Raw genomic sequence first — 57,671 nt, 5'->3', positions numbered from 1 at the left:
TCCAGCAGGCCCTGGTCCAGGTCTCCCTCACGCAGGCGCGGCACGATCGCCTTGTCGATGATGCGCGCGGCATAGGCATCGGGAATGGTGCCTTCCAGGCCATAGCCGGTCTGGATGCGTACGCGCCTGTCCTGCACTGCCACCAGCAGCAACACCCCGTCATCGACACCGGCGCGGCCCAGCTGCCACTGTTCGAAGACGCGCTGTGCATAGGCTTCGATGCCGTCATCGCCAACACTGGGCACCACCAGCACCTGCAGTTGCGCGCCTTTGCGTGCCTGCAGCTGCAATGCCTGCTCGCGCAGCGTGGCGCGGGTGCTGGCGGACAGCGCGTTGGCGGTGTCCACCACCGGGTCATCCAGTGCCGGGATCGCGGCCGCCGCCAGCACTGGCAGCGGCAACAGGCAGAGCAGCAGTGCCAGCCCTACCCGCTGCCATGCGTTGCGCCACCGCAGCACCCGGCTCATGTGGACGCCATGCTTTGCAATGGCGGCGTGCTGTGCATCATGCGAAACGTCATCCGTGTATGTCCTTGCCCCATGAACGGAAAAGCCGGCCGGATTACCCCGGCCGGCCTCCTTTACCACACACCTCTTCACACGCAGCGGTCAGCGGCCCATGGCCACGCGCTGCTGCTCGTCCTGCACGTGTTGCTGCGAAGGCTCATGCTTGGCCAGCATTGCAGCGCTGGTCTCCTGCAGGCTCGGTGCCGTCTGGGTCATGTCCACCGCAGTACGGAAGCCGGGAACGGTGCCGATGACGAAGGCCTTGCCATCCTGCACGGTGACGCCCTGCAGCTTCTCCGGTGAATCGATGCCGGCGGCCTTGGCCTGGGCGGTCACATACGCGCTCATCTCGTTGCAGATCATGCCCGGCATGTGGCCACGGATCGCATTGTGCAGCGGCGTATCCGGATGCGCCTTGTCGCCCAGTTGCGGCCCCTTCGGCGCCGCCTCGGCATGGCTGCGGCCTTCGGCCAGCTTGCCCAGCGTCGCCGGACCCGCCACGCCATCGGCGGTGAGCCCGTGCTGCTTCTGGTAGGCGATCAGTGCGTCCCTGGTATTGGCACCGAACTTGCCATCCTCGCTCAGCGGATTGCCTTGGCCGTCGCGCACGCCCAGGCGGTTGAGTTCCTTCTGCAGCGCAGTCACTTCCTCGCCCTTGGCCCCCTGGCGCAGCACACCGTTGTGGTCGGCATCATGCGAATGGCCACCCTTGCCGGTTTCCTTCAGCTTGCCGTGGTCCCAGAAGTCCTGCGGGCTGAGCAGCTTGCCGTGCGGATCCTTCAACTGGTAATGCACGTGCTGGGCATACTGACCCGCACCGCCCGGGCCACGCCCGCCCATGGTGCCGATCGGCTCGCCCGCCTTGATCGGCTGGCCTTCCTTCACCTGGGTCGACTGCAGGTGCAGGATCTCGTGCGAGTTGCCCTGTGCATCCCTGATCTTCACCGTACCGTAGTCGCCACCGACGAACGTCACCGTTCCGGAGATCGGCGCGTTGACGGTCGGGTGCTGCAGATTACGGCCGTGCTGGCCGCCGACATAGTTGAAGTCGGTGCCACCGTGCGGCTTGTGCGCGCGGTGTTCGCCGAACTCACCGGTAATGTGCGGCTTGACCCCGTTCTGCGGGGGCAGCATCACCTGCATCGTCTGCTCGAAGGTGCGGGTCTGGCCTTCGGCATGCGCCGCTGCCGGCTTGGCCTGCGCGTGGGTGGCCGCAGCTGCGGCGGGGGCCGCGTGGCTGCCATGGGACTGGCCGTGGGTCAGGCCCAGGCGCTGCTCCACGAACCGCTCGTACTTGTCCACGTACGGCATCACCTTCTTTTCAGACAGGGTGAGGCCGCCGTAATCGCGGGTCGGGCCGTCGTGGTGGTACTTGTAGATGTACTCCTCACCCTGGCCGCGCTTGTGCGCCAGCGTGCGGTTATCGATGTAATGGTCAACCAGTGCATCGGACTGTGCGCCGACGTCGAAGCGGTTGCGGCTGTTGAGGTGGTAGTGGTTGCCGGTCTTGTCGATGAACTGGCCCAGGCCCGAGGCCGAGGTGGTGCCAGCGGCGGCATCGGGGTTGAAGCCCGATTCAACGCGGGCGATGGCCAGCACGTGCGCGGTTTCGCGCGGGGTCAGGCCCTTCTCGCGCGCCGACTCGATGATCGTGTCGATCACCCGTGACTGTACTTCCGGGGTCGCATCGCCCCACCGGCGGGAATTGCCATGCAGGCGGCCGTCGCTCTGGTCGATCGGCTCCCGGTAGTGGCTCCACGGTTTGATGCGGTCACTGCTGTAGGCCGCCCCGCGGGGCTGGACCATGTCCTGGTAGATGTCTGCCATGTCTGTGCTATCCATTCTATGAAAAAGGGGATTTCCTTAAGGGGTACTGCTCCTGGTACTTCTGGTACTTCTGGTACTGCGGTACTGCGGTGCTGCGTTCACAGCGCGCGTGCGACATCCTGCCGCTGCGCTCAGTCTTCGATGTAGTTCACCTCCGGGTGCTTGATGCCGAGCGAGTCGATCAACGTCTCGTACTCGTCGTTGTTGGGCTCCTGCTCCTCGCCTTCCGCGCCGCGCAGCGGGGGTGTGCTGTGGGTCAACTGGCGGCCACTGGCGTCGTACAGGTAGTACCACTCGCAGAAGCTGCAGCCGAACGGCAGTTCACCGTACTGCACGACGAAGTACGGCGTACCGCTGCGGTCCTGCACGCAGGCCAGGCCAACGGCGGTATAGCCGTCCATCTCCTTGGGCGCAGCAATGGCCTGGCGTGCGCCGTCCTTTTCGATTTCCAGCGTGGTCAGCCGGGAAGCGTCCGTGTCTTGGGTGGGCTGGGCCGCCAGGTGCAGGCGGGTGCCTTGGCAATCGATATGCATGCCGGTCTCGTCGCGCGTAAGAGAGGTGGGAAGGTCCGCAACGGCAGCCGCTGGTGCGGCCGGCGACGCTGCCGGGTCAGTAGAAGCGGGGGCCGCCGCCGGTGCAGCCGCCTCAGGGCCGCTGCAGGCAGCAAGCATCAGGGCCAGCACGGGGGCAACGGGAGACAGACGCATGCGGTGCTCCTTGGGTGAATCACACGACCGCCCGCAGGCGGTCGCTCAGGGGTCAGATCGATTCGTCCTCACGCTTGACCAGTTGCCAGCACGGCTTCTGGGCAAAGGTGTAGATCTGCTGGTCGCTGGTATCGGGGGTGCGCATCTGCACCTGTACCTGGCCGTCGGGCAGGCGGGTGACCTGCATCTCGCGGCCCTGGCGTTGCAGCGTGGCCGGGTCCGGCATCACCGGCCATTCGACCTTGGCAAGCGGCACCTTCTCCTCCACCTTGCGTGGCTCCGGCTCGGCGTCGCCATCGATGTGGCTGTCCAGCAGCGGATCGGCAGTGGACGTTTCCTGCAGCGCGATCTCGTTGCCGAAATGCTTGAGGAAGTCGTCGAAGACCGGATGGGGGCAGCTGGCAGACGCGTCTGCCGGGGCCGCGGCAACCGGCGTGGCCGGCGTCGTGGCGGCGGCCGTGCTGCTCGGAGCCGGTGCGGCGGCGTCAGTGATGGCAGCCTGGGGCGCAGGCTTGCAGCCCGACAGCGCAAGCCCCAGGGCAAGCGCAAGCAGGGCAACGGGGCGGAGCTGGTTCAAGGGATCCTCCTGATTCCGGGCGGTCGCGCGCGGTTCCGGCGCGGTAGGGAGGCAAGGATAGCCATGCCTCTGTCGATTCAGTTTCAACATCCGCTGTCAGGAATATCCCGACATGCTGAATTGAGACTCATATCACACTTGGACTGAAATCAACGTCATCGCAGCAGCCGTTAGACTACGCCGCACATGCTTCGACCCTGGCCCCCATGCGCGCATTCCTGCTTGCCCTCTCCCTGCTGGCGCCAACGCTGTGGCCTGGTGTTGTGGCCGCACTGGAGGTCCGGGAAGGCGACCTGCTGTTCGTCACCGCCGGCCGCAGCGGCCTCAGCGCGGCCATCGACGATGCCACCGGCAAGCAGCACGGCCCCAGCTTCGACCACGTGGCCCTTGTCGCCTCGGCGTCGCAGGGGTGGGAGGTACTGCACGCCGACGAGAAGGGATCGCGCCGGCAATCCCTGGTCGAGTTCCGCCAGGACGCCCGCGCCAGGCAGCGGCACATCGTGGTCTATCGCCTGCAGGCACCGCAGCAGGCCGCCATCAAGGATGCGATCGCGACCGCACGCACGATGCTGGGCAAACCGTACAACACGTCGTACGTGTTGAACGAGGACAGCTACTACTGCTCGGACTTCATCGAGCGCGCATTCCGTGCGCACCATGTGTTCGCGTTGCAGCCGATGAACTTCCGCAACCCGCAGACCGGGCAGATCGCCCAGCACTGGGTCGATCTTTACCGCGGCATGGGCATGGACGTGCCGCAGGATCAGCCGGGCACCAATCCGAACGACATGTCGGCGGCGCCGGTGCTGCAGCGCATCGGCGTGCTGGAATAAGCGAAGCCCCGCACAGGGCGGGGCTTCGGGGGCTACCAGGGTGGGGCATCGAAGTCACTCTTCCTCGTCCTGCCCACCCTGCTGCTGGTTGCGCTGGTTGCGCTGCTGCTGTTCCTGCTGCTGTTGCTGCTGCTGGTCGCGGCCGCGCCCCTGCTGCTGATCCTGCTGGTTCTGCTGGCCCTGCTGCTTCTGGTTCGGGTTCTGGTTCTGCTGTGCCATGTCCGATCTCCAAAGCCACGCGCGGAATGCGGTGGACGGGACCATCGTCTGCAGCGATTGGTTAATCACACGTGGGTGGCCGGCTACATTCGTGTGTACGCCTGTGAATGAACGCGCGGAACCTCTTGCGGCACAAGCGCCTGAAGGATTCATGCGGGTTCGGCATGTGCTCATGCCGTCATCGGCGTTGCACGCATTCATGGCGCTCGCAGCCGGAGACACGCGCTGAACGAGGCTGGCTTTCCCGGCTCACACAGGGAAGCCAACGCTGCATTCATGGCATCACCGGCGGCACGTACGCCAGCGTCATCCCCAGCAGCCACAGCAGGCCCAGCACCAGCGGGATATGCACCAGCAGCTGGATGAAGGTGAAGCCCACGATGTCGCGTGCCTTCAGGCCCAGCACGCCCAGCAGCGGCAGCATCCAGAACGGGTTGATCAGGTTCGGCAGCGCTTCGGCCGCGTTGTAGACCTGCACGGCCCAGCCCAGGTGCGCCTTCAGTTCGTTGGCGGCCTGCATCACGTAGGGCGCCTCGATGATCCACTTGCCGCCACCAGACGGCACGAAGAAGCCCAGCACCGCCGAATAGACGCCCATCACCAGCGCGAACGAATCGGTGCTGGCCACGTGCACGAACAGGCTCGACAGCCGGTGCGCCAAGGTCTGCCCGTCACCGCCGGCGGCGTGGGTGAGGATCATCGCGATACCGCCGTACATCGGGAACTGGATCAGTACGCCGGTGGTGCTCGGCACCGCCTTGGCCACCGCGTTGAGGAAGCTGCGCGGGCGCCAGTGCAGCAGCAGGCCCAGCGAAATGAACAGGAAGTTGTAGGTGTTGAGGTTGGCGATGGCGGTGACCACCGGTTTGTTGGCGAACTCGTTGAACAGCCAGCCGAACGCCAGCAACGAGAGCAGCACGGTCAGCAGCGGGCTGTATTCCAGCCACTCGCCCGGGCGCGTGCGCCGCTGCAGCGGCTCCGGCTCGGCCTGCGCGGCGCCGGGGAACTCCTCGGCGGTACGCGCACTGCCGGCCGCAGGCGCGGTCAACCAGGCGATCAGCAGCGAGACCAGAATCAGCACCGCAGTCAGCGCGATCGACTGCCACAGGAAAATGGTTTCGGTAAACGGCAGGACGCCGGTAATCTCCACCAGGCCCGGCGGCATGCTGGCCGGGTTGGCCTGCAGCTGTGCGGCCGACGAACTCAGCCCCATCGCCCACACCGCCCCCAGGCCGAGGTAGGCCGAGGCGCCGGCGGCGCGATAGTCCATGCGCAGTTCAGTGCGGCGTGCCAGCGCGCGCACGAGCAGACCGCCGAACACCAGCGAGAACCCCCAGCTGAGCAGCGAGGCCAGCATGCTGACCAGGCCCACGTACACCACCGCACCACGCCCGGTGCGCGGCACCCGGGCCAGGAAATCGATGAAGCGAGCGACCACCGGCGCGGTGGCCACGGCGTAGCCACCGATGACCACGAAGGCCATCTGCATGGTGAAGGGAATCAGGCTCCAGAAGCCGTCACCGAAGGCGCTGGCGGTGGCCTGCGGGGTCGAGCCGAAGCCCATCGCGGCCAGCGCGACGATGACCACGCCCAGCACCGCGAACACATACGCGTCGGGGAACCACTTTTCCGCCCAGGCGGCCGAGCGCAGCGCTGCGCGCGCCATCCAGCCGTCCTGTACTGCTGCCGTCGAGGCCATCGCCTACCCTCCCAGATTCGATGGATCGATTCTGGGCGGTGGGGTGCGGGCTGTCAGCCACCTATTGGTCGTAGTGGCGGAGAAGGGTAGTGCCGGCCGCTGGCCGGAAACCTCGGAATCACAAACGGGTGCAGCCGGCCAGCGGCCGGCTCTACCCCACCGTAGGTTCAACGCAGCGCCAGGTCCACGGCGATGCCGGCAAACAGCGCGGCACCCACCCAGTTGTTGTGCAGGAACGCCTTGAAACACGGGCCGCGCTCGCGGTTGCGGCAGATCCAGAATTCGTACACCACCAGCGCGGTGGCCACGGCCACGCCGGCCAGGTAGTAGCCACCCAGCCCGCCGCGCACGCCAACCAGCGCCATGGTGGCCAGGAACAGCGCGTACAGCACGCCCTGGATGACCAGATCGAGATCACCGAACAGGATCGCGGTGGAGTGCGAGCCCATCTTCAGGTCGTCCTCGCGGTCGACCATGGCGTACCAGGTGTCGTAGGCGGTGGACCACAGGATGTTGCCGGCATACAGCAGCCAGCCCAGCATCGGCACCTCGCCCTGCACGGCGGCGAACGCCATCGGGATGCCCCAGCCGAACGACATGCCCAGGTAGACCTGCGGCAGATGGGTGTAGCGCTTCAGGTACGGATAGCTGGCAGCCAGGAACACACCGATGAAGCTCAGGCCGATGGTCAGGCCGTTCAGGGTCAGCACCAGGCCGAACGCCACGAGCATCAGCACGGCGAACAACGCCAGCGCAGCACGGCCGCTGATTGCGCCGGTGGCCAGCGGACGCGACTTGGTACGCTCCACATGCGGGTCGAGCCAGCGGTCGGCGTAGTCGTTGATGACGCAACCGGCCGAGCGGGTCAGCCACACGCCGGCGGTGAACACGAACAGGGTCCACAGCGGCGGCAGGCCGCCGGCAGCCAGCCATAACGCCCACCAGGTGGGCCACAGCAGCAGCAACGTGCCGATCGGGCGATCAGCGCGCATCAGACTCCAGTAATGCCGCCAACGCGGCGTCGCCGGCGACTGCGGCGAAGTGAGGGGGGTATCAGCCATGGCGATAGGATACTCCTGCGCTGGGGGTGAGGCTCAGAAACGACAGGGCCCGATGCGCCTGCGCGCACCGGGCCCCGATATCCTGCCCTGCGAAGTGGTCAGGCCTTCTCGTCGGACTTGTACTCGTAATAGCCGTAGCTGTAATAGCCGGTAGCACGTTTCTCGACCGCGTTGAAGATTGCGCCCTTGATCTGCACGCCGTTCTGCTCGAAGCGCTGCAGGGTCAGCTCGATTTCCTTGGCCTGGTTCACGCCGAAACGGGTGACCAGCAGGCTCGAGCCGGCATGAGTGGCGACCAGCGCCGGGTCGGTTACGGCCAGGATCGGCGGGGTATCGACGATCACCAGATCGTACTTGCCGGACATCTCCTGCAGCAGCTGCGCGAAACGCGGGTGCATCAGCAGTTCGGCCGGATTCGGCGGAATGTCACCACGCACCATGTAGTGCATGTTGTCCAGGCCGGACACCGGATGGATCGCGTCGTCGACGCTGAGCTTGCCGCCCAGCACATCTGACAGGCCCTTCTGGTGCGAGACACCCAGGATCTTGTGCAGGGTGCCCTTGCGCATGTCGGCATCGATGACCAGCACACGCTGACCCGCCTGCGCGATGACCGCGGCCAGATTGGTGGAGACGAAGGTCTTGCCCACGCCCGGGCGCGGGCCCGAGATGGTCAGGATGTTGTTCTTCGCTTCCAGCATGGCGAAGTGCAGGCTGGTACGCAGGCTGCGCAGTGCTTCCACGGTCGGGTCGGCCGGTGCAGATACCGCCAACAGATGCTGACGTCCATCGGCTACCACGCGCTTACCATGCTTGCCCTTGCGCAGCTTGGGCAGGGTATTGGACACGCTGAGCGGGATCGCGGCGTAGACCGGCAGGCCCAGGGCTTCGATATCCGCCGGGTCTTCGATGCCCGGGTTGAGCATGCGCTGGAGGAAAACGAAGGCAATCGAAAGGAAGGCACCAAGGAGTGTGGCGATGGCGACGATCAAGGCCTTGCGGGGTGCAACCGGGTTGGCGATGTCAACGATGGCCGGATCGACGATACGCACATTGCCGACCGCGCCTGCACGGGCCACGTCAAGCTGCTGCGCCTGGTTCAAAAGCGCCGTATAGAGCTCATTGCTGACCTGCAGGTCACGGGTCAGGCGCAGCAGCTCCTGCTGGGTCTCAGGTAGATCCCCCACCTGCTTCTGGAAGCCGCCCTTGCGGCTTTCCAGATCGCCGATCTGACGCATAAGCGCGCGGTAGGCCGGGTGCTCGCGCGTGAAGCTCCGATCCATTTCGGCCTGCTTCAAGCGCAGCTGCTGGATGCTGGCTTCGACCGCTACTTCCTGTTCCAGCAGACCCTTGGTCTGCATGGTGATGTCCACCGACCGAGACTGCGACTGGTAGGCGCTCATCGCCGCCTGCGCCTGCTCCACTTGGCGGCGGATCGTAGGCAACTGATCCTTAACAAACTGCAGCTGCGAGGCAGCTTCGGCGGAGCTACGGTCAACATTCTGGCGGACATATGCGTCAGCGACCCGCTGCACGAACGACTCGGCCCGCGATGGGTCGGTGTCCTGATAGACAAGTCTCAGGATGCCGGACTCCTTGCCCTGTTCGGTAGCCTTCAGCTCTTTTTGCAGGGACGCTAGGACGTCAAGGCGGCGCAACCGGGTCACTTCAAACTGCATGCCAGGATTCGCACGCAATTCATCCACCTCCAACCTCACTCCACGGCCCTCTGCAGGTACACCGACCTGACCACGAAGCAGCATCTCACCGTCTTCGTCCAGAAGCGTGAAGTCCTTACCCGTGCTTCCAACTTTTAGAGTCAGGGTAGAGTCGATCAGAGACGCAGGGACTTCCAACCGATGGATACCGAGCACATCTCCGCCGCAGCCATACCGGGCAAGGCCGAACATCGGCGGGCATACATCCCCCTCTTCCTGTGGCTTGTAACGGCGCACAAAGAAGTTGCCTAGCAAGGGAAAACGGCGCGGCTCAATCTGAACTTCCAGATTGAGTTGATCAACTGCAGCGCCAATCACCGAACGCGAAGTCAGGAGCGCAACTTCGGTGGTAGCAGCGGTACTGCCACTGCCGCCCAACGAGGCAAGATCAGCGAGACCCGGGATGCTTGGCACTTTTGACTCAACCTGAACCAATGACTGCGCTTGGTAGATCGGTCGAGCGAGCAAGGCATACAGCAGTCCAGCAGCCATGAAGAAAGCCGTGGTTGCGAAGATGAGCCATTTACGGTCAAGCACCGCACCTAGTACTTCCCGCAGATCAATCTCGTCATCCTTGCTTACCCGGGACTCCATTTGACTCCTCATAGCTTCCACTTCCGTTCGAGAACGATGGTCTGGCGGCCTCACGAAGTTCCAACGCGCTAGCGCCCTCGCCCGACCAAGCCTATTAGCATACCAATTTCTGAACGCCAATCGAACTGATGGCCGCGATTGTAGGCTCCGGATTAGCCAAAGCGAAGATTGGCACCACAAGCTACCGAGATCCGATCCCTCTTCGAGCAGCGGCAGAATTGCTATGCTACGTAGCTGGCGATGCGTGTGAGCTGCGGGTCGCAATCTGAGCTGAATCAGCTAGATGCCTTCATTCTCACCCGGTGACGATACCATCCCGGGAGGCGTCTACTGCGGGCTTCAGAACGATTTGACAATGAAGATATGCCTGACTCGCTTGCACCACCCACTGTGTTTGAACTGGTACAAAAGGACTTGCAATGAAGATCGCTGTTGTCGGAACTGGCTATGTAGGCCTCTCCAATGCCGTTCTAATGGCACAGAATCATCAGGTTCTCGCACTTGACATTGACGCGGCACGCGTAGCGCTCATCAATAGTGGACGCACTCCACTGGAAGACAGGGAGATTGGCGAGTATTTGGCAAGGGGGACCCTAAGCCTTACTGCAACTACCGACAAGCAAGAGGCATACGCGAATGCCGATTATGTTGTGATCGCCACCCCCACCGACTACGACACGCAGAGTCATTGCTTCGACATAAGCTCGGTGGAATCGGTCATTGCGGACGTACTGCGGATCAATCCTGAAGCCGTCATGGTGATCAAGTCCACCATTCCGGTTGGATGCACCAAAGAACTTCGCGCACGCTTTGAAACGGATCGAATAATATTTTCCCCTGAGTTCCTCCGTGAAGGCAAGGCGCTTTACGACAACCTCCATCCCAGTCGGATTATCGTGGGTGAGCGATCTGATCGAGCGAGGGTGTTTGCAGACTTGCTGAAAGAAGGAGCGATAAGCAAGGACGCACCCACTCTGTTCACTGATTCAACTGAAGCAGAGGCGATAAAGCTTTTTGCGAACACCTACTTGGCAATGCGTGTCGCTTACTTCAATGAGCTGGATACGTACGCTGCCACTCACGAATTGGACACTCGACAGATCATTGCAGGCGTCAGCCTGGATCCTCGCATTGGGAATCATTACAACAACCCTTCCTTTGGGTACGGGGGTTATTGCTTGCCCAAGGACACGAAGCAACTGCTGGCAAACTACCAGAATGTTCCCCAGAACCTCATCCGTGCGATTGTCGAGTCAAATGGCACGCGCAAAGATTTTATTGCCGATGAAGTTATTTCCCTAAAACCCAGAGTTGTAGGAATTTATCGCCTGGTCATGAAATCAGGATCAGATAACTTCAGAGCTTCCGCGATTCAGGGTGTAATGAAGCGCATTAAGGCAAAAGGAATTGAAGTAATCGTCTATGAGCCAACGCTGGATGATTCAACGTTTTATGGATCCAGAGTTGTAAAGGATCTTAATGCCTTCAAAGTGGAGGCGGATCTGATTCTTGCGAACAGAGCCTCCGAACTGATCGCCGACGTATCCAACAAGGTGTACAGCCGGGACCTGTTTGGGGCCGACTGAAGAAACCGCATACTGCAGGGAAAGAAAGAAATGACGAAACGCGCACTGATCACCGGCGTTACTGGCCAGGATGGCTCTTATCTGGCGGAACTGCTTCTCGATAAAGGTTATGAGGTTCATGGCATAAAGCGCCGTGCGTCCCTCTTCAATACGCAGCGAGTTGATCACATCTATGAAGATCCTCATGATTCGAACCCCAGATTCCACCTCCACTATGGCGACCTCACTGACACCAGCAACCTGACGAGAATTCTCGCCGAGGTACAGCCAGATGAAGTCTATAACCTGGGCGCACAAAGTCACGTCGCGGTGAGCTTCGAAGCACCCGAATATACGGCTGACGTAGACGCCATCGGCACATTACGTCTCCTGGAAGCGATTCGATTCCTTAAATTGACGGACAGAACGCGCTTCTACCAAGCCTCTACCTCTGAGTTGTACGGGCTGGTTCAGGAGACGCCGCAGCGCGAGACCACTCCCTTTTATCCGCGCAGCCCTTACGGCGTTGCGAAGCTCTACGCGTATTGGATTACTGTCAACTACCGTGAAAGCTACGGAATGTACGCTTGTAACGGGATCCTGTTCAATCATGAGAGCCCGCGCCGGGGCGAGACTTTCGTAACCAGAAAGATCACGCGCGGACTGGCCAATATCGCTCAAGGGCTTGAAAGCTGCTTGTACATGGGCAATCTCGATGCACTTCGGGACTGGGGTCATGCAAAGGACTACGTCCGAATGCAGTGGATGATGCTTCAGCAGGACGAACCTCGAGACTTCGTGATCGCCACTGGGGTGCAGTACAGCGTTCGCGAGTTCATAGTGATGGCATGTAAAGAACTCGGAATCGAACTTAGTTTCGAGGGAACAGGCGTCAATGAACGAGCGATTGTCCGATCCATCACGGGCGATGCCGCTCCGTCCGTCAAGGTCGGAGATGCAATCGTCTGCATAGATCCGCGCTACTACAGACCAGCAGAGGTCGAGTCACTGCTGGGGGATCCCTCCTTGGCAAAGGCCGAGTTGGGCTGGACACCCCAGATCACGCTGCAGGATATGGTCAAGGAGATGGTTCAGTCCGATCTCACCGCAGCAAGGCAACACGCGCTCCTTCGGAGTCATGGCTTCCCAGTTGCTCTCGGCAAGGGGAGTTAAAGGCACCGCCGTCACAGCGATCCGCTTTATCTCCGCAATAGCTCGCGGCTATGGAGGAGCATTGGGGATACTCAAGCCACCCTAGCCGCCGAGTTCACGACCGCCTGCAGATGAAGCAGAAATTAGTCCAACTACTTTCAAGATCGCGGACCGTGTTCGCAGCGCTCCTGGGTCAAGCAAGCTCAAGCTTGTCGAGCTTGCTTGTCTCGGCTTGGCTCTTGCTTGCCGCGGCCAAGGAGAGCTTTGGGCTTTATAGCCTGTGCTTTTCCATAGCACTGGTAGCTGCCGGAATGATTTCCTCCGGCCTCACCGTCCAGTTTGTCGTAAACCTACCAAGTCGAAATACTCCCGAGAGAGAAATTGAACTCCTCTCTCTGATCTACATAATTGTCGCTGCAACCCTGGGGGCTGCGGCCATCTGTGCGACTGCCGCTCCCGCCCTTTCCATAATCAACTGGCAACTGGACGTCCCTGCAGTGCTGATCACGGCGAGCATGGCGTGTGCAATGAGTTGCAGGGAATTGGTAGTTCGATACCTCGTCTTTGCTGAAGCAAACACAAAAGTTACAGCATCGAGCGCAGTTTTGCTGCTCACGACAATTTTACTTATTGTTCTCGCACCGACCTCAGTCAGCAAAGTGGTGTGGGCGGGCTTTACATACTCGGCCGCCACAGTCGTCAGCCTGCTCGCCTGCAGGCCGACCAAATTGGCTTACGCAGCGCAAGTTTCTCCCTCGACACTGATACACACGCTGAGGGATTCGTGGAGCGGCGGGAAATGGGGGATTTTGAGCAACATCTTCTTCTCTGCCCGAAATCAGGCCCACAGCCTCATTCTAGCCCCACTTGGAATGAGCACGATCGCGGACGTTAACGCAGCCCGATTGTTGTTCATGCCGATATTCCAGATAATTCCAGTAATATCGCAGGTTGGATTGAGCACAACCAGCAAGAAACGAGAAGAGAGCAAGCAGTCTGCAATCGAATCCGGAAACAAGGTCGTAGTCATCTCCGTAGTTCCGCTACTTCTTTATGGCGTGACCATACTCATTGCGTCACTAGTGGTGCCAGAACATTGGATCCCATCAGATTACAGAGGCGCGCTTCCCTACCTGGCCGGCTGGGGATTGATAACTTGCGCAATCGGTGCACGCGCAGCATTCTCGACTACTCTCTTGGCTTTGCATGAATTCCGCGCCATTGCATCAGGAAACGGCCTGTCCCTTGCGATCATGGCCCTTTCCTGGCTTGCATTGTCAAATTTGGCCGGCCCCCCAGCAGCACTTTATTCAATGGCCGCGGCAGAGATATTTGTTGCCTTTACCTATGCGCGTAGATTGAACAGCATCAGAAAATCAATGGATCTTAGCAAACATACGGGAGCTCAATAGAATGCGAGCCCACAACCAACCCTTGGAAACTTGGCGTTACGTCATCGTAGCTTCGCTTGCGGTGCTGGGCTCCATATTCATTTGGGCACCGGTTCTATTTCTTTTGATATTCTCGGTCGCGGCAAGCACAATCAAGCCTGGCCGCGCACCCGCAATTGCATGCGCTGCTTTCTTTACCTTCCTATTCGGCTGGATCAATTCGAACAAGATACCCGACGGTGACTGGTCCTGGTACTTGTATCACTTTCAGCTGCTGCAGGACATTCCAATCTATGACTACTTCGGCCAAGTACATATGGGAGTCTCGGCTCGCTTAACCGAGCCGGTCTACCATGTTCTTGCATGGATCTTATCCATTACAACCAGTGCCCAGCCTGAGGTACTTGCTGTTGTTGTCACCGCGATCATCTACGGATCAGTCGCATATTTTGTTACCGGCACTGCAGCCGCCTTAACGGCCACGCGACTGTCTGGCGTCTATGTTGCGCTTGCAATCATATGTGCCTCCACAATTGGCATCACGTTCACCCTGACCACTCATCTCGTCCGACAAGAGCTCGCAATCGCGTTCCTGCTTGGGTCGCTATGTCTGGAAATGAAAATGAGACGGAGACCCGCTCTGGCACTGGCCATGCTGGCTGTCCTGACGCACAACTCCGCAATCATTCCCGCATTTGTGCTTATATTCATCGTCCAGGTGAAGCTGATCCGGAACTCCGTTATACGGAAAAGCTTGATCGGCGCAGCTTCACTGGCACTGCTTGGGTTTGGCTATTACTTCTCCACCAGCGATGAGATTTACAGGTTTGGAGACAAGAATGACGGCGCAATTGGCCTTCTCACGTATGTACTCGATGCGGCAATCGTCATAGGAGCCTCATCGCTTCTCAACACGAGGTCGGTGGGAAAGCTAGTAAAATCCTTCTTCATCCCATTTGTCGCAATGTATAGCCTGACCGTCATTGGTGCATCCCAGCAACCCCTTGCGCTCCTGAGAATGTATTTCTATTTCGAATTGATTCGCGTGGTCGGGGTTACTCTAATCTGTCTGTGGCTGGCCGCAAACAGAGCATTTATCGTCCTTTCCATTCTAGCCATAGTGGGCTTCTACTACGTGTCGCTCAGAATGGATAACTCGCCATTCTACTTCGGCGGGGAATTTGTTGATTATTTCTTTGCGCGACCGATATAGCCGGAACACATGAAAAGGAATTTGGGCATGCCCAGTGCGGCCAACAATGCAAAGCACGTCGTTATTGTACAGAGACGGCTGACGCACTATCGCGTACCCTTCTTTGAGGAGCTGCGTAGAGCATTAGCTGCTCGTGACATCAAGCTAACTCTCGTTTACGGAAATCCCACTCGCAGAGAAGCCAGCAAGGATGATGGCGCCGATCTTCCGTGGGGAATAAAGGTACCGTGCAAGTATTTTCTCTCTGATCGACTTTGCCTCCAGTGGTTTGTGCCCCAGGCAAAGAATGCTGACCTGGTAATTCTAACTCATGAAAACAAGCTCATTGCAAATCTATGGGCGCAGTATGCGATGAGCAACCTGAGAGTGGGTCTGTGGGGACATGGCGCCAATCTCCAGGGGAGCAAGAATTCCATACGAGAGATCTTCAAACGACGCACCGCCTTGCGCGCTGATTGGTGGTTTGGATACACAGAGATGAGCCGAGGCCTTATCCTGTCCACCGGCTACCCTGCTGATCGAATCAGTATCGTTGAGAATTCCATCGACTCGCTCGCGCTAGCGACGGAGTACACGGCCGCTCTGGATGCAAAGCTTGACAATGCTATCTCAACCGAGATGGCATGTGAGGCACCCACCGCTGCCTACATCGGATCGCTCTATAAAGAGAAACGACTGGAATTCCTCTTTGAAGCTGCCGTAAGAATCAAAGAGATAATTCCTGAGTTTAGACTGGTTGTTGCAGGAGCGGGTCCAGACAAATCGATAGTCGAAAGTTTTGTCGGGCGCAATCCTTGGGTTCGCTATGTTGGACCAGTCGATGACCAGAATAAGGCCTTGATACTTGCTGAATCCAAGGTATTGCTCAACCCCGGTCTCGTCGGCCTGGGAATATTAGATTCTTTCGTCTGCCAGACCCCGATGATAACGACTGACTGCGGGATTCACAGCCCTGAGATTTCCTATCTAGAAAACGGAGAAAATGGAGTCATGACTAATGATGACATCCATTCCTTCGTCCGTGAAACAGTGCGCGTGCTTCAGGATTCGAATTATCGCAATCATCTGGTGAATGGATGCAAGAAGAGCGCCCTTCATTATACGATTGAGAACATGGCAGCCAACTTCGCGGACGGCATCATCAGCTGTCTAAATTCAGCACCACTACGAAGTCAGAAATGAAGATCCTAATTCTTCACAACTCCTACAGAAAGCGTGGTGGAGAAGACGTGGTCGTTGAGCGCGAGCTCAACCTGCTCAGGGAATCCGGGCATGAAGTTGAGATATACATCGCCGCGAACGATTCGATATCTGGCGCTGCAGGAAAGATAAAGACAGCCATAGGCACATTATTCTCTATTTCTTCCTACAGAAAATTGCGAAGGATGATATCCGAGTTCAATCCGGATGTCGTTCATGTGCACAATTTTTTCCCGATACTTTCCCCGTCAGTGTTCTATGCATGCCGTTCAATGCGCAAGCCGGTAGTACTGACGCTGCACAACTACAGGATTATTTGCCCCACTTCCACTCTGGAGCACGCGGGAAAACTGTCAACCAGAAGCATATACAATGGCCCATGGTGGGCATTGCGCCACCGCGTTTTTCAAGGATCACTGCTTGGCACTTTCGTCCTATGCAGCATGATATCGATGCACAGGCGTATCGGGACATGGGCGAGATTCGTTGATCGATTCATCATACCAAGTGAAACAGGACGCGAGCACTTCGTTGCAGCGGGAATCTCTGGGGACAAAATTACAACAAAACCTCATTTCGTCGATATCCCTCCCTCACCAGAGCTTTCAAGAAGTGGATTTCTATTTGTCGGCAGACTTTCCCCTGAAAAGGGGATCCATACACTTCTAGCTGCGGCCAAGAAGCTTGTATCCTGCGAAGCCACTCATAAAAGTGAATTTACGATAGTCGGAGACGGACCAGAAGCTGTCTCATGTGCATCCTCGGGGCTGACCACTGCGGGCGCCCTATCGCCACAGGGTGTCGAGGACATGATGCGCCGCGCAGCGGCTCTTATTGTCCCTAGCCAATGCCATGAAACCTTCGGCCTCGTCATAATAGAGGCCTATGCATGCGGCCTACCCGTTATTGCGAGTCGTGTGGGTGCATTTCGCGACATCGTGATTGATGGCGTGACAGGAATTTTCTTTGAGCCCGGCGACAGTGATGATCTGGCGGAGAAGATTGCTTGGGCAAAAGCCAATCCAGATGAGCTCGTCCGCATGGGCAGAGAGGCAAGATCCCGATATGAGAACCTCTATACTCCGCACCATAACGAATCAATGCTGAAAGAAATATACCAGCAGGCAATCAATGAAAACGCGGCTGATAATAATGAATCCTAGCGCTAGACAATTAAAAATGGTCGTGGGCTCTCCGATCGACGTCCTCGATTGGACCTGTGCAGTGAAGCGCATCGAGTCATGGGCGTCCACGCATGAAAGCCGCGTAGTCTGCATCTGCAACGCCCACTCCGTCGTCACAGCACGTCAGGACAAGGAGTTCGCAGCAGCCGTGAACTCTGCCGACATGGCAACCCCCGATGGTGCGCCGGTGGCCTGGCTCATGAGACGTCTTGGGGCCTCCGGACAGCAACGCATCAATGGTCCCGACCTGATGCTCAAGTACTGCGAGGCAGCCGCCAAGCGCGGCGAGTCCATCTACCTCTATGGTGGCGCTGAGACGACCTTGAGCATTCTCCGCGACGAGCTGCCCAAGCGATTCCCTGGCTTGGTCATTGCCGGCTCGCACTCACCGCCCTTCCGCGCACTCAGCGAAGAAGAGGATGCTGCCATCGTGCGCGACATCAATGACTCTGGCGCCGGCACGGTCTGGGTCAGCCTCGGCTGTCCGAAGCAGGAAAAGTGGATGGCGGCGCACCGTGGCCGGATCAATGGCGTGATGATCGGTGTCGGGGCGGCATTCGACTACCATGCGGGTGTTATCTCCCGGGCCCCGCTCTGGATGCAGAACAATGGCCTCGAATGGCTGCACAGGCTTGCGAGCGAGCCTCGTCGGCTCTGGAAGCGCTACTTCGTCACCAACACCCTCTTCATTTGGCACGCTGCGCGCCAGCTTATGACGGCGCAGTCGAAATGACCCGTCTGACCGAGCTTCCACCACGTCACTTGAATGCAGCTGACTTCAAGGCCGTGGTTCGGGACACACCTCTCGTATCGATCGATCTTCTGGTCATGGATCAACGGCAACGCATGCTTGTTGGGTTGCGTACCAATGATCCTGCACGCGGATTCTGGTTTGCTCCGGGTGGTCGCATCCGCAAAGGTGAGAACTTCAACCAGGCCTTCCGCAGGCTGACTGAGGCTGAGCTCGGGCAATCGCTGGATATCAGCGAAGCCACCTTCGTTGGAGCGTATGAGCACTTCTACGCTGAAGACTTTACCGGCGCATCGGATGCAGGCACGCACTACGTGGTGTTGGCGTACTCCATCAGCCTGGATCCGACGAGAATGGCTCTGCCGGAGGAGCAGCACACGGAGTACCGCTGGGTAGCGGCAGATGAGGCTCTGTCCGATGCCTCGATCCACCCCAATACCCAAGCATACGCCCGCAAATGAGAAGGGCCAGCGAACGCTGGCCCTTTCATCCAGGATCTCAAGCCGCGCGCAAGCGCCCTTGATTGTCGAGGAACCAGCGATACGTCTGCTCGACGCCTTCCCGAAGCGGGATCGAAGCCTTCCAGCCCAACCCATTCAAACGTGAGACGTCCAGCAGTTTGCGCGGTGTGCCATCCGGCTTGCTGGTGTCATTGCGGATCTCGCCCTTGAAACCGGTGATGTCCTTCACCAGCTCCGCAAGCTCGCGAATGCTGATGTCATCACCGACGCCAACATTGACGATGTCCGAGCCTTCGTAGGTCTCAGTCAGATAGACCGTTGCAGCTGCCATGTCGTCGACATGGAGGAATTCCCGACGGGGGGTTCCCGTACCCCACATGACAACCTCGCTGTCATTGCGTTCGGCGGCTTCGTGGAACTTTCGCAGCAGCGCCGGAAGCACATGCGAGTTCTGCAGATCAAAGTTATCGCCCGGCCCATAAAGATTGGTCGGCATCAGACTGATTGCATTGAATCCATACTGCTTGCGGTACGCCTGGCACATCTTGATGCCCGCAATCTTTGCAATCGCATACCATTCGTTCGTAGGCTCCAGCCCCCCCGTCAGCAACGAGTCCTCACGGATGGGCTGCTCGGCGAACTTGGGGTAGATGCACGACGAGCCGAGGAAAGTCAGCTTCTTCGCACCATGGCGGTACGCTGCGTCGATCACGTTGTTCTGGATCTGCAGGTTCTCAAACAGGAATTCGGCAGGATATGCATCGTTTGCATGAATGCCGCCTACCTTGGCTGCAGCCAGAACGACGATGGCCGGCTTCTCGGCCTCGAAGAGCGCTTCGACCGACGCGCGATCCCTGAGATCGACACGCTCGCGCCCTGCCAGCAAGAGGTTGTCGTAGCCCAACGCCTGCAAACGGCGCACCACGGCCCCACCCACCAGTCCTCGGTGTCCTGCGACAAAAATCTTATCGTGCTTGTCCATGCTCTTTCCGTTCAACTGCTGAGTCAGGGGTGAAATTTTAGCAGACGACCTGAACCCCATTCGGGCCAGCCCGGCCTTGACGACGGGTGGGTTGAGATTTATCCGGGGAAACCAGATAGAATGCTCTCCTCACGGCCCCTTCCGGGTGTCTTGATGCCCGTCCCGGCAGGTTCCGAGGGCGCGGCGGTATACAACGCGCCCGTAGCTCAGCCGGATAGAGTAGTGGCTTCCGAAGCCATTGGTCGGGGGTTCGAATCCCTCCGGGCGCGCCATCTTTCCCTGCTCCCGTCTGCACTTGCAGACCTCGACCCTCTGCAGGATGTATCCCCCAGCAACACCCCGGCTCCGGCTCCCAGAGCCCCACCGCCAAGCGCTTACGCTCGCGGCACACCGCCATGGCTGATCGGCAGCGCGAGCCTGCGCGCGCCCCAGTCACTCAAACCCATACAGCGCCCGCACCTCAGGGTCCTTCTCGACCAGATACATGTTGAACAACTGCGTCGCATCCCGCGACCAGCTCCCCTCCAGCCAGCGCCACGTCCACCTGGGGCAGCTTCCGCTCCAGGTAGTGGGTACGTCTGCCATCGCCCGAGAAGTGTCCATCCAGCAGCTGCCAGCGCGCGCTATCCCCCCCCCCCGAGCAGCGGCTTACCATCGAAATAGACGTTGCTGTCATCAACGGCGTACAGCGGGTCCTGCGGGATTGTTTGCAGCAGCTCGCCACGCAGGCAGTGCTTTATGCACCGGCCGCAGTATTGCGCCTGTCCCGCCAGTAACCACCGCGCTGGCGGAAGCTGTCGCGGTCGATCGCGGGCAGGCGGGTCCTGGCGTGGTAGACGGCGGGCGCATTGCGCGCGACGAAATAGTGTGCGGGGATGAACTCGAAACTGGCCGCGTCGGCCTTGCGCAGCAGCCGGCCCTGGTGGAAGACCTGGCCTTTGTGGATACGCCAGAATTCGATGCCGTAGGGGCCGACGAATCGCTGGTCAGGAAGTTCGCCGATCTTCTGCCATGGCATGGTCTGGGGCTCCGCCAGTGGTGGGGCCGCTAGTTCAATGCGGTCGGCGGGAAAGGCAGCCGAGCGTGGGCTCGGCTCTACGGGTGCCAATGCACCGATGCAGACAGCGACGCCGCGCATTGCCCGGCGTTGCCGTTGCTGTACAGATCAGTACCTGCCATCGAACGCGAAGATCGGCTTGCGCTGCTTCCACGCGCCAGCGGTAAAGTCCGGGAACTCCAGCGTCTGGAAACTATTGGCGATCGACTGCTCGCTCAGCGGCGTGATCGCACTCCAGGTCACCGCATCGTAGATGTCGATCGGCATCGGTGCCTTGGCCTTCAGCGCCTCGACAAACGCGTGGATGACGAACCAGTCCATGCCACCGTGGCCGGCGCTGGCGGCGGTATCGGCATTCTGCTTCCACAGCGGGTGCTCGTACTCGTCCTGGTACTTCTTGAACTCCTCCCACTGGTGCGGCGGGCTGCGGCCTTCGATGTGGATCGAATGGTTCACGTCCATCCACAGACCCTTGGTGCCCTGCACGCGGAAGCCCATCGAGTACGGGCGCGGCAGCGAGGTGTCGTGCTGCAGCAGGATGGTCTCGCCGTTCTCGCAGGCCAGCGTGGTGGTGACGATGTCGCCGAGCTTGAACTTCACCTTGGTGCTGGGGTGGGTGGTGCCGCCACTCTTGGCCACGGTGTATTCGTGCAGGCCGCGTGCCTTGGTCGCGAAGGCATTGATGTGAGTGAAGCGGTTGCCACGGTTGATGCCGGTGTACATCGCGCACGGGCCGATGCCGTGGCTGGGGTACAGCTCGCCGTTGCGCTCCACCGAATGCTCGGTGCGCCAGCGGGCTTCGCTCCAGCCCTTGGGCCCGAACTCCACGCCGCTGTCGTAGGGCTGGTTGGGGTCGCCGGAATTGAACTTCACGCCGCGCAGGTCGTGCTGGTAGCCGGCCTGCAGGTGCACCAGCTCGCCGAACAGGCCCTGGCGCACCATCTGCAACGCCGCCATCACGTCGCGGCGGTAGCAGACGTTCTCCAGCAGCATGTACGGGGTACCGGTGCTCAGCTGGGTCTTCAACACGTCCCAGTGGTCCTGCAGGGTGATGCCGGCCACTACTTCGCAGCCCACGGCCACGCCGGCCTGCATCGCGGCAATCGCCATCGGCGCGTGGTACTCCCACGGCGTGGCGATGATCACGCCATCGATGCCCTTCTGATCCAACAGGCGCTTCCAGGCATTGGTGTCGCGATCCTGGCCGTAGGTCTTCGGGGCCGGCTTGCCGGCCTTGGCCACCATGTCCATGGCGCGGCCGAGCATGATCGGCTCGATGTCGCACAACGCGACCACCTCGACATCGTCGCGGCGCACCAGCTCCTTCAGCAGCACCAGCCCACGCATCCCGGTGCCGATCATGGCCAGGCGCACCTTGCGCCCGCGTGCCCATGCCGGGGTCTGCGGCAGCAGGCTGCTGGCGGCGACAGCGGCACTGGCCGCGATGAATTCCCTACGCTTCATGGCAGACATCTCTCCTCTTGGCAGCGAGCCGGCCGTAGCCGGCCCGCCGGGTCACGCAAACGGAATTACTTGAATCGGTAGCCGATGGTCACACTGTAACCACGACCGAAGATGGTGGCGTAGTCACTGGAGTCACCCAGGAAGCTGTTCGGATCGTAGAACGGCAGGCGGTTGAACAGGTTCTTGACGGTGAAGCTCAGGTTCCACGCGTCATCCGGGCGCCAGGTGACGCTCATGTTGGCGGTCCACCACGACGGTGCACCATCGCACTTGCTCTTCTGCAGGGCCAGGTAGCCGCCGGTGCAGGTTTCCTTGTTGTTGCTCTCTTCGTCGATCTGGTCGGTGGCCCACTTGGTGCCGCCCACGTAGTTGACGAACATGCTGGTGGTCACCTGCTTGTAGGTCCAGTCTGCATTGAGCGTGGCACGCAGGCGCGGGTTGTTGTAGTAGCCCACCACGTCGCCGTAGTACCAGCCGTTCTCCGCGTCCATGTAGAAGCGGTTGCGGTTGGCGATGGTGGCGGCCAGGCCGATGTTCAGGTTGCCCCAGTCGCCCAGCGAGAAGCGGCTGCGCGCGTCGATGTCGAATCCGTCGATCAGCGTCTTGCCGCGGTTCTTGTACTGGCCGACCACGCTGGCCACGTTGCCGGCGGAGTAGCCCGGCAGGGTGGCCGGGCAGCTCACGCCGCTGGCCGGGTCGGCGCACATCGCCGCCAACTGGGCAAGATTGGCACGGTCGCTGTCGGTGATCGGCGAGCGCGACATCGAGATGATGTCTTCCATGCGGCGGTAGTCCGGCGCGACGATTTCATTGTCACGGTAGATGAACCAGTAGTCGGCCGACACCGACAGCCAGGTTGCTGGCTCGTATACGAAGCCGAGGGTGGCGATCTTGGCCTTTTCCGGCTTCAGGTCCTTGTTCGGCTGGGTCATGCGCGCCACGGTGCGGCTGCAGTCGACGTTCAGCAGGTTCTTGCCGAGGTCGACGTCACCGGGCCGCTGCGACTTCAGCAGCAGGTTGGCGATGGCGTTGGTCTCGCCGCAGCGCAGTTCATCACGGAAGCCACCGAGCTGTGCGAACACGCCGCCATTGCCGGACTCGGCCAGGCTCGGTGCGCGGAAGCCGGTGGAATAGGTGCCGCGCAGCATCAGCTGGTCGAAGGCCTGGTACTTGAAGCCGATCTTCGGCGCCACGTTGGCACTGAAGTTCGGGTACTTGTCCACGCGCACCGCCGCATCCACTTCCAGCTTGTCGGTGATCGGCGCCACGGTCTCGGCGAACAGCGCGTAAGTGTTGCGCTTGCCATCGAACCACGAGCCACCCTGCTGGGTGATCAGGCCGTTGGCCGCATCCGCATTACCCGGGGTGTAGAAGGTCTCGCGGCTGGCGTTGAAGCCGAACGCGGCGCGCATCTCACCGGCCGGCAGCTGGAACAGCGGTCCTTCGATCTTGCCGTCCAGGGTATGCAGGCGGGTCCACGACTGGATGTCGAAGGTCGGGAACGCTTCACGGATCAATGCGGCGTTGGCTTCGCTGATCTCGCCGAACTTGTACGCCGGGTGGTCGGAAATGATCACCCGACCGGTACCCGGATCGATCGTGTACGGCCCGAACGCCTTCTCGAAGCCCTTGGTGTTGACGTTGATCGTCTGGTAGGTGGTGGAGTGGGTACCGGCGCTGGCGAAGGCGGTCTCCCAGTTCCAGTCACCTCGGTTGCCACGCGCACCGGCCAGCACGCGGTAGCTCTTGTCGGTGTTGCGCTGGCCGAAGTAGTTCGGGCCGGCATCCTGCAGCAGGTAGTTCAGGCCGACCACCCCGCCCATCATCGCCTTCAACTGCGGACTGGCATGGTTGTATTCGTTGTTGGGGCCCAGGAACGGGTACAGGAACTGGTTGACGGTGTTGCCGGTATTGCGCGAGAACCAGCTGGTCGGGTTGCCGGTGGTGGTGCCGTAGGTGCGCGGCGTGCCGCCGTTGGCGCGCAGGTCGATGTCGGTGTAGGTCGCCTCGGCGAAGATCTCGGTGCTGTCACCCACCAGGAAAGTGCCGTTGAGGTAGGCGGTGTTGCGCTCGGACTTGGCACCGGCGTCGATCTCGTTGTTCATCCAGGTTTCCCAGACGCAACGCGGGCCGGCCGCTTCACTGGTCAGCACGTTCCTGCAGCCCGGCGCGGCTTCCTGCACGCGGCGGCCGGTGACCGGATCGAAGGCGAAGTAAGTGCCCGGATTGAATTCACCCGGCTTGCTGCCCACGCCCAGGCGCAGGTTGTTGAGGTAGTTCGGATTGTTGACGTAGTACTGGTCGGGCCGCTTGTCGTAGAAATCGCTCAGCGGAATCGCGTCGCGGCGGTACATGTTGACCGCACCGTAGATGTTGAAGCGGTTCTCGGCCAGGTCACCGAAGCCGGCGGTGATGCTGGCCTGGCGCTCGCCGTAGGAGTCGATGCGCGAGGAGGTGTCGTTGGTGAAGCTGACCTCGGCGCCCTGGAAGTTGCGCTTGGTGATCACGTTGATCACGCCGGCCACCGCGTCGGTGCCGTACACCGCCGAAGCGCCGTCGGTCAGCACTTCCATGCGTTCGATGGCCGCAGCCGGGATCGCGTCGATGTTGACGAACTGGGTCTGGAAGCCGGCCGGTGCACCGTAGTACGACAGGCGACGACCATTCAGCAGCACCAGGGTGCCCTGCGCGCCCAAGCCACGCAGGTTGGCCTGCGAAGCACCGTCGGAACCGGTGAACAGCGAACGCGCGTCCTGCTGCGCCGGGCGGGCGGCCGGCAGGTTGTCGAGCACCTGCAGCAGCGTGCGCGCACCCATGTTCTGGATGTCCTGCTTGCTGATCACCTGCACCGGCGAGGCGGTTTCAACGTCGGTGCGGCGGATGTTGGAGCCGGTGACCTCGATGCGGGCCAGGTCGGTGGCCTTGTCCTTGCTCTCCTGGGCGAAGGCAGGAACGGCGACCGACAGCAGCACGCCGGCGATGGCCAGCGACAGCGGAGCGATCGAACGACAGGGGGGGCGGTGGTGGCGGGCGGGCAACATCGGGGTTCTCTCCTGGCAGGGGTGCAGCGCAATAAGTGAGCGCGTGGGCGTTCGGCGGGCAAAACGCTCCCGGGCCACGGCCACGAGGGCCGTAGTCGGAATGGGCGGGGGGAGGAGCGGTGTTACGAGGGGGTCATGGGGCGACGATGCTGGCGGAGTCGCCCTCCTGGCCGATCAGTACGGCGTTGGCCCAGTTGGCACAGACCTGGGCGGGTTGGCTGCCCTGCGCACCCAGCGTGCGCAGGCTCAGGGTGGAAAGGCCACGGATGTCCAGCTCCGGCTTGACCACGCCGGGTGCCTTCACCAGGCCGCTGTCGTACAGCAGGCGGTTGTCACCCCAGACCTGGAACTGCAGGCCACCGGCGCTGCGGCAGGCGTCGTCGATGCCGAGGTCGGCACGCAGCAGGTGCCAGCCGCCCTGCAGGCGCAGGTCGATGCGGCTGTTGGCGCCGACGCCCAGGCCACGGCGGAACTGCAGGCCGTTCATGCGCATGCCGGCGTCGCCACGGAACGACTGGTCGGCGCGCACCTGGCTGGCCAGCGCGGCCGGCACCGGCAGCTCGGAGAGATAGCGCTGCCGGGCCGGTCGCTCCGGTTCCTGGTGTTCGAGGATGTGGAAGGTGGACAGTGCGATCGGGCCGACGTCGCGCGGCTGCAGCGCATCGAAGGCGCGGGCACTGCCCTGTGCGGCGGTAACCATCGGATCGGTGCTGCTGGCGCCATCGCCTTCCGGGTTCTGCACGCTCAGCACGCGGAAGCGCAGCAGGCGGCCGGCATGGGCCGGGAACGCGATGCGCTGCACGCCTTCCTTCAGCTGCAGGCGGCCACGTGCGATCGGCTCACCCCATTCGCCATTGCTGTCGCCCAGGTACACCTCGTAGTCGCGTACCTGGCCGTGCTTCCAGTTCTTGTCGTTGCGCGGCGCGATGTCGATGCCATCGATCATCCTGCGCTCGCCGAACCCGATCACCCACTCATGCGCACCGGTGCGCACGGCTTGGTTGCGCACACTGCGGAACCAGGTGGCCGGATCGTCGTCGAAGGCATTTTCCAGCGCATGGCCAGGCTCTTCGGCCGGGCGGTTGACCACCAGCAGGCTGTCGGCCGGCAGTTCGCGGCCCAGCACCGGCGCGGCCGGATAGGCATCGTCGGCGGCCGCAGCGGCCACCGCGAAGTCCAGCTGCAGCTGCAGCGGCTGGCGGATGTCCTGGGTAGCGGTACGCACGTGCAGCGTGCCACGGCGCTCCTTGGCATCGAAGTACCAGCCTTCAGCCGCACCGTTGAACGCCGCCGCATCGGCCAGCGCCGGCAACGCGCGGCCACCGGCCTGCACCGCACGCGGCGCCTGCCGGCTGAGCACGCGCAGGCCATAACGGCGCTGCGCCAGCTGGCCGTTGTACTGGCCCTGCACCGGATCGATCTGCACCTGCACCGGGCCACTGCCCTGCACCGGCGCCTGCACTCGGATCTGCTGCGTGCTCGACTCACCCTGCTGGTAGCGGCGCGTGTTGCCATCGTCTTCGTACAGCGTGTACTGCGACTCGCCCTGCGGATACAGATCGAAGGTCACTTCATCGAGCGGCTTCTCACCGTCGAACAGCATCGACGGGTACATCGGCAGGATCGCTCCGGCACGCACGAACACCGGCAGCGTGGCCAGGTCCACCTGGCGGTCGAGCTGGCGACCGTCGGCGCCGGCCTGCACGCGGCGGCCGTCCCAGTAGTCGATCCAGCCGCCGGCCGGCAGGTGGATATCGCGGCGCCAGCCACGGCTGGCCGCCTGGCTGCGGTACACCGGCGCCACCAGCAGATCGCGGCCAAGCAGGAACTGGTACTTGTAGGTTTCATCCTGCGCATGCGGGTCGCGCGGGTTGTCCCACATCAGGCCGCGCACCGGCGGTGCACCGGTCTGCGCGGCCTCGTGCACGAGCCCGTACATGTACGGGGTCAGGCGCATCTTCAACTTCAGGTAATCGCGGTTGATGCTGCGATAGGGCTCGTCGTACCACCAGGGGTGCTTGCGTGCGTTCGACGACCAGCCGCTCATGCCCATCAGCACCGGGGTGAAGGCTTTCCACTGCAGGTCGCGGGTGAAGGTCTCGGCGCTGCCGCCGAAGATCGCATCCACGTCGCCACTGGCGTAGGCCATGCCGGACAGGCCCGAACCGACCAGGGTCGGCACGTGCCAGCGGATGTAATCCCAGCTGCTGCTCTGGTCGCCGGTCCATGCCACCGCGTAGCGCTGGATGCCGGCCCATCCCATCACCGTCCACAGGAACGGGCGCGAATCGGAGTTGTCGAGGATGCCGTTGAACGCCTGACGGTTGGCGTCCATCGCGAACTGGTAGCCCTTGCCGGTCCAGGCCACGTCCAGCTTCTGCACGCGGCTGCCGGCCTTGCCCACTTCCCAGGCGATCTTGTCGACGCCGTTCTCGGTCCACAGACCGGTGCGGAAGCCGTACTTGGCCAAGCCCTGCACGGTTTCCGGCAGCTTCTTGTAACCGCAGCCGTAGCCATCGTTGGGCAGGATCCAGCCACCGGGCATGTCGTGGGCGCGGTACTGCTTGGCCACGCTGTCGATCACATCGGGGGTGGTACCGGTCGGGCCGTCGCTCCAGCCTTCGGGCACGGTGCCGGGCTTCTTGCTGTTGTCGCCATCGTTGTAGCAATCGGCGTCGCCGTAGGACAGCGCCCAGCGCGCGACCATGTTCGGGCGGCCAGTCAGCTGGGTGTAGCGCTCGATCAGTTTCGGCAGGTCGGCGCCGACGAAGTAATAGGCATCGAAGCGGTCTTCGCGATGCAGCAGCGTGGACTGGTCGGCCTCGCGCAGATCGTAGCTGCCATCGCTCCAGGTATTGCGCAGCATGCCCCAGCCACGGCTGCTCAGCAGCATCGGTGCAGGGCTGGGGCGGTCGCCCTCTTCCCAGCCGCCGGAATAGGACACCTCCAGCTCGCGGCCCTTGAACTGGTAGCGGCCGTTCTGCTGGCCGCCACCGAAGTAGCCCTCATCGGCCTGCGAGGACAGCACCTGCACGCTCTGCGTGGCATCCAGGTCCAGCGGCTGCAGTTCCTGCCACAGCGCGGTGGGTTGGCCGTTGTCCAGCCGTTCCAGGCGCATGCGCAGCGGCTGCCGCTGTACATGCAACACCAGTGACTCGGTGCGCACGCGGATTTCCTGCGCGTCTTCCTCCAGTTGCGCCTGCACGTTGGCCTTGGGCTGCGGCAGCACGATCGGTGCGGCCTTGTCGCCGGCACCGGTCAGCGTGCCATTGCGGCCTGCCTGCACGCGGATGATGTCGGTGGCCGGCAGTTCGATGCGGAGGCGCGCGCCCTTGTCGGTGTACAGGTCCCAGCCCTGCACGCCGTCGCGGCTGGCGCTGGCGGCAACCGAACGCAGGTTGCCGACCGGCTCGGCGCGGGCCGTCATGGACGCCAGCATCAAGGCCGGCACCAGGGCCAGCATCAGCGGCGAGCGACGAACGCAGATTTCCACACGGACTCCCAACCCGTTTACCGGGCGTTTCGAAAGCGGTTGGGCCGACTCTAGGGCAGCGATTCGAAAGATGTCAACAAATTGAAAGGAAAAAGGAAGATATATTCCTTTGAAACGAAAGTTGTTGCGTTGCAATACTTTGTGTAAACGCTTGCAACCGCCTGTTAATCGTTGTGCGATACGGCATTTGCCCCGTTCTTTCGTTTTCCCGAGCACTCGGCAGCGAGAAAAGTCATCGCGCTATTTTCTTTCTTTTTACTTTCGATGTTTGACATTTCGAAAGAAAACGCAGATGGTGCGCTGGCCCAACTGGAACCTCCGAATGGACGTCACCCTGCTTTCCGATGTGTCCGCCTGGCAGCGCCTGGGCGGAGCCGATACCGCTACCGAAATCGCCCAGCAGCCCGCGCTGTGGGAAGCCCTCGCCCAGGACCTGGCGCGTGCCCGCGACCGCCTGCAGGCCTTTCTTGGCAACAGCCTCAACGATCCCAACCAGCGCGTGCTGTTCACCGGCGCGGGCAGTTCGGGCTTCATCGCCGAAATGGTGGCCGACGCGATCAATGCGCAGTGGCCGGCCGAGGTGCGCGTGGTGCACACCACCAGCCTGCTGACCCATCCGGCGCTGTACCTGCAGCGCGACCGCCCGACCCTGCTGGTGTCGTTCGGCCGCAGCGGTTCCAGCCCGGAAAGCGTGGCCGCGGTGGACCGCGTGCGCGCCGATGTGGATGAGGCACGCTTCCTCGACATCACCTGCAACGCCGATGGCGAACTCGCCCGTCGTGGTGCCGGCCGTGCCGATACCTGCACGCTGCTGATGCCGTCGGCCAGCTGCGATCGCGCCTTCGCCATGACCAGCAGCCTGACCTGCATGCTGCTGGCCGCACTGACCGTGTTCGATCGTTCGCCGTGGGATGCGCGCGTGGCGCGCCTGAAGCAGATCGCCGCGCTGGCCCGCGAAGGCCAGGCGCAGTGGGATGCACCGGTGGCGGCGCTGGCGCAGCGCCCGTTCAACCGCATCATCTACCTCGGCAGCGGCCCGCTGGAAGCGCTGGCGCGCGAGTGCGCGCTGAAGGTGCTGGAGCTGACCGCCGGCCGCGTGCTGGCGTTGGCCAACACGCCCCTGGGGTTCCGCCATGGCCCGAAGTCGACGCTGGACGGCAACACCCTGGTGGTGGTGCTGCGCAGCGTGCAGCCGCTGGCGCGCCGCTACGAACAGGACCTGCTGGAAGAGCTGCGCCGCGACGGCGTGGCCGGCCAGGTGCTGGCGATCGGCCCGCATTCGGACATCGGCGCCGATGACGAATACACCCTCACCGTACCGGCACTGGACGATCCGTGGCTGGCACCGGTGTGGCTGGGCTTCGCGCAGTTGTTCGCGCTGCAGCGCTCGGCCGCGCTGGGCCTGACCCCGGACAACCCGTTCCCGGACGGCACCGTCAACCGCGTCGTCAAGGGCGTCACCATCCACCATGGCTGAGCTGATCGCCCACGCCTGCTATGGCATCGACATCGGCGGCACCAAGATCGAGCTGGTGGCGTGCGATGCGGCGATGCAGGTCACCTGGCGCCGCCGCGTGGCCACCCCACAGGGTGACTACGACGGCTTCCTGCAGGCGGTGGTGGCGCTGGTCGCCGAGGCGGACGCTGCCCTCGGCCGCAGCGATGCGGCCATCGGCATCGCCCTGCCCGGCGTGCGCGACCGCCGCAGCGGCCGCCAACTCAGCGCGAACGTGCCTGCACTGACCGGCCAATGCGTGGCGCAGGATCTGCAGGCACGCCTGCAGCGCCCGCTGCACTTCGGCAACGATCTGCAGTGCTTTGCCCTGTCTGAAGCGCACGGCGGCGCGGCTGACGGCTACCCCAGCATGTTCGGCGCCATTCTCGGCACTGGTGCCGGTGGTGGCTTCTGCCTGCAGGGCCGCCTGCTGACGGGTTTCAACGGGCTGGCCGGCGAATGGGGCCACTGGAGCGTGCCCGGTCATCTGCTGCAGCGCCACGGCCTGCCGCTGATCGACTGCGCCTGCGGCCTGCAGGGCTGCGTGGAGCGTTATGTGTCCGGCAGTGGCGTGGCGATGATCGAGCGCCACCTTGGTGGCAGCGCCGCCGACGCCAGCGCCGTGATCGCCCTGGCCGAAGCCGGTGATGCCCGCGCGCGCAAGGCGCTGGACATCCACCGCGACCTGCTCGGCCACAGCCTGGCCGCGCTGGTGCTGGCGCTGGACCCGCACGTGATCGTGCTCGGCGGCGGCCTGTCGCAGTACGCGCCGCTGTACCAGCGACTGCCCGCCGCCATCGCCACCCACCTGTTCAAGGGTGTGCAGGTGCCACCGATCGTGCCGCCACGCTTCGGCGATGCCGGTGGCGCACGTGGTGCCGCCCTGCTCGCCTGCCAACCCTCGTTTTCCTGATGTCCGGAGGCTGACCATGTCCCCGTTGCAGACCCTGCTTGCTTCCCACCGCGCCGGTGCCAATGTCGGCCTGTACAGCGTCTGCTGCAGCAACGAGCAGGTGCTGCGCGCGGCCATGCACGTGGCGCTGGCGCACGGTACCGTGCTGCTGATCGAGGCCACCTCCAACCAGGTCGACCAGTTCGGCGGCTACACCGGGATGACCCCGCCGCAGTACCGCGATTACGTGGGCACGCTGGCCGATGAAGAAGGTTTCCCGCGCGAGCGGCTGATCCTGGGTGGCGACCACCTCGGCCCGAATGCCTGGCAGAAGCGCCCGGCCGCTGAAGCGATGACCCACGCACGCGTGCTGATCGAAGCCTATGTCGCCGCCGGTTTCCACAAGATCCACCTCGATTGCAGCATGTCCTGCGCCGATGACCCGGTGCCGCTGCCCGATGCCGTCGTTGCCGCACGCTCGGCCGAGCTGGCCGAGATCGCCGAGCGCACCGCCGCCGAACACGGCCTGCCGCCGCCGGTCTACGTGATCGGTACCGAGGTGCCGATTCCCGGGGGTGAAGCCTCGCTGGCCGAGGGCCTGCAGGTGACCACGCCCGCTGCTGCCGCGCAGACCCTGGCGATTCATCAGCAGGCGTTCGATACGCCGCAGCTGCGCGATGCGTGGCAGCGCGTGATCGCCATGGTGGTGCAACCGGGGGTGGACTTCGACCACAGCAGTGTGCACGAGTACGACCCAGCCGCCGCCAGCAAGCTGGCCGACTTCCTCGAACAGCAGCCGCGCATCGTGTTCGAAGCGCATTCCACCGACTACCAGCGCGAAAGTGGCCTGCACGCCTTGGTGCGCGACCACTTCGCCATCCTCAAGGTCGGCCCGGCGGCGACCTTCGCCTACCGCGAAGCGCTGTTCGCGCTGGCCGCGATCGAGGCCGAACTGCTGCCGGCCGCACAGTGCTCGCGCCTGCCGCAGGTGCTGGATGAAGTGATGGTGGCGCAGCCGAAGTACTGGCAGTCCTACTACCAGGGCGATGAGGCAGCGCTGCGCCTGCTGCGCAGCTATTCCTTCAGCGACCGCTGCCGCTACTACTGGGGCGAGCCCGCGCTGGTGCAGACGGTGCAGACCCTGTTCGCCAACCTGGAACAGCACGCGCCGCCACTGGTACTGCTCAGCCAGTACCTGCCGGAGCAGTACCGCGCCGTGCGTGAGGGCACGCTGGCCAACACGCCCACCGCGCTGGTGCAGCACCGCATCGGCCTGTGCCTGGGCGAGTACGCCCGTGCCTGCAGCGCCAACCAGGCCGGAACCCGCACGCATCACGCAGACGCGGCTGCCGCCGTTGCTGCGAACGGCTAATCTCTACCTTTCCCCGCGACACCGAGAATGGCCATGCGCAACACCCGCTCCCGCCGGCAACAGATCCTGCAGCTGCTGATCGAGCACGGCTCGGTGCAGGTGGCCGATCTGGTCGAGCGCTTCGGCGTGTCGGCGGTGACCATCCGTGCCGACCTGACCCACTTCGAATCGCAAGGCCTGGCCAATCGTACTCACGGCGGCGCCACGCTGGTGCGCACGCCGCCGCAGGAACAGGACATCCATGAGAAGGACGCGCTGAACCTGCCGTTGAAGGAATCGATCGGTGCGCGCGCTGCGCGCTTGGTGCAGCCGGGCGACAACATCATCATCGATTCCGGCTCGACCACGATGACGCTGGCCCGCCACCTGCGCGCGCATCGCGACGTGACGGTGATGACCAATGGCCTGAACATCGCCTGGGAATTGGCCAATGCCGCGGGCATCACCGTGCTGCTGACCGGTGGCCTGCTGCGCCAGCAGTCGCTGTCGCTGCAGGGCAGCCAGGCCGAGGCCAGCCTCAACTCGTACAGCTTCGACACCCTGTTCCTGGGCGTGGATGGCCTGGACCTGCAGTTCGGCCTGACCACTCACGACGAGGCCGAAGCCCGCCTCAACCACCGCATGGTCGAGCGCGCGCGCCGCATCGTGGTGCTGACCGACGCCTCCAAGTTCGGCCGCGTCAGCCTGCACCGCATCGCCCGCCTCGACCAGATCCACGCCATCATCACCGACGCCGGCATCGACGACGCAACCCGTGAAGGGCTGCAGCGGCTGGGTATCGAAGTGATCATTGCCGAGCCTCCCGCATGACCGACATCCGTTCCCTGCATGGCCGCATCCTCACCCCGCTGGGCTGGCGGCGTGGCCAGGTCCACTTCGATTCACACGTGCGCCAGCTGCAGGTGGATGACCACAGTGGTGCTGACGACCTGCAGCTGCCGGTCATCCTGCCCGGCTTCATCGACCTGCATGTGCACGGTGCGGCCGGGGTGGACCTGATGCAGGGCGGCGACGTGGCGCGCACCATCGCGCGCACCCATCTGCGCTTCGGCACCACCACGCTGCTGGCAACCACCATGACCGCCGGCCTGGATGAGATCGAGCACGCGCTGCAGGGCGTGGCTGCGACGATGGCGGCGCCCGATGCCGACGCCGCCCGCATCGTCGGCGTGCATCTGGAAGGACCGTTCATCAGCCCGCAGCGGCTCGGTGCACAGCCCAACCGTACGATCGAGGCGACGCTGGCGCTGGTGCAGCAACTGCACGCACTGGCGCCGATCCGGGTGATGACGCTGGCACCGGAAATCGGCGATCACACCGCACTGATTCCGGCGCTTTCGGCGATGGGCATCCGCGTGCAGCTCGGCCACAGCGCCGGCACCTACGAGGAAGGCGTAGCCGCGCTGCAGGCCGGCGCCTCCGGCTTCACCCATCTGTTCAATGGCATGACCGGTGTCGACCATTACCGACCCGGCATCGCCGCGGCGGCGCTGGCGCATGCACAGTACGCCGAGATCATTCCCGACCTGCAGCACATCCATCCCGGCGTGATCCGCCTGGCCGCGCGCGCGATTCCGCGCCTGTACGCGGTGACCGACGCGACTGCCGCCACCGGCATGCCCGACGGCGAGTACGCGCTGGGAGAGCAGCGCGTGCACAAGTGCGGCGGCTGCGTGCGCCTGGCGACGGGTTCGCTGGCCGGCAGCGCACTGACCATGGACCAGGCGCTTCGCAACCTGGTGCGCGTCGGCCTGGACCTGGCCGACGCCTCGCAGCGGGTTTCCACCTTCCCGGCCGACTATCTGGGCCTGGGCGATCGCGGCCGCATCGCGCCCGACGCCCGCGCCGACCTGGTGGTGCTGGACGCCGAACTGCGCCTGCAGCAGGTGGTGGTGGGTGGGCGCGTGGTCGATCTGAACTGACACGCGCGATGCGGCCCGGATGCCGCGCAGGCTCCCTGTAGAGCCGAGCCATGCTCGGCTCAGCGCGCGAAGCGCGGCATGGGGAACCTCGATATCGGAACGGAAAGCAGCCGAGCATGGCTCGGCTCTACAGAAAGCACTCTGCGACGAACCGCCGCCGGGCGTGGCCCGGCGCTACCACAGGAACTACCGATGACTCCAAGCACCGCTCCGCGCTGGCCCGTACGCTACCTGCTCTTCATCGGCGGCCTCGGTGGCCTGCTGTACGGCATCGACATCGGCATCATCGCCGGTGCCCTGCCCTACCTGGAAGCAACGGCCAGCCATGCCTGGCAGCTCAGCAGCCAGCAGCTCGGCTTCGTGGTGGCCGCGGTACTGCTGGGCAGCGTGCTGTCGTCGCTGTTCGCCGGCATGATCGCCGACCTGATCGGCCGCCGCGGCGCGATGCTGCTGGCCGGCCTGCTGTTCACCGCCTCAATTCCGATCATGGCGCTGGCCTCCGGTTACACGCCGCTGCTGCTGGGCCGCCTGCTGCAGGGCATCAGTGGCGGTTTGATCGGTGTAGTGATTCCGCTGTACCTGGCCGAAGTGCTCAGCCCCGAGCGACGCGGGCGCGGCGCCGCGATGTTCCAGCTGCTGCTGACCGTTGGCCTGGTGCTGGCCGCGCTGATCGGCCTGTACCACGCCCATGCGGTGGATGCCGCCGCCGAGGCCGTGCGCTCGCTGCCGGTCGCGCAGCAGGCGCAGGAACTGTTCACGGTGAAGGACCACGCCTGGCGCACCATCTTCTGGAGTTGTCTGGCGCCAGGCCTGCTGTTCTGCGCCGGTATCTTCTGGCTGTCCGAATCGCCACGCTGGCTGGTGCGCCGCGGCCGCATCGCTGAAGCCCGGCGCAGCCTTGAGCGCGTCCTCCCCGCCGCAGAGGTTGAGCCCACGCTGGCCCAGATCCAGGCGCCGGAATCGAGCAGCAGCGACGGCAAGCGAGACCCACTGCTCAGCCGCCGCTACGTGGTGCCGTTCGTGCTGGCCTGCGTGGTGCTGGCCTGCACCCAGGCCACCGGCATCAATTCGGTGCTGGCCTACGCGGTGAACATCCTCAACCAGGCCGGCCTGTCCGGCTCTGTGGCCAACGGCGCCGACGTGGCGATCAAGCTGCTGAATGCGGTGATGACCGTGGTCGCGCTGCTGCTGGTCGATCGCAAGGGCCGCAAATTCCTGCTGATGCTCGGCAGCGGCGGCATCTGCGTGGCCCTGCTGGGCGCGGCCACGCTGTTCTTCCAGGCCGAACGCGGCCGTACCGACGTGCAGCCGCAACTGCAGGCAGCGGTCAGCGGCGACGGCCTGCGGCTGGTGCTGGATGATGCGCAGTGGCAGCGCCTCGGCGCTGGCATCGACAGCGAAGGCCGGCCGCTGCAACTGACCGTGTCGTATGCCTACGGCGACTTCACCAATGTGCGCGCCCTCCGCAGCGACAACCTGACCGACCGCGAGCTGCGCATCGAGCGTGCCGGCACCGTGCAGCCGGACAGCGTGATCGGTGCGTTCTTCCGCAAGCTGCATCTGAACCCGTTCGCCGACCCGGCCAGTGCCAGCCAGGCGCCATTGCGCATCGAGCAGGCCCGCATCGGCCCGGTGCCGCCGCCGGCCCATGGCTGGGCCGTGGCCGCCTGCATCCTGGTGTTCGTGGCGTTCTTCGCGGTCGGCCCCGGCGTCTGCGTGTGGCTGGCACTGTCGGAACTGATGCCGAACCGCATCCGTTCCAACGGCATGAGCATCGCGCTGCTGATCAACCAGTTCGTGTCCACCACCATCGCCGCGATCTTCCTGCCCACCGTGGGCCACTACGGCTATGCGAGCATGTTCGTGTTCTGGGCGGCGTGTACCTTCGTGTTCTTCCTGGTGGCCGCATTCTGGCTGCCGGAGACCAAGGGCAAGTCGCTGGAAGAGATCGAGGCGCGGTTCGCCCGGTAGCGGTCGACCTTGGTCGACCTCCCCGCGCGGCGCGGGTTCATGGCGCGTCCGTCAGTCGCCAGTGATGTGCTTCCCCAGCTCCTGCGCCTCGGCAACGCTGGGCAGCCCGCTCAGCATCATCGATTCGCCGAACGGCCCCTGCACCGTCGCCACCATCAGCACACGGCCATCCACGCTGATCGCTGCCCGCTGGCCCACCAGTGCTGCCGTGTCATCGTGGATGCGCTGGTGCGCTTCGGGCCGGTAGCGGATCTGCAGGCCGGGCTGCTTGGCATCGTCCAGTACGTAGCGCACATCAGCAATGTCCGCACTGCCGGCAATCGGCGGCTCGCGCAGGGCCAGGGTTTCGCCTTGCCATTGCGCCGGCCGGCCTTTGCCGGAGGCGTCCACCGCGCTCAGGCGCACATCCACGCCGGGGCGTGGCGCATGATCCTTGCCTGCCAAGGCATCGGGTGTGGCGCCAGGCATGCATCCGGTCAGGGCCAACGCCACGCCCAGCAACAGGGAAAGCGCAGCCCTCACTTCAGCTTCCGCAGCTTGAATGCCACCAGTACCTGCAGCAGCCCATACAGCAGGCTGCCGATGCCGATCCACAGCGTGGTCACCGCCACGCCTGCGTACGGGTTGGCCGCAAACAGCAGGCCCAGCACCACCGCAAGCACACCACTGAGTATCAGCAACCACTCGCCCTGGATCTGCTTGCGCACGCGGATCGCGAACACGATGCGATAGATGCCCGCCACCAGCAGCCACGCTGCGAGGAACAACACCAGCACGCTGGCGGTGGCCAGCGGGTTGATCACCGCCAGGATGCCGAAGCCCAGCGAGGCGATGGCATACAGCGCCAGCCACCCACGCGAGGCACCACTGCCGCCGCTGATCAGTGCGAACAGGCTGATGACACCTTCAACGATGGCCATCACGCCCAGTGTCCACGCCAGCGCCATCGCTGCGGACAAGGGCCAGCCGATGGCAACGATGCCAAAACCCAGTGCGACAAGCCCGTACAGCAGCAGGATCCACCAGCTGCGGCCAACCGCCGACAGCAAGGGAGACAAGGGGGAATTCATGACCACTCCTTCGATCCGGAACCGGCCTCATCCTAGCCCCTGTGGATGAAGAGGGCGATCACGGCGCCCGCGCGCAGACCCACACGCGCACCTCCGCAGCGCCCACCAGGCGCAGCGTCTCGGCAACCTCCATCACCGTGCTGCCGGTGGTCATCACATCATCGACCACGGTCAGCCGCGTTGGCACCAATCCACGCACATCGAACGCATCGAACAGATTTTCCCTGCGCTGTTCGGCCGTGCGCTCGGACTGCGGCGCGGTGTGGCGCCGCCGGTACAGCCCCTGCCAGACCGGCATCGGCAGCAGCCGGCACAGCTCGCCCGCCTGGTTGTAGCCGCGCTGGCGCAGCCGGCGATTGTGCAGCGGCACCGGCACCAGCGGTGGACACCACCACGGCGGCGGTGCGCGCTGCATCAGCTGCGCGAGCAGGCGTCCGGCTGCGAGATCCTGATGGAACTTGTAGCGGACCAGCAACTGGTCGACCGGTGGCAGGTACAGCAGGCTGGCGTGGGTAGCCGTCTGTGGCGGTACCTCCTCGCGGCAGCTGCCACAGACGATCAACGCGGTGTCGGGCAACGGCAACGCGCAGCGCAGGCAGGCACGGCCTGCCCAGGGCAGATCGGCCAAGCAAGCGCAGCACAGATCAAGATCATCGTGGCCCGGGTCGCCGCAGACCAGGCAGCGGAGCGGTAGCAGCACACCAAGCAGTGCGCGCGAGACACGGGTTGCCGAACGCAGGAGATAAGTACGCATCACCCAATACTTGATGGCGCACGCCGCGTGCGGCCATCGGCGAAGCACCGATTGCAGTGTCGGAACTGCCCTCAACTGCGACGGGGGCCGCCGCCCGTCAGGAAAGGCGTTCACCCTGTCCGGTCGCCGGTGGCGTAGCGGCGGGCCCGATCAACAACTCCGCCAGCCCGCGATAGATCGGCACCCTGCACACCAGCCCGGACACGCCACGCGCGATCAGCACCGTGGCCAGTATCGGCAGCAGCAGGTCGCCGCTGTCGGTCAGTTCCAGCGAGATCACCGCCGACGTCAGCGGGGCCTGGGTAACGCCGGTCAGGTAAGCACACATGCCCAGCAGCACGAACGCGCGCGGGTCCACGCCCGGCATCAGCACTGCCAGGTTGTGGCCGAGTCCAGCGCCGACCGCCAACGCCGGCGAGAACAGGCCGCCGGGAATGCCCGCCACGTACGAGGCCAGATTGGCCAGCAGCTTCATCAACCCGAACTCGTGGCCGACCAGCGCCTGCCCCTGCACCAGGCTGCGCGCCTGCTCGTAGCCGGTGCCGAACGCGCCTTCACCGAAGACCAGGGCGAGCAGTACCACCGCCATGCCGCAGCCTGCGGCCAACAGCACCGGATGCCGCTGCCGCAGTTGCCCGAGCCAACGCGGGCGGCCCGCCGCACTGGCCAGCACCGCACGCGCGAACAGGCCGCCCAGCAGCCCTGCCACCACGCCGCAAAGCAGGATGGCCAGCCAGCCCTGGCCGAGTGGCAGGCGTGCACTCACATGGCCGAAGTAGGTGTAGTTGCCGAGCAGGCCCAGCGACACCACGCCGCCGACGATCACTGCGGTCAGCAGGGTGCCTGAGAAACGATGCTCGAAGCGGCCGCTGAGCTCCTCGATGGCGAAGACGATACCGGCCAGCGGCGTGTTGAAGGCCGCCGCGATACCCGCCGCACCACCGGCCAGCAGGAAGTGCGAGAGCTCGCGGGGATCCTTGAAACCGAACCAGCGGCCGAACAGATACATCAGGCTTGCGCCTACGTGCACGGTGGGCCCCTCGCGCCCGACCGATGCGCCCCCCAGCAGCGACAGCGAGGTCAGCAGCAGCTTGCCGGCCGAAACCGCTGGGGAAAGGTTGGTTTTCCGGAACGGCTCATCGGCCTTGTCCAGCGCAGCGATGACCTGCGGAATGCCGCTGCCCCGCGTGGGCTTCAGCACGCCGGAAGTGAGCCACGCCAGCAGCGCGAAGATGCCGGGCGTGAGCAGCAGGGCCCACCATGGCGAGTGCGACGTGATGCGCTGGAACAGATGGAACGCCGCGTCGCTGGCCTTGGCGAACAGGATCGCCACCAGCGCCACGGCCACGGCGCCGCCCCAGAGCGCGGCGCGGCGGCGCCAGGCTTCGCTGAGAACCAGCGCGGTGATGCGGCCGCGGAGGCGATGGAGATCGGTCATGAGTCAAAGTCTGCGCGCCAGCGCTTTGGTTAGACAGCGGCCACTGTGGCCGAAGGTCTTGCAGGATGCGGTGAAATGCACGTATGCCGCCAGAAGAGCGTCCTGAACTCGGGCAGATGCAGCGATCTGCGAGATCTGATGCTCAGATCACCAAACGATGGAGAATGTGGGTCAGCGTCAGCTGAGAACAACCTTGGTTCGGCAACACACCATCCTCTCCCGGCGTGCCCACCTCGAATCCTTCCTCAACGTCCTCGTAGTACAGCAACCCTTCGGGCAGTTGTGCGACCGCCCAGACCCACTCAATCATGCCCAGCCTGTGCAACCGAACCGCATGGAATGGCACGCGCAGGGATTCGAAGGTGGCTCGTTGGACAGGTGAGCAATCCTGCAACTGCCGTGCGACCAGGGTTTCCAGTTCTTCCAGGGTGATCGGCTGCCAGTTGTCCGGATTGTCCATTGCAGCGCTGCCCGATTGAACGTGTGTGCTTGAGGTTACGTCCAACGCGCTGCGCGGGTCGATCCTGACGATGTTCGGGCCAAGCTCACCGCGCAGGCTGCCCCCGCTCCCGGCCCGAGGACGGGGTTCGCCGCGGCAGCAGCGATGCCCGCAATCGATGCAGCGCCATGGCCATCGCTTGTATGGAATTCCATTCCAGTCACGGCAAAGTAAACCAAAACATCAAACTAAAAGTTGACAGCCCGTGCCCCCCCACCCACACTGCCGCCCTCGCTCCATTCGTACCCAAGGCCCCGCCATGGCTGCTGCCATCCGCCACGACTGGCATCACGACGAACTGCAGGCGCTGTTCGATCTGCCGTTCCCCGAACTGCTGTTCCGCGCCGCCGCGGTGCACCGCGAGCACTTCGATCCGGCGCAGGTGCAGGTGTCCACGCTGTTGTCGGTGAAGACCGGAGGCTGCCCGGAAGACTGCGCGTACTGCCCGCAGGCGCAGCGCTACAGCACCGGGGTGAATGCGCAGAAGCTGATGGAGACCGACGCGGTGCTGGCCAAGGCGCGCCAGGCCAAGGCCGCCGGTGCATCGCGCTTCTGCATGGGTGCCGCGTGGCGATCGCCAAAGGACCGCGACATTCCGAAGGTGGCGGCGATGATCGCCGGGGTGAAGGCGCTGGGCCTGGAGACCTGCGCCACGCTGGGCATGCTCAGTGGCGAGCAGGCACGTGCGCTGAAGGATGCGGGCCTGGACTACTACAACCACAACCTCGACACCGCGCCGGACTACTACGATTCGATCATCCACACGCGCCAGTACCAGGACCGTCTGGATACGCTGGAGCACGTGCGCGATGCCGGCCTGAAGACCTGCTGCGGTGGCATCGTCGGCATGGGCGAGACGCGCGCGCAGCGCGTTGGCCTGCTGCTGGCACTGGCCACGCTGCCGGCGCATCCGGATTCGGTGCCGATCAACAAGCTGGTGCAGGTGGCGGGCACGCCGCTGCATGGCAGTGCCGAACTGGACCCGTTCGAGTTCGTGCGCATGATTGCGGTGGCCCGCATCGCCATGCCGCGCGCGATGGTGCGGCTGTCGGCCGGGCGCGAGGCGATGAGCGACGAGCTTCAGGCGCTGTGTTTCCTGGCCGGTGCCAATTCGATCTTCTACGGCGACAAGCTGCTGACCACCGGCAACCCGGAAAGCGAGCGCGATCTGGCGCTGTTCGCACGGCTGGGGCTACAGCCGATGGCGGTGCAGGTGGATGCCGAAGGCCACGACCACGGCGGTACCGTGCACGCCGATATCAGTGCCGATACGCCCGGCTGTGGCTGCGCTCACGCGGCCTGAGACGGGCCGCAAGCAGGCGCCGCGGCAACGCGCTACCCTAGCCGCCCCGTCGACGCATTCAGCCACCATGGCCCGCCCCGACCTGACCGCCCGCCTCCACGCCCAGCGCGCTCTGCGCGATGCCCAAGGCCGTCGCCGCCCGCGACGCATGGTCACCCGTCGTGATGGCGTGCGCCTGGAAGTGGACGGCCAGTGGCTGACCGGCTTCTGCAGCAACGACTACCTGGGCCTGGCCCAGCAGTTCAGCGTGGTCAACGCGCTGCAGGACGCCGCCGCACGCGGAGGCGCTGGCGCCGGTGCCTCGCACCTGGTCTGCGGCCATCATGCCCTGCATGAGGCGCTGGAACGCGAGGTGGCCGAGTGGCTGGGCTATCCGCGTGCGCTGCTGTTCGGCAGTGGCTTCGCCGCCAATCTGGCGGTGCAGCAGGCACTGCTGAGCGAAGAGAACGATGTCTGCGTACAGGACAAGCTCAACCACGCCAGCCTCCTTGATGCCACCCGGCTGGCCGGTGCGCGCCTGCGCCGCTACCCGCACCTGGATGCGGAAGGCGCGATGCGCCAGCTCAAGCACGCGCCCGACGGCGCGGCAATGCTGGCCACCGATGGTGTCTTCAGCATGGACGGCGACATCGCACCGCTGCGTGCATTGTCGCTTGTGGCACGCCTGCAACAGGCGCTGTTCTATGTGGATGATGCGCACGGTGTAGGCGTGGTCGGTGATGGCCGTGGTGCCGTGGCCGCCGCCGGACTGGGCGTGGACGACGTACCGCTGCAGTTGGTCACGCTGGGCAAGGCACTGGGCGGTTCCGGTGCGCTGGTGCTGGGCCGCGACGACCTGATCGAGCATCTGGCCGAAACCGCGCGCCCGTACATCTACACCACCGCCGTGCCACCGGCGATGGCCGCTGCTGCGCTTGAAGCAGTGCGCCTGGCGCGCCGCGACCACTGGCGTCGCACAAAGCTGACCGACCTGATCGCGCTGTTCCGCACTGAAGGGCGTCGCCATGGCCTGGACCTGATGGCTTCGGAAACACCGATCCAGCCGCTGCTGTTCGGCGATGACCGCACCGCCGTGGCGATGTCCACGGCGCTGGAACAGGCCGGCTGGCTGGTCGGTGCAATCCGCCCGCCGACTGTGCCGGAAGGCAAGGCACGCCTGCGCGTGACACTGTCCGCGCTGCATACGCCGGAACAGGTGCGCGGCCTGGTGGAGGCCATCGCCAGCGCGCGCGATCGCGTGACCCTGGCCGTGCGTGAAGCCGCGCCACCGCCGCTGCCCGCTTTCGCCTGAGTTCCGTGTCGTTGCCCATGCATATTGACGTCACCGGCCGTGGGCCGGACCTGGTACTGATCCACGGCTGGGCCCTGCAGGGCGGTGTATTCGCGCCGCTGGTGCAGCGCCTGGCGGACCAGTTCACCCTGCACCTGGTCGACCTGCCCGGCCATGGCCACAGCCGCGAGGACACCACGCCGCTGCGCCTGCCGTTCGTGGTCAGTGCCATTGCCGCGGCCACACCCCCGGCGGTGTGGTGCGGCTGGTCGCTGGGCGGCCTGTTCGCGCTGCACGCGGCGGCGACGCTGCCGAAGGTACGCGGGCTGGCGATGATCGCGGCCACGCCGCGCTTCGTGCGTGGCGAGGATTGGCCGCACGCGGTGGAGCCGACGGTGTTCGAGCAGTTCGGGCGCGAGCTGGCCACCGACTTCGGCGGCACGTTGGAACGCTTCCTCGCGCTGGACGTGATGGGCTCGGCACACGCCCGCGAGGAGCTGCGCGTCCTGCGGCAGCGCCTGGTCGAGCGCGGTGCGCCCACCGAACGCGCCCTGCTGGAAGGCCTGCGCCTGCTCGAAAGCACCGATCTGCGCGGCGCGCTGCCGACGCTGGGCAAGCCCAGCCTGTGGATCGCCGGCCAGCGAGACCGGTTGGTGTCTCCGGTGGCGATGCAGGCCGCCGCAGCGCTGGCCCCGGGCGCGCAGGCGCTGACGATCGCCCATGGTGGACATGCGCCTTTCCTCGGCCATGCCGATGAGGTGGCCGCCGCCCTGCAACACTTCGTTGCCGGCCTGTCACCGGCCGATGGCGGACAATGAGCCCCCTCCGAATTCCGCAGGATTGACGCATGGATCTGGGTATCAACGGCCGCTGGGCACTGGTCTGCGGCGCAAGCAAGGGCTTGGGCCTCGGCTGCGCGCGTGCGCTGGTGCGCGAGGGCGTCAACGTGGTGATCGTGGCTCGTGGCGAGGAGGCACTGCAGGTTGCCGCCGCAGGGCTGAGCGCCCTGCCCGGTGCCGGTGAGGTGCGCGCCGTCGCCGCTGACGTCACCACCGAGGCCGGCCGCACTGCGGCGCTGGCCGCCTGCCCGCAGGTGGACATCCTGGTCAACAATGCCGGTGGTCCGCCGCCCGGTGATTTCCGCAATTTCGAACGCGACGACTGGATTGCCGCGCTGGACGCCAACATGCTGGCGCCGATCGCGCTGATCCGCGCCACCGTCGACGCGATGATCGCGCGTGGCTTCGGCCGCATCGTCAACATCACCTCGTCGGCGGTGAAAGCCCCGATCGACATCCTGGCGTTGTCCAACGGCGCGCGCAGTGGTCTGACCGGTTTCGTCGCCGGCCTGGCGCGCCGCACCGTGGCCCACAACGTCACCATCAACAACCTGCTGCCCGGCCAGTTCGACACCGACCGCCTGCGCGCCAACTTCGCCCACAGTGCGGGCAAGGACGGCGATGCCGGCGAAGTCGCCGAACGCCGCCGCCAGCAGATTCCCGCCGGCCGCTTCGGCACGCCTGACGAATTCGGCGCCGCCTGCGCCTTCCTGTGCAGTGCACAGGCCGGTTACCTCACCGGGCAGAATCTGCTGATCGACGGCGGCGCCTACCCCGGTACGTTCTAAGAGAGTTCGCAATGCCGTCCCACTTCGATGCCCGCCATGTCCGTCGCGCGTTCGCGCGTGCCGCCACCAGTTACGACGCTGCCGCCGCCCTGCAGCGCGAGGTGCAGTCGCGGCTGATCGAATCGCTGGACTACCTTGAGGCACGCAAGCCCGAGGTGGTGCTGGACATCGGCGCCGGCACCGGCCATGCAAGTGCGTTGATGAAGAAGCGCTGGCCGAAGGCGCAGGTGATCGCGCTGGACGTGGCGCTGCCGATGCTGGACCAGGCCAAGCGCCAGGCCGGCTGGTGGAAGCCGTTCCAGCGCCTGTGCGGCGACGCCGCTGCGCTGCCGCTGGCCGACAACAGCGTGGACGTGATCTTCAGCAACCTGTGCCTGCAGTGGGTGGACGACCTGCCGGCGGTGTTCGCCGGGTTCCGCCGTGTGCTCAAGCCCGGTGGCCTTCTGCTGTGCTCCACCTTCGGCCCGGAAACGCTGATCGAACTCAACGAAGCCTTCGCCGCCGCCGATGACCGCCCGCACGTCAGCCGCTTTGCACAGATCGCCCAGTTCGGTGATGCGCTGATGATGGCCGGCTTCCGTGACCCGGTGCTGGACCGCGATCTGTTCACCCTGACCTACGACGACCTGCCCTCGTTGATGCGCGAACTGCGCGCGATGGGCGCAACCAACGCACGGGTGGACCGCCGCCATACGCTGACCGGGCGTAGCCGTTTCGCGGCGGCGGCAGCGGCGTATGAACCGATGCGGCGCAGCGACGGCAAGCTGCCCAGCAGCTGGGAAGTGATCTATGCCCATGCCTGGGCACCGGACCCGGGCGCACCGATCCGCGAAGGCGGGCATGACGTGGCCTCGGTACCGGTGTCGGCGATTCCAATCCGGCGCAAGCAGACCTGATCGTCTGGTAGTGCCGGCCGCTGGCCGGCAACCTCACGATTCCATGGTGGGCATCTGCCGGCCAGCGGCCGGCACTACCCAATGCGACGCCGCGCCCAACGCAGGCTTCCGCCCTCAGGTATTGGCCGGCGAACTCAGCGGCGGGCGCACCAGGTCGCGGTGGAAGAAGTAGATCTCCTGCACCAGGAAGCGCCAGCTGGTGTGGAAGCTGCGGAAGCGCGTGCTGGGCGTGGACGAGGCCAGCGCATCGATGCCCAGTGCCTTGCTCAGTCGCAGCGCGCGCGCCATGTGCAGCGGGTCGCTGACGATGATCACCCGGTGCAGGTCGCGCTGGTCCATCAGTCGCTTGGCTTCGACCAGGTTCTGCACGGTGTTGCGCGACGCGGTCTCGATCAGGATAGCGTCGTCCGGCACGCCATGCTTGAGCGCATAACGCCGCGCCACCTGCGATTCGGAGAAGCGCGCACCGGTGCCGCCATAGCCACCGGTGAAGATCAGCAGCGGCGCATAGCGTGCTTCATACAGATCCAGCCCATGGCGGATGCGTTCTTCGAACACTGGTGACGGCTTGGCGTCGTAGGCGGCGGCACCCAGCACGATGATGGCGTCGGCCTTGGCGGCCTGGTCGCGCTCGCCGACCCAGACGATCCAGGCAGTCACACCCAGCAGCCAGATCACCAGCAGGACAAACAGCCGCCACAGCCAGCCCAGCAGGCCGGTGCGAGGCCGATGCCGGTCGCGGCTCATGGCGCCCCCCAGCGCAACGCGGGCAGGTCGACGTTGCCGCCGGACAGCACCAGGCCCACGCGCAGGCCGGCAAAACGTTGCGGCTGTGCCAGCACCGCGGCCAGTACGGTGGCCGAGGATGGCTCGACCACCTGCTTGAGCACCTCCCACAGCAGGCGCATCGCCGCCATCGTCGCGGTGTCATCAACCACGATCACCTCGGCACCTGCCGCGCGCAGCAATTCGAAATTCGGCGCGCCGATCAGGGTACGCAGTCCATCGCAGATCGTGTCCGGGGCGAACGCGCCCTGGCGCTCGCCAGCGGCCAGCGAGCGCGCGGTATCGTCGGCTCCGGCTGGCTCGGCCAGCACCAGGCGGGTCTGCGGGCTGGCGTGCTGCAAGGCCAGCGCGGTGCCGCTGGCCAGGCCACCGCCGCCCACCGGCACCACCAGCACGTCGAACGGGCCGTCGCTGTGCAGCAGTTCCAGGGCGGCAGTGCCCTGCCCGGCCATCACCGCCGGGTCGGTGTATGGATGGACGAGAGTCGCGCCGGTATCGGCCTGCACTTTGGCGCAGGCGGCCTCACGATCGGCGGTGGTCGGCGGGCAGCGCCAGAGGGTGGCGCCATGGCGCGCGATGTTGGCCAGCTTGGCCGCCACCGCGCCTTCCGGCACCACCACGTGACAGGGAATGCCACGCGTGCGCGCGGCCAGCGCCAAGGCGGCGCCATGATTGCCGGAGGAGTGCGTGACCACGCCGGCACTGGCGCGATCGGCCTCCAGCGACCACACCGCGTTGCAGGCACCACGGAACTTGAATGCGCCGCCGCGCTGCAGGTGCTCGGCCTTGAACGCGAGTTGCGCGCCGGCCAGCGCATCAAGCATGCGCGAGCGCAGTACCGGGGTCACGCTGGCATGCGGGGCAATCCTCGCCGCAGCAAGCAGGACGTCATCGGCGCGGGGCAACAGTGAATCGCTCATGACGCAAGATTAACGTATGGCTTCGCGCTGGCGACCGAGACGCAGGTCATGCCAGCATGCAGGCCTACGCCTCCATTCATCCTGGCCGGCAGAATTAAGGGCCGATTCAACGCCGGCGCCCGAAGCTGACTGCACACCCGTCCTCTGGGGGGACCCACCATGAAAATGCGCCTGATGCTTGCCGGTGGCCTGTTGCTGGCCCTGACCGGCTGCACCACCTACGACTATGTCGGCGGCGGCCGCAGCGGCAGCTACTACCACGGTGCGCCGTCGGTGGAGTACCGCTACCCGGCCGGCTATCCCTACAACTACGGCCCCTACTACGGTGGCTATGGCGGCTACTACGGCGGCTACGGCAACCCGTATTACTCGCGCCCGATCTACCGACCGCCGCACAACCACCGCCCGCCGCCGCGCCCGGGCAATGGTGGCGAGCATCGTCCCCCGCCGCCGTCACGGCCGTCGTACAACGGTGGTTCCCCGTGGCGGAACATGGATTCGATGCGGCGCCCGCCGCAGTCGAACGCCCAGCCCTCGGCGCCCCAGGCCCGTCCGGCACCGGCACCGAGTGCGCCGAGGATGAACGGTTCCCCCTGGCGCAACATGGATCGTGCGACGCAACGCACAGTTGAGCGCTGAACCGTCTTGCATTTCACACGGTCCAAGCCGCAATCTACGCGAACAGTGACGGCCCGCGTCACAAAGTGACAAGAACGACAGGGGCCGCCGCACAAAGCTCTACGTCGATATCCGACAGGAACATCTGGATCCCCCCTGTTCCGGCCCTGTCGGATGTCGGCACCTCTGAAGGCAGACGGCCCCGCAATGCGGGGCCGTTTGTTTTATCGGGTCCCCAACCGGCGAGAGCCTGGGTTTCGGTAGATCCACGCCATGCGTGGATGGCGCCTTCCTGACAGCCGCAAAAAAACAGGGCCGGACAGTCCCCCGACTGCCGGCCCTCTGCTCCCCCATCGTGCGCCTGTACCGGCCCCTGTTCCAATTCCGGTCACGGGCGCCTGCGGCGCCAGCCACGATGGGTGCTATTGGGTTATCTGCAAAAATCCTGCCAACTTTAGGGCCGATTTCGCCGCCAACTGGCCGGCGCCGGCGTCCGGACCCCGAATGGCGCTAAAATCGCCACCCCGGCGCCGCCCCCGGCCGCGCCTGCCCCAAGCTGAACAGCCCCCATGAACCCGTCCTTCCATCGTTACGACGTCATCGTCATCGGCGGTGGCCACGCCGGCACTGAAGCCGCGCTGGCCGCGGCCCGCACCGGCGTGCGCACCCTGCTGCTGACCCACAACATCGAAACCGTGGGTGCGATGAGCTGCAACCCGGCCATCGGCGGCATCGGCAAGGGCCACCTGGTCAAGGAAATCGACGCGCTCGGCGGTGCGATGGCGCATGCCGCCGACCGCGCCGGCATCCAGTGGCGCACCCTCAACGCCTCCAAGGGCCCGGCCGTGCGCGCCACCCGCTGCCAGGCCGACCGCAACCTGTACCGCATGGCGATCCGCGCCATCGTCGAAGGCCAGGCCAACCTGACCGTGTTCCAGGCGGCCGTCGATGACCTGGTCATCGAAGGCGACGCCGTGCGCGGGGTCATCACCCAGACCGGCCTGCGCTTCGACGCCGAGGCCGTGGTGCTGACCGCCGGCACCTTCCTGGCCGGCAAGATCCATGTCGGCCCGACCCAGTACGCCGCCGGCCGCATGGGCGACCCGCCGGCCACCACGCTGGCCGCGCGCCTGCGCGAGCGCCCGTTCCAGGTGGACCGCCTGAAGACCGGCACGCCGCCGCGCATCGACGGCCGCTCGCTGGACTACAGCGTGATGGATGAGCAGCCCGGCGACTCGCCGCGCCCGGTGATGTCCTTCCTGGGTTCGGTGGACGAGCATCCGCAGCAGGTCAGCTGCTGGATCACCCACACCACCGAACAGACCCACCAGATCATCCGCGACGCACTGCACCGCTCACCGCTGTACAGCGGCCAGATCGAGGGCATCGGCCCGCGCTACTGCCCGTCCATCGAGGACAAGGTGGTGCGCTTTGCCGAGAAGGCCAGCCACCAGATCTTCGTCGAACCCGAAGGCCTGGGCATCGTCGAGATCTACCCCAACGGCATCTCCACCTCGCTGCCGTTCGACGTGCAGCTGGAGATGGTGCGCAGCATCCGCGGTTTCGGCAACGCGCATATCACCCGCCCGGGCTACGCGATCGAGTACGACTTCTTTGATCCACGCGGGTTGAAGGCTTCGCTGGAAACCAAGCTGGTCAACGGCCTGTTCTTCGCCGGCCAGATCAACGGCACCACCGGCTATGAGGAAGCCGCCGCGCAAGGCCTGTTGGCCGGCCTCAACGCTGCACGCCAGGTGCGCGGGCTGGACGGCTGGTGCCCGCGCCGCGACGAGGCGTACCTGGGCGTGCTGGTGGATGACCTGATCACTCACGGTACCAACGAGCCCTACCGCATGTTCACCAGCCGCGCCGAGTACCGCCTGCAGCTGCGCGAGGACAATGCCGACCAGCGCCTGACCCCGGCCGGCCGCGAGATGGGCTTGGTGGATGACCGCCGCTGGAACGCGTTCGAGACCAAGCAGGCCGCTGTTGCTGCCGAACGCGCACGCCTGGGCGCGCTGTGGGCAACCCCGGCCAATGCGCTGGGCCGCGAAGTGCAGGACACGCTGGGTGTGGCGGTCAGCCGCGAGACCAGCGTGCTGGACCTGATCAAGCGCCCCGAGCTGGACTACGCGCAGCTTATGCAGGTGCCGTCGCTGGGCCCGGCGGTGGCCGACGCCAAGGTGGCCGAACAGGTGGAGATCGGCGTGAAATACGCCGGCTACCTGGACCGCCAGCGCGAGGAGATCGAGCGCCAGCAGCGGCATGAAGCCACGCCAATCGCCGAAGCCTTCGATTACGCGGCGGTGCGCGGGCTGTCGGCCGAAGCGCTGCAGAAGCTGGAGCGCGTGCGCCCGCAGACCATCGGCCAGGCGCAGCGCATTCCGGGCATGACCCCCGCGGCAATCTCGCTGCTGCTGGTGCACCTGGAGCGTGCACGCCGCGGCCGCGTGGCGTAACGCGGGACCGTCCGCTTCTGGTGGGTACCGGCCAAGGTCGGCACGTACCGGAGCGGAAGACGCACCCACATTGGCGAACGCGCTAGCGTGCGTCGGCCCCGCCGCCCAGCACCTTGAACAACGTCACCCGGTTGCCTGCCTCCTGCTGCTGCAGCGCGATCAGGTCCTGCTGCGCGGCAAACAGGCTGCGTTGCGCATCCAGTGCCTGCAGATAGCCGTCCAGCCCGGTGCGGTAACGCGCATCGGCCAGCGTGTAGCTGCGCTGGTTGGCGGCCACCAGTGCGCGCTGTGCGTCCATCTGCACGGTCAAGTGATCGCGCGTGGCCAGCGCATTGGCTACTTCACTGAAGGCCTGCTGGATCGCCTTCTCGTACTGCCCGATGCCGATGTCCTTGCCGATCTTCGAGGCATCCAGCGATGCCTTCAGCGCGCCGGCGTGGAAGATCGGCGCGGTGATGCTGGGCGCGAACGACCAGCCACGGGTGCCGGCCGAGAACAACGTCGACAACGCGGTGGAGCTGTGGCCGTAATTGGCGGTCAATGTCAGCGTCGGGAAGAATGCAGCGCGCGCGGCACCGATATCGGCATTGGCCGCCTGTAGTGCGTGTTCGGCGGACAACACGTCCGGGCGCTGCAGCAGCACGCTGGACGGCAGGTTGGCCGGCAGCGGCGCCAGTGCCACGCTGCCATCCAGCGCCTGCGCGGTTGGCAGCAAGGCCGGATCCAGCGGCGCCCCTACCAGCAACTGCAATGCATCGCGATCCTGCGCCTGCTGCGTCTGCAGCTTGGCCAGCGCACCGCGCGCGGCTTCGACGCTGGTCTGTACCTGCGCCAGGTCCAGGCCCGAGGCCAGGCCTTGGGCGTGGCGGGCCTCGGTGCGCTGCAGGGTCTGCTGCTGGCTGTCCAGGGTCTGCCGGGTGAACGCCAGTGACTGCTCGTCCGCTGCCAACGCCAGCCACGCCGTGGCCACTTCGGCCACCAGGCTGGTGCGCGCGGCGCGCTGGTTCTCGGCGCTGGCCAGCCAGTTCTGCAGGGCCTCGTTCTTCAGGCTGCGGATGCGTCCGAACAGATCCAGTTCCCAACTGCTGATACCCACCTGCACGGCATCGGATTCGGTTACCTGGGTGGCACCGGTCTCGCTGTTGGCATCACTTACCCGCGAGCGGGTGACACTGCCGCTGGCATCCACCGACGGCAGCAGCGCCGCGCGCTGGATGCGGTACTGCGCGCGTTCCTTCTCCACCTGCAGCATGGCCACGCGCAGGTCGCGGTTGTTCTGCAGCGCCAGCGCGATCACCTGCTGCAGGCGCGGCTCGAGGAAGACTTCGCGCCAGGCTGGCACCGCCAGTGCTGGCTCGGCCTCGGCCGTGGCGGCATTGCCGAATTGTGCCGGCACCGGCGCCTCGGGCCTCTGGTAATGCGGCGCCATGCTCACGCAGCCGCCCAGCACGGTGGTCATCGTTGCGGCCGCAATGGCGCGCAGCAGCATCGGCTTCATGGGCTTGCCTCCGGGGCAGTGGCTTCGGCAGGCGCGCGGCCCGGGAACAGGCGGCGCACGAGCAGGTAGAACAACGGCACGAAGAACATGCCCAGCACCATCGAGGCGACCGTGCCGCCGGCCACGCCGGTACCCAGCGAGCGGCGCGCGGCCGAGCCAGCGCCGGTGGCGAACACCAGCGGCAGCACACCCATCAGAAACGCCAGCGAGGTCATCACGATCGGCCGCAGGCGCAGATAGACGGCCTGCAGGATCGCCTCGCGGGTGCTCCTGCCCTGCTGTTCAAGGATGCGCGCGAACTCGACGATCAGGATGCCGTTCTTGGCCGCCAGGCCAATCGTGGTCAGCAGGCCGACCTGGAAGTACACGTCGTTGTTGAGGCCACGCAGGTTCATCATCAGCACCGCACCAAACACGCCCACCGGCACCGCCAGCATCACCGCGAACGGCACCGCCCAGCTTTCATACAGCGCGGCCAGGCACAGGAACACGAACAGCAGCGAGATGGCGTACAGCATCGGCGCCTGATTGCCCGACAGCTGTTCCTGGTAGGCCATGTCCGACCAGGCATGGCTGAAGCCTTCCGGCAGCGCGTCGGCCAGGCGTGCGATCTCGGCCATCGCCTCGCCGGAACTGACGCCCGGCGCGGGCTGGCCGGTGATCTCCATCGCCGACACGCCGTTGTAGCGCTGCAGCGCGGCCGGCGCGCTGGTCCAGTGCGCGCTGACCAGCGACGACAGCGGCACCATCTGGCCGACCTGGTTGCGCACGCTCCAGCGCTCGATGTCCTGCGGCTGCATGCGCGCTTCGGCGGTGCCCTGGATGAACACCTTCTTGATGCGGCCCTTGTAGATGAAGTTGTTGACGAAGTCGCCGCCCAAGGCCGCATTCAAGGTGTCATTGATGTCCTGCGGATTCACGCCCATGGCCTGCGCCTTGGCGTCGTCCACCTTCACCGCATACACCGGCGCGTCTTCCAGGCTGGCGTAGCGCACGTTGACCAGCTTCGGATCCCTGGCGGCCTCCTTCAGCAGCGTGTTGCGCGCGGCCACGGCGGCGGCATGGCCGGCGCCGCCTTCGTCCTGCAGTTCCAGGGTGAAACCGCCCGCATCGCCCAGGCCAAGGATGGCCGGTGGCGAGGTGATGAACACCTGCGCATCGGGCACGCTGGCCATGGCCGCGGTCAACCGTGCGGCAATGGTGTCGGCGTCATCCTTGCGGTCATCCCAGTCCTTCAGGCGGATGAAGGCCTGGCCGACGTTCTGGCCGCTGCCGGTGACACTGAAGCCGGCGGTGGCCTGGATCGACAGCACGCCGTCGTCCTTCACCGCGGCGGCACTCAGGCGATCCATCACCGCGCGGGTCTGCTCCAGGGTGGCACCGGCCGGCAGCTTCACCAGCGCGTTGAGCATGCCCTGGTCCTCGTCGGGCAGGAACGCACCCGGCAGGTGCCACAGCAGCAGGCCGGTGGCCACGCTCAGCGCCAGGTAGAACCCCACGCCCAGCGTGCGCCGGCCAAGGAAGCCATCCACCCGGCGACGCAGGCCGTTGGAGGTGCGCTCGAAACGGTGGTTGAACCAGATGAAGCACTTGCCCAGCAGGCTCGGCTCACCGCCGTGGTCGCCATGCGGATGGCCGCCCTTGGGAATCTGGTGCAGGATGCTGCCGCACAGGGCCGGGGTGATGGTCATCGCCACCAGCACCGACAGGATCATCGCAGCGGCAATCGTCACCGAGAACTGGCGATAGATCACGCCGGTGACACCGCTGAAGAACGCCATCGGCAGGAACACGGCGGTCAGCACCAGCACGATGCCCACCAGCGCGCCGGTGATCTGGCCCATCGCCTTCAGCGTGGCCGGCTTCGGCGCCAGCCCTTCGAAGGTCATCACCCGCTCCACGTTCTCAACCACCACGATGGCATCGTCCACCAGCAGGCCGATGGCCAGCACCAGTGCGAACATGGTCAGGGTATTGATCGAATAGCCAAATGCCGCCAGCACGCCGAAGGTGCCCAGCAGCACCACCGGCACCGCGATGGTCGGGATCAGGGTGGCGCGCCAGTTCTGCAGGAACAGGTACATCACCAGCACCACCAGGATGATCGCCTCGATCAGGGTGATCACCACTTCCTTCAGCGAGATGGTCACGAACGGCGTGGTGGTGAACGCCACGTGGTAGGTGTAGCCGTGCGGCCAGTACTTCTGCAACTGCTGCAAGCGGGTCTCGATGGCCTTGGACACGGCGATGGCATTGGCGCCGGCATTGAGCTCGATGCCCAGCGACGCCGACGGCTTGCCGTTGAAGGTGCTGATGCTGTCATAGCTCTCCGGCCCCAGGCCGATCGTCGCCACGTCGCCCAGGTGCACTACGCTGCCGTTGGCATCGGCCTTCAGCACCACCCGCGCGAACTGTTCGGGCGTGTGCAGGCGGCTGCGCGCGGTGACCGTGGCGTCCAGCTGCTGGCCCTTCAGTGCCGGCTGGCCACCCAGCTCACCGGCCGAGACGTCGGTGTTCTGCGCCTGCAGTGCGGTCTCGATGTCCGACGGCATCAGCGCGTACTGGCGCATCTTCTCCGGGTCCAGCCAGATGCGCATGGCGTATTCCTGGCCGATCGGCTGGATGTTGCCGACACCACTGACGCGGCTGATCTGGTCGTCGATGCGCGCTTCCATGAAGTTGGCGACATCGAAGTTGTCCATGCTGCCGTCTTCGCTGGTGAACGACAGCACCTCGAAGATCGAACCACTGGACTTGGTGATGGTCAGGCCGTTCTGCTGCACCGCCTGCGGCAGCGTCGCCATCGCCGCCTGCAGCTGGTTCTGCACCTGCACCTGCGCGGTGTCCGGATTGGTGCCGGTGGCAAACACCAGGTTGACCTGCGCCGAGCCATCGGAGGCGCTGGTGGAGGTCATGTACATCAGGTGGTCCAGGCTCTGCTGGGACTGCTCGATGACCTGGGTGACCGCGTTTTCCACGGTCTGCGACGAGGCGCCGGTGTAGGTGGCGCGGATGGTGATGGTGGGTGGGGCGATCTGCGGGTAGCGGTCCACCGGCAGGATCAGGATCGCGAGCAGGCCGAGCAGGCTGACCGCGATGGCGATCACCCAGGCGAAGATCGGCCGGTCGATGAAGAAACGAACCATGCGCGGCAGGCCTCAGTGCGACGTTTCGTCGGTGTTGCCGGTCGGGTCGATCGCCGGCATTGCGGCCAGCTGCGCGGTGGTGGCCGCCACCGCCTGCACCTGCTGGCCAAGCGCTACCGCGCTGCCGTTGCTGACGATCACCCGATCGCCAGCCTTCAGCCCCTGCGTGATCTGCCACTGGTTGCCCACTACCTGGCCGGTGCTGACCCGGCGCTCGACCACGCGGTCCTTTGCGTCGAGCAGGCGCAGCAGCGGCTCGCCACGTTCATTGCGCAGCACCGCCTTCTGCGGCACCAGCAGGGCGCGCGCATCGGTGGCCATCGGCAGCACCGCCCTCAGGTACATGCCTGGCAGCAGCAGGCCCTCCGGGTTCGGAATGACCGCGCGCAGCACCACGTTGCCGGTGCCCGGGTCGACTGCGCTGCCGACAAACTCCAGGGTGCCTTCATGCGCGTACGTGCTGCCGTCCTCCAGCAGCACCTTCACCTGTGCCTTGCCGTCGATGGCTTTCACCCGGCCGGCATCGAGCTGCTTGCGCAGCGCCAGCATCTGCGTGCTGGACTGGGTGACATCCAGATAAACCGGGTCCAACCGCTGGATGGTTGCCAGCGCCGCGTCCTGGCCGGCGGCGACCAGCGCGCCAGCGGTGACACTGGACGTGCCGATGCGGCCATCGATCGGTGCAGTAACCCGGGTGTAGTCGAGGTTGATGCGGGCCGCCTGCAGCGCAGCGCGCGCGGCGATCACATTGGCCTGGGCCTGCTTCAGTGCCGAGGTGGCATCGTCGACGTCCTGCTTGCTGGCCGCATCCATGCCCAGCAGCGTGCGGGTGCGCTCGGCCTTCGGCTGCGCCGACAACACAGTGGCCTCGGCCTGCGCCAGCTGGCCACGCGCGGTATCGAAGGCGGCCTGGTACGGCGCCGGATCGATCTGGTAAAGCAGCTGGCCGGCCTTGACCTGCTGGCCTTCGGTGAACAACCGCTGGCGGATCAGCCCAGCGACCTGCGGGCGCACCTCGGACACCTCGAACGGTACGGCGCGACCGGGCAGGGTCTGTTGCAGGGCCAGCGGCTGCACGCTGGCAGTGATGACGCCCACTTCAGGGGTGGCCGGGGCCTCGGGCCTGCCCGCCGAGCAGGCCGCCAGGGCCAGCAGCAGGGGCAGCAACAGCGGACGGGGGGAGCGGGACAGCGGGCGCAGGAGTGACATGGGGGGCGGGGGGCCTTGCGTTGACCCGTGCACGCTGCCGTGGAACTGTGCAGAGAATATGGAGATTGTGCGACCGGCTCAGCGGGCGCTTGCTTTCGGCGCCGCATGCGCCGCTAATGGCCCCGCGATGGCGAAGATTCGACTCAAATTCGGCCTGACCGCGAAGACCTTCCTCGCGATCTTCACCGCCTGCCTGCTGGTGCTGGCAGTGAACGGTATTGCCAGCCGCGTGGCGTTCCAGACCGGCTTCCTGGACTACCTCAATGACCAGGGCGACCTGCGCATGCAGCGGATGATGCCCCACCTGCAGCGCGAGTACCGCGAGCACGGTGGCTGGGGACATCTGCATGGTGATGGCGACCGCTGGGCGCGGTTGCTGCGCCCGGATCTGGCCCATGGGCACGAAGGACCGGTGCCGCCGCTGTCCGACCAGACCGGCGTGCCGTCGCGTCTGGGCCTGTTCGATGCGCAGCACCACTTCGTGGCCGGCAACCCCGACGCCACCAGCGATGACGAGCCGCATGCTGTGCAGGTGGACGGGCAGACCGTCGGTTGGCTGGGCATGGTGCCGTTCCAGACCGTCATCGCCACCAACGACCTGAATTTCTACAACACCCAGGTGCGCGCCTGGTGGGTGATCGGCATCGCCCTACTGCTGGTGACGGTACTGCTGGCCTGGCTGGTATCGCGGGCGCTGCGCCAGCGCCTGGCCAAGCTGGCCGCGGCCACGCACCGGCTGGCAGCCGGTGACTACGCCACCCGCATCGAGCGCACCAGCGACGATGAGCTGGACGCACTGGTCAACGACTTCAACCGGATGGCGCAGGCGCTGGACGATACCGAGCGCAACCGCCGCGCCTTCATCGCCGACATCTCGCATGAGCTGCGCACGCCATTGGCGGTGGTGCGCGCCGAGCTGGAGGCGATCGAAGATGGCATCCGTCCGCTGGACCGCGCCAACCTGGTGGGCCTGCAGGGCGAGATCCGCCAGCTGGGCAAGCTGATCGACGACCTGCACGACCTGTCGATGACGCAGTCCGGGGGCCTGGCTTACCGCTTCGCCCCGCTGGACTTGGCGGCCCTGCTGCGCAGCGAACTCAACGGCATGCGCATGCGCTTCGCCAATGCAGGCCTGGCGCTGGAGGAAGATCTGCCCGCCATGCCGTTGCAGGTGTCCGGTGACGAACGGCGCCTGCAGCAGGTGCTGGCCAACCTGCTGGAGAATGCACTGCGCTACACCCACGCCGGTGGCCGCGTACTCGTGCAGGCAGCGCACGTGCCTGCCGGCGTGCAGCTGATCGTGGAAGACACCGCGCCGGGCGTGCCGGCCGACAAGTGCGCGCTGTTGTTCGAACGCTTCTACCGCGTGGAGAGTTCGCGCAACCGGGCCAGTGGTGGCAGCGGGCTGGGCCTGGCCATCAGCCACAACATCATCCTCGCCCACCACGGCGTCATCCACGCCGAGTCCTCGCCACTGGGCGGGCTGCGCGTGGTCATCACCCTGCCGGAGCCTGCATGAGCACGTCGCCCGCCACGTCCGCGAAGATCCTGATCGTCGAGGACGAGCCACGCCTGGCCTCGGTACTGCGCGACTACCTGGCCGCTGCCGGCATGGCCAGCGAGTGGGTGGACGACGGTGGCCAGGTGATCGACGCGTTCGCGCGCTACCAGCCCGATCTGGTGCTGCTGGACCTGATGCTGCCGCAGCGCGACGGCGTGGACCTGTGCCGCGAACTGCGCGCCAGCAGCGATGTGCCGGTCATCATGGTCACCGCACGGGTGGAGGAGATCGACCGCCTGCTGGGCCTGGACATCGGTGCCGACGACTACA

Annotated in this window: 47 protein-coding genes and 1 tRNA gene (2 of these 48 cut by a window edge); 25 read left to right on the top strand and 23 right to left on the bottom strand. The window is 64.9% G+C overall.

The window, feature by feature from the left end:
• From AC5P7R_RS13795 to AC5P7R_RS13780, 4 genes are all read right to left on the bottom strand, one after another.
• Positions 1 to 467: the 5' end (the start) of a TPM domain-containing protein gene (locus AC5P7R_RS13795; RefSeq protein ID WP_478436078.1), read on the bottom strand. Its footprint begins 946 nt before the window's first position; 467 of the gene's 1,413 nt are visible here — the first part of the coding sequence; it begins with the start codon at positions 465 to 467; its stop codon lies off the left edge, out of view.
• Between the two features lie 141 nt (positions 468 to 608).
• Positions 609 to 2,333 carry a peptidoglycan-binding protein gene (locus AC5P7R_RS13790; protein WP_227853752.1) on the bottom strand — a complete coding sequence of 575 codons (1,725 nt, stop codon included), beginning with the start codon at positions 2,331 to 2,333 and terminating at the stop codon, positions 609 to 611.
• Positions 2,334 to 2,464: 131 nt separating this feature from the next.
• The gene (locus AC5P7R_RS13785; RefSeq protein WP_229301578.1) at positions 2,465 to 3,040 is read right to left on the bottom strand and encodes a hypothetical protein; all 576 of its coding nucleotides are present in this window, start codon (positions 3,038 to 3,040) and stop codon (positions 2,465 to 2,467) included.
• A 52-nt stretch (positions 3,041 to 3,092) separates the two neighbouring features.
• Positions 3,093 to 3,617, bottom strand: a complete 525-nt coding sequence (locus AC5P7R_RS13780; protein ID WP_019661618.1) for a hypothetical protein — start codon at positions 3,615 to 3,617, stop codon at positions 3,093 to 3,095.
• A 206-nt stretch (positions 3,618 to 3,823) separates the two neighbouring features.
• Here AC5P7R_RS13780 and AC5P7R_RS13775 point away from each other — a divergent pair, with 206 nt between their 5' ends.
• Complete coding sequence (locus tag AC5P7R_RS13775) at positions 3,824 to 4,450, top strand: YiiX/YebB-like N1pC/P60 family cysteine hydrolase (protein WP_171952518.1); 627 nt, start codon at positions 3,824 to 3,826, stop codon at positions 4,448 to 4,450.
• A gap of 54 nt (positions 4,451 to 4,504) precedes the next feature.
• On the opposite strand, the gene AC5P7R_RS13770 is transcribed toward AC5P7R_RS13775, so the two are convergent.
• The 4 genes from AC5P7R_RS13770 to AC5P7R_RS13755 form a co-directional block, all read right to left on the bottom strand.
• On the bottom strand, positions 4,505 to 4,669 hold the full coding sequence (locus tag AC5P7R_RS13770; protein ID WP_005414774.1) for a hypothetical protein: 165 nt from the start codon (positions 4,667 to 4,669) through the stop codon (positions 4,505 to 4,507).
• A gap of 274 nt (positions 4,670 to 4,943) precedes the next feature.
• The gene (locus AC5P7R_RS13765) at positions 4,944 to 6,368 is read right to left on the bottom strand and encodes a short-chain fatty acid transporter (protein WP_478436080.1); all 1,425 of its coding nucleotides are present in this window, start codon (positions 6,366 to 6,368) and stop codon (positions 4,944 to 4,946) included.
• Positions 6,369 to 6,535: 167 nt separating this feature from the next.
• Positions 6,536 to 7,429 carry a 4-hydroxybenzoate octaprenyltransferase gene (ubiA, locus tag AC5P7R_RS13760; protein WP_478436081.1) on the bottom strand — a complete coding sequence of 298 codons (894 nt, stop codon included), beginning with the start codon at positions 7,427 to 7,429 and terminating at the stop codon, positions 6,536 to 6,538.
• Positions 7,430 to 7,527: 98 nt separating this feature from the next.
• Positions 7,528 to 9,741: a polysaccharide biosynthesis tyrosine autokinase gene (locus AC5P7R_RS13755; protein ID WP_478436082.1), complete on the bottom strand. Its 2,214-nt coding sequence runs from the start codon at positions 9,739 to 9,741 to the stop codon at positions 7,528 to 7,530.
• A gap of 419 nt (positions 9,742 to 10,160) precedes the next feature.
• Here AC5P7R_RS13755 and AC5P7R_RS13750 point away from each other — a divergent pair, with 419 nt between their 5' ends.
• The 8 genes from AC5P7R_RS13750 (at position 10,161) to AC5P7R_RS13715 (ending at position 18,658) form a co-directional block, all read left to right on the top strand.
• The gene (locus tag AC5P7R_RS13750; protein WP_478436083.1) at positions 10,161 to 11,327 is read left to right on the top strand and encodes a nucleotide sugar dehydrogenase; all 1,167 of its coding nucleotides are present in this window, start codon (positions 10,161 to 10,163) and stop codon (positions 11,325 to 11,327) included.
• Between the two features lie 30 nt (positions 11,328 to 11,357).
• A complete protein-coding gene (gmd, locus tag AC5P7R_RS13745) occupies positions 11,358 to 12,479 on the top strand; it encodes a GDP-mannose 4,6-dehydratase (RefSeq protein WP_049435765.1) in 1,122 nt (373 codons plus the stop codon).
• Positions 12,480 to 12,667: 188 nt separating this feature from the next.
• Entirely contained in the window at positions 12,668 to 13,870 is a 1,203-nt protein-coding gene (locus AC5P7R_RS13740) for a polysaccharide biosynthesis protein (RefSeq protein WP_478436084.1), read from the top strand.
• 1 nt (position 13,871) lies between these two features.
• Entirely contained in the window at positions 13,872 to 15,062 is a 1,191-nt protein-coding gene (locus AC5P7R_RS13735) for an EpsG family protein (protein ID WP_478436085.1), read from the top strand.
• 27 nt (positions 15,063 to 15,089) lie between these two features.
• Entirely contained in the window at positions 15,090 to 16,244 is a 1,155-nt protein-coding gene (locus AC5P7R_RS13730) for a glycosyltransferase family 4 protein (protein WP_478436086.1), read from the top strand.
• Positions 16,241 to 17,425 carry a glycosyltransferase family 4 protein gene (locus AC5P7R_RS13725; RefSeq protein ID WP_478436087.1) on the top strand — a complete coding sequence of 395 codons (1,185 nt, stop codon included), beginning with the start codon at positions 16,241 to 16,243 and terminating at the stop codon, positions 17,423 to 17,425. Before AC5P7R_RS13730 ends, AC5P7R_RS13725 begins: the two co-directional genes overlap by 4 nt.
• Entirely contained in the window at positions 17,394 to 18,179 is a 786-nt protein-coding gene (locus AC5P7R_RS13720; protein ID WP_495213947.1) for a WecB/TagA/CpsF family glycosyltransferase, read from the top strand. Before AC5P7R_RS13725 ends, AC5P7R_RS13720 begins: the two co-directional genes overlap by 32 nt.
• On the top strand, positions 18,176 to 18,658 hold the full coding sequence (locus AC5P7R_RS13715; protein ID WP_049400844.1) for a GDP-mannose mannosyl hydrolase: 483 nt from the start codon (positions 18,176 to 18,178) through the stop codon (positions 18,656 to 18,658). Before AC5P7R_RS13720 ends, AC5P7R_RS13715 begins: the two co-directional genes overlap by 4 nt.
• A gap of 37 nt (positions 18,659 to 18,695) precedes the next feature.
• On the opposite strand, the gene fcl is transcribed toward AC5P7R_RS13715, so the two are convergent.
• Positions 18,696 to 19,640, bottom strand: a complete 945-nt coding sequence (gene fcl / locus AC5P7R_RS13710; RefSeq protein ID WP_049400845.1) for a GDP-L-fucose synthase — start codon at positions 19,638 to 19,640, stop codon at positions 18,696 to 18,698.
• 195 nt (positions 19,641 to 19,835) lie between these two features.
• Between fcl and AC5P7R_RS13705 the strand changes: the two genes are divergently transcribed.
• A tRNA-Arg gene (locus AC5P7R_RS13705) sits at positions 19,836 to 19,912 on the top strand.
• A gap of 464 nt (positions 19,913 to 20,376) precedes the next feature.
• Here the strand turns inward: AC5P7R_RS13705 and AC5P7R_RS13700 are convergent.
• From AC5P7R_RS13700 to AC5P7R_RS13685, 4 genes are all read right to left on the bottom strand, one after another.
• On the bottom strand, positions 20,377 to 20,658 hold the full coding sequence (locus tag AC5P7R_RS13700) for a hypothetical protein (protein ID WP_459389871.1): 282 nt from the start codon (positions 20,656 to 20,658) through the stop codon (positions 20,377 to 20,379).
• A gap of 147 nt (positions 20,659 to 20,805) precedes the next feature.
• Positions 20,806 to 22,161: a Gfo/Idh/MocA family protein gene (locus AC5P7R_RS13695; protein ID WP_478436089.1), complete on the bottom strand. Its 1,356-nt coding sequence runs from the start codon at positions 22,159 to 22,161 to the stop codon at positions 20,806 to 20,808.
• A gap of 65 nt (positions 22,162 to 22,226) precedes the next feature.
• On the bottom strand, positions 22,227 to 25,202 hold the full coding sequence (locus tag AC5P7R_RS13690; protein WP_456115714.1) for a TonB-dependent receptor: 2,976 nt from the start codon (positions 25,200 to 25,202) through the stop codon (positions 22,227 to 22,229).
• A 133-nt stretch (positions 25,203 to 25,335) separates the two neighbouring features.
• Positions 25,336 to 28,695: a TIM-barrel domain-containing protein gene (locus tag AC5P7R_RS13685; RefSeq protein WP_459389869.1), complete on the bottom strand. Its 3,360-nt coding sequence runs from the start codon at positions 28,693 to 28,695 to the stop codon at positions 25,336 to 25,338.
• Between the two features lie 322 nt (positions 28,696 to 29,017).
• Here AC5P7R_RS13685 and AC5P7R_RS13680 point away from each other — a divergent pair, with 322 nt between their 5' ends.
• From AC5P7R_RS13680 to AC5P7R_RS13655, 6 genes are all read left to right on the top strand, one after another.
• Positions 29,018 to 30,172, top strand: coding sequence for an SIS domain-containing protein (locus tag AC5P7R_RS13680; RefSeq protein ID WP_227852315.1), 1,155 nt, complete (start codon positions 29,018 to 29,020; stop codon positions 30,170 to 30,172).
• Positions 30,165 to 31,103: an ROK family protein gene (locus AC5P7R_RS13675; protein ID WP_134730957.1), complete on the top strand. Its 939-nt coding sequence runs from the start codon at positions 30,165 to 30,167 to the stop codon at positions 31,101 to 31,103. The genes AC5P7R_RS13680 and AC5P7R_RS13675 overlap by 8 nt, the downstream gene beginning before the upstream one ends.
• A 16-nt stretch (positions 31,104 to 31,119) precedes the next feature.
• Positions 31,120 to 32,454 (top strand): D-tagatose-bisphosphate aldolase, class II, non-catalytic subunit, encoded by a 1,335-nt coding sequence (locus AC5P7R_RS13670; RefSeq protein WP_459389868.1) that lies wholly within the window; start codon positions 31,120 to 31,122, stop codon positions 32,452 to 32,454.
• A gap of 33 nt (positions 32,455 to 32,487) precedes the next feature.
• Positions 32,488 to 33,264 carry a DeoR family transcriptional regulator gene (locus tag AC5P7R_RS13665; RefSeq protein WP_049417055.1) on the top strand — a complete coding sequence of 259 codons (777 nt, stop codon included), beginning with the start codon at positions 32,488 to 32,490 and terminating at the stop codon, positions 33,262 to 33,264.
• Positions 33,261 to 34,376: an N-acetylglucosamine-6-phosphate deacetylase gene (gene nagA / locus AC5P7R_RS13660; RefSeq protein WP_233653599.1), complete on the top strand. Its 1,116-nt coding sequence runs from the start codon at positions 33,261 to 33,263 to the stop codon at positions 34,374 to 34,376. The genes AC5P7R_RS13665 and nagA overlap by 4 nt, the downstream gene beginning before the upstream one ends.
• Before the next feature lie 192 nt (positions 34,377 to 34,568).
• On the top strand, positions 34,569 to 36,347 hold the full coding sequence (locus tag AC5P7R_RS13655; protein WP_459389867.1) for an MFS transporter: 1,779 nt from the start codon (positions 34,569 to 34,571) through the stop codon (positions 36,345 to 36,347).
• Between the two features lie 51 nt (positions 36,348 to 36,398).
• Here the strand turns inward: AC5P7R_RS13655 and AC5P7R_RS13650 are convergent, their stop codons facing one another.
• The 5 genes from AC5P7R_RS13650 to AC5P7R_RS13630 all read right to left on the bottom strand — a co-directional run bounded on the left by AC5P7R_RS13650 (position 36,399) and on the right by AC5P7R_RS13630 (position 40,069).
• Positions 36,399 to 36,815: a SecDF P1 head subdomain-containing protein gene (locus AC5P7R_RS13650; protein WP_459390225.1), complete on the bottom strand. Its 417-nt coding sequence runs from the start codon at positions 36,813 to 36,815 to the stop codon at positions 36,399 to 36,401.
• 50 nt (positions 36,816 to 36,865) lie between these two features.
• A complete protein-coding gene (locus AC5P7R_RS13645; RefSeq protein ID WP_021203354.1) occupies positions 36,866 to 37,417 on the bottom strand; it encodes an HdeD family acid-resistance protein in 552 nt (183 codons plus the stop codon).
• Between the two features lie 58 nt (positions 37,418 to 37,475).
• Positions 37,476 to 38,171 carry a ComF family protein gene (locus tag AC5P7R_RS13640; RefSeq protein ID WP_058979042.1) on the bottom strand — a complete coding sequence of 232 codons (696 nt, stop codon included), beginning with the start codon at positions 38,169 to 38,171 and terminating at the stop codon, positions 37,476 to 37,478.
• Between the two features lie 97 nt (positions 38,172 to 38,268).
• Positions 38,269 to 39,609 (bottom strand): chloride channel protein, encoded by a 1,341-nt coding sequence (locus tag AC5P7R_RS13635; protein ID WP_058979044.1) that lies wholly within the window; start codon positions 39,607 to 39,609, stop codon positions 38,269 to 38,271.
• A 142-nt stretch (positions 39,610 to 39,751) separates the two neighbouring features.
• Complete coding sequence (locus tag AC5P7R_RS13630; protein ID WP_111103908.1) at positions 39,752 to 40,069, bottom strand: hypothetical protein; 318 nt, start codon at positions 40,067 to 40,069, stop codon at positions 39,752 to 39,754.
• Positions 40,070 to 40,367: 298 nt separating this feature from the next.
• On the opposite strand from AC5P7R_RS13630, the gene bioB reads away from it, so the two are divergent.
• The 5 genes from bioB to bioC all read left to right on the top strand — a co-directional run bounded on the left by bioB (position 40,368) and on the right by bioC (position 45,204).
• On the top strand, positions 40,368 to 41,411 hold the full coding sequence (gene bioB, locus AC5P7R_RS13625; RefSeq protein WP_227853745.1) for a biotin synthase BioB: 1,044 nt from the start codon (positions 40,368 to 40,370) through the stop codon (positions 41,409 to 41,411).
• A gap of 67 nt (positions 41,412 to 41,478) precedes the next feature.
• Complete coding sequence (gene bioF, locus AC5P7R_RS13620; protein ID WP_227853744.1) at positions 41,479 to 42,702, top strand: 8-amino-7-oxononanoate synthase; 1,224 nt, start codon at positions 41,479 to 41,481, stop codon at positions 42,700 to 42,702.
• A gap of 17 nt (positions 42,703 to 42,719) precedes the next feature.
• Positions 42,720 to 43,499: a pimeloyl-ACP methyl ester esterase BioH gene (gene bioH, locus AC5P7R_RS13615; RefSeq protein ID WP_164144042.1), complete on the top strand. Its 780-nt coding sequence runs from the start codon at positions 42,720 to 42,722 to the stop codon at positions 43,497 to 43,499.
• Between the two features lie 29 nt (positions 43,500 to 43,528).
• On the top strand, positions 43,529 to 44,308 hold the full coding sequence (locus AC5P7R_RS13610; RefSeq protein WP_227853743.1) for an SDR family oxidoreductase: 780 nt from the start codon (positions 43,529 to 43,531) through the stop codon (positions 44,306 to 44,308).
• A gap of 11 nt (positions 44,309 to 44,319) precedes the next feature.
• Positions 44,320 to 45,204, top strand: coding sequence for a malonyl-ACP O-methyltransferase BioC (bioC, locus tag AC5P7R_RS13605; RefSeq protein ID WP_134735739.1), 885 nt, complete (start codon positions 44,320 to 44,322; stop codon positions 45,202 to 45,204).
• A 114-nt stretch (positions 45,205 to 45,318) separates the two neighbouring features.
• Here the strand turns inward: bioC and AC5P7R_RS13600 are convergent, their stop codons facing one another.
• Positions 45,319 to 45,963, bottom strand: coding sequence for a YdcF family protein (locus tag AC5P7R_RS13600; protein ID WP_029379804.1), 645 nt, complete (start codon positions 45,961 to 45,963; stop codon positions 45,319 to 45,321).
• Positions 45,948 to 46,910, bottom strand: a complete 963-nt coding sequence (locus AC5P7R_RS13595) for a pyridoxal-phosphate dependent enzyme (RefSeq protein ID WP_058979056.1) — start codon at positions 46,908 to 46,910, stop codon at positions 45,948 to 45,950. Before AC5P7R_RS13595 ends, AC5P7R_RS13600 begins: the two co-directional genes overlap by 16 nt.
• A gap of 159 nt (positions 46,911 to 47,069) precedes the next feature.
• Here AC5P7R_RS13595 and AC5P7R_RS13590 point away from each other — a divergent pair, with 159 nt between their 5' ends.
• Entirely contained in the window at positions 47,070 to 47,549 is a 480-nt protein-coding gene (locus tag AC5P7R_RS13590; RefSeq protein ID WP_058979058.1) for a hypothetical protein, read from the top strand.
• A gap of 548 nt (positions 47,550 to 48,097) precedes the next feature.
• The gene (gene mnmG, locus AC5P7R_RS13585) at positions 48,098 to 49,987 is read left to right on the top strand and encodes a tRNA uridine-5-carboxymethylaminomethyl(34) synthesis enzyme MnmG (RefSeq protein ID WP_021203344.1); all 1,890 of its coding nucleotides are present in this window, start codon (positions 48,098 to 48,100) and stop codon (positions 49,985 to 49,987) included.
• An 82-nt stretch (positions 49,988 to 50,069) separates the two neighbouring features.
• Here mnmG and smeC read toward each other — a convergent pair whose 3' ends face one another.
• From smeC to smeA, 3 genes are read right to left on the bottom strand one after another with little or no spacing between them, the layout of a single operon-like run.
• Entirely contained in the window at positions 50,070 to 51,485 is a 1,416-nt protein-coding gene (smeC, locus tag AC5P7R_RS13580) for a multidrug efflux transporter outer membrane subunit SmeC (RefSeq protein WP_227853741.1), read from the bottom strand.
• Positions 51,482 to 54,631: a multidrug efflux RND transporter permease subunit SmeB gene (smeB, locus tag AC5P7R_RS13575; protein ID WP_111103920.1), complete on the bottom strand. Its 3,150-nt coding sequence runs from the start codon at positions 54,629 to 54,631 to the stop codon at positions 51,482 to 51,484. Before smeB ends, smeC begins: the two co-directional genes overlap by 4 nt.
• Positions 54,632 to 54,643: 12 nt before the next feature.
• Positions 54,644 to 55,840: a multidrug efflux RND transporter periplasmic adaptor subunit SmeA gene (gene smeA / locus AC5P7R_RS13570; RefSeq protein WP_227853739.1), complete on the bottom strand. Its 1,197-nt coding sequence runs from the start codon at positions 55,838 to 55,840 to the stop codon at positions 54,644 to 54,646.
• 127 nt (positions 55,841 to 55,967) lie between these two features.
• On the opposite strand from smeA, the gene baeS reads away from it, so the two are divergent.
• Positions 55,968 to 57,359, top strand: a complete 1,392-nt coding sequence (gene baeS, locus AC5P7R_RS13565; protein ID WP_111103924.1) for a sensor histidine kinase efflux regulator BaeS — start codon at positions 55,968 to 55,970, stop codon at positions 57,357 to 57,359.
• Positions 57,356 to 57,671, top strand: the 5' end (the start) of a protein-coding gene (locus tag AC5P7R_RS13560; RefSeq protein ID WP_021203339.1) for a response regulator. The gene runs 374 nt beyond the window's last position; only the first 316 of its 690 coding nucleotides appear in the window; it begins with the start codon at positions 57,356 to 57,358; its stop codon lies beyond the right edge, outside the window. The genes baeS and AC5P7R_RS13560 overlap by 4 nt, the downstream gene beginning before the upstream one ends.

The sequence above is a fragment of the Stenotrophomonas sp. YJH_SMC_27 genome, from assembly GCF_059369815.1.
Note: the sequence above shows the minus strand (reverse complement) of the source record. Positions and strands in the feature narration are given on the sequence as shown.

Coding starts and splice junctions, on each gene's coding strand:
- AC5P7R_RS13790 (WP_227853752.1), bottom strand. CDS start 2,333: ATGGCAGACATCTACCAGGACATGGTCCAGCCCCGCGGGGCGGCCTAC.
- AC5P7R_RS13785 (WP_229301578.1), bottom strand. CDS start 3,040: ATGCGTCTGTCTCCCGTTGCCCCCGTGCTGGCCCTGATGCTTGCTGCC.
- AC5P7R_RS13775 (WP_171952518.1), top strand. CDS start 3,824: ATGCGCGCATTCCTGCTTGCCCTCTCCCTGCTGGCGCCAACGCTGTGG.
- AC5P7R_RS13770 (WP_005414774.1), bottom strand. CDS start 4,669: ATGGCACAGCAGAACCAGAACCCGAACCAGAAGCAGCAGGGCCAGCAG.
- AC5P7R_RS13765 (WP_478436080.1), bottom strand. CDS start 6,368: ATGGCCTCGACGGCAGCAGTACAGGACGGCTGGATGGCGCGCGCAGCG.
- ubiA (WP_478436081.1), bottom strand. CDS start 7,429: ATGGCTGATACCCCCCTCACTTCGCCGCAGTCGCCGGCGACGCCGCGT.
- AC5P7R_RS13755 (WP_478436082.1), bottom strand. CDS start 9,741: ATGGAGTCCCGGGTAAGCAAGGATGACGAGATTGATCTGCGGGAAGTA.
- AC5P7R_RS13750 (WP_478436083.1), top strand. CDS start 10,161: ATGAAGATCGCTGTTGTCGGAACTGGCTATGTAGGCCTCTCCAATGCC.
- gmd (WP_049435765.1), top strand. CDS start 11,358: ATGACGAAACGCGCACTGATCACCGGCGTTACTGGCCAGGATGGCTCT.
- AC5P7R_RS13735 (WP_478436085.1), top strand. CDS start 13,872: ATGCGAGCCCACAACCAACCCTTGGAAACTTGGCGTTACGTCATCGTA.
- AC5P7R_RS13730 (WP_478436086.1), top strand. CDS start 15,090: ATGCCCAGTGCGGCCAACAATGCAAAGCACGTCGTTATTGTACAGAGA.
- AC5P7R_RS13725 (WP_478436087.1), top strand. CDS start 16,241: ATGAAGATCCTAATTCTTCACAACTCCTACAGAAAGCGTGGTGGAGAA.
- AC5P7R_RS13720 (WP_495213947.1), top strand. CDS start 17,394: ATGAAAACGCGGCTGATAATAATGAATCCTAGCGCTAGACAATTAAAA.
- AC5P7R_RS13715 (WP_049400844.1), top strand. CDS start 18,176: ATGACCCGTCTGACCGAGCTTCCACCACGTCACTTGAATGCAGCTGAC.
- fcl (WP_049400845.1), bottom strand. CDS start 19,640: ATGGACAAGCACGATAAGATTTTTGTCGCAGGACACCGAGGACTGGTG.
- AC5P7R_RS13700 (WP_459389871.1), bottom strand. CDS start 20,658: ATGCCATGGCAGAAGATCGGCGAACTTCCTGACCAGCGATTCGTCGGC.
- AC5P7R_RS13695 (WP_478436089.1), bottom strand. CDS start 22,161: ATGAAGCGTAGGGAATTCATCGCGGCCAGTGCCGCTGTCGCCGCCAGC.
- AC5P7R_RS13690 (WP_456115714.1), bottom strand. CDS start 25,202: ATGTTGCCCGCCCGCCACCACCGCCCCCCCTGTCGTTCGATCGCTCCG.
- AC5P7R_RS13680 (WP_227852315.1), top strand. CDS start 29,018: ATGGACGTCACCCTGCTTTCCGATGTGTCCGCCTGGCAGCGCCTGGGC.
- AC5P7R_RS13675 (WP_134730957.1), top strand. CDS start 30,165: ATGGCTGAGCTGATCGCCCACGCCTGCTATGGCATCGACATCGGCGGC.
- AC5P7R_RS13670 (WP_459389868.1), top strand. CDS start 31,120: ATGTCCCCGTTGCAGACCCTGCTTGCTTCCCACCGCGCCGGTGCCAAT.
- AC5P7R_RS13665 (WP_049417055.1), top strand. CDS start 32,488: ATGCGCAACACCCGCTCCCGCCGGCAACAGATCCTGCAGCTGCTGATC.
- nagA (WP_233653599.1), top strand. CDS start 33,261: ATGACCGACATCCGTTCCCTGCATGGCCGCATCCTCACCCCGCTGGGC.
- AC5P7R_RS13655 (WP_459389867.1), top strand. CDS start 34,569: ATGACTCCAAGCACCGCTCCGCGCTGGCCCGTACGCTACCTGCTCTTC.
- AC5P7R_RS13650 (WP_459390225.1), bottom strand. CDS start 36,815: ATGCCTGGCGCCACACCCGATGCCTTGGCAGGCAAGGATCATGCGCCA.
- AC5P7R_RS13645 (WP_021203354.1), bottom strand. CDS start 37,417: ATGAATTCCCCCTTGTCTCCCTTGCTGTCGGCGGTTGGCCGCAGCTGG.
- AC5P7R_RS13640 (WP_058979042.1), bottom strand. CDS start 38,171: ATGCGTACTTATCTCCTGCGTTCGGCAACCCGTGTCTCGCGCGCACTG.
- AC5P7R_RS13635 (WP_058979044.1), bottom strand. CDS start 39,609: ATGACCGATCTCCATCGCCTCCGCGGCCGCATCACCGCGCTGGTTCTC.
- AC5P7R_RS13630 (WP_111103908.1), bottom strand. CDS start 40,069: ATGGACAATCCGGACAACTGGCAGCCGATCACCCTGGAAGAACTGGAA.
- bioB (WP_227853745.1), top strand. CDS start 40,368: ATGGCTGCTGCCATCCGCCACGACTGGCATCACGACGAACTGCAGGCG.
- bioF (WP_227853744.1), top strand. CDS start 41,479: ATGGCCCGCCCCGACCTGACCGCCCGCCTCCACGCCCAGCGCGCTCTG.
- bioH (WP_164144042.1), top strand. CDS start 42,720: ATGCATATTGACGTCACCGGCCGTGGGCCGGACCTGGTACTGATCCAC.
- AC5P7R_RS13610 (WP_227853743.1), top strand. CDS start 43,529: ATGGATCTGGGTATCAACGGCCGCTGGGCACTGGTCTGCGGCGCAAGC.
- bioC (WP_134735739.1), top strand. CDS start 44,320: ATGCCGTCCCACTTCGATGCCCGCCATGTCCGTCGCGCGTTCGCGCGT.
- AC5P7R_RS13595 (WP_058979056.1), bottom strand. CDS start 46,910: ATGAGCGATTCACTGTTGCCCCGCGCCGATGACGTCCTGCTTGCTGCG.
- AC5P7R_RS13590 (WP_058979058.1), top strand. CDS start 47,070: ATGAAAATGCGCCTGATGCTTGCCGGTGGCCTGTTGCTGGCCCTGACC.
- mnmG (WP_021203344.1), top strand. CDS start 48,098: ATGAACCCGTCCTTCCATCGTTACGACGTCATCGTCATCGGCGGTGGC.
- smeC (WP_227853741.1), bottom strand. CDS start 51,485: ATGAAGCCGATGCTGCTGCGCGCCATTGCGGCCGCAACGATGACCACC.
- smeB (WP_111103920.1), bottom strand. CDS start 54,631: ATGGTTCGTTTCTTCATCGACCGGCCGATCTTCGCCTGGGTGATCGCC.
- smeA (WP_227853739.1), bottom strand. CDS start 55,840: ATGTCACTCCTGCGCCCGCTGTCCCGCTCCCCCCGTCCGCTGTTGCTG.
- baeS (WP_111103924.1), top strand. CDS start 55,968: ATGGCGAAGATTCGACTCAAATTCGGCCTGACCGCGAAGACCTTCCTC.